Source organism: Streptomyces sp. SP18CS02, from assembly GCF_036322365.1.
Taxonomy (GTDB): domain Bacteria; phylum Actinomycetota; class Actinomycetes; order Streptomycetales; family Streptomycetaceae; genus Streptomyces.
Genome location: NZ_JAQYXC010000276.1, coordinates 112,489 through 168,468, shown reverse-complemented (window position 1 = coordinate 168,468; position 55,980 = coordinate 112,489). Strand labels below are relative to the sequence as shown.

Here is a 55,980-nt window from a genome sequence, read left to right as displayed (position 1 = left end):
TGCGTTACGAGGAGGGCGGCTACAACCCCGGCCACCAGCGGGGCGAGCGGATCCGCCTGGTCGAGGCCCACCGGGCCGCCGCCCAGTTCTACATCGACCAACTGGACAGCGCCGAGGCCGAGATCGGCCGCAAGTTCCTCGCCGAGCGCGGCTTCGACCAGGCCGCCGCCCAGCACTTCGACGTCGGCTACAGCCCGGCCGGCTGGGACCACCTCACCCGCTTCCTGCGCGGCAAGGGCTTCTCCGACAAGGAGCTGATCCTCTCCGGCCTCTCCCAGGACGGCCGGCGCGGCCCCATCGACCGCTTCCGGGGACGGCTGATGTGGCCCATCCGGGACGTCGGCGGCGAGGTCGTCGGCTTCGGCGCGCGCAAACTGCGCGACGACGACAACGGCCCCAAGTACCTCAACACCCCCGAGACCCCGATCTACAAGAAGTCCCAGGTGCTGTACGGCATCGACCTGGCCAAGAAGGACATCGCCAAGTCCAGCCGGGCCGTCGTCGTCGAGGGCTACACCGACGTCATGGCCTGCCACCTCGCCGGGGTCACCACCGCCATCGCCACCTGCGGCACCGCCTTCGGCGGCGACCACATCAAGATCCTCCGCCGGCTGCTGATGGACAACGGCTCCGCCCGCGTGATCTTCACCTTCGACGGCGACGCGGCAGGCCAGAAGGCCGCCCTGCGGGCATTCGAGGACGACCAGAAGTTCGCCGCCGAGACCTACATCGCGATCGCCCCCGACGGGATGGACCCCTGCGACCTGCGGCTCGCCAAGGGGGACGCGGCCGTCGAGGAGCTCGTCCAGCCCCGCACCCCCCTCTTCGAGTTCGCGCTGCGCCAGATCGTCGGCCGGTACGACCTGGAGACCCCGGCCGGCCGTGCCGCCGCGCTCGACGAGGCCGCCCCGATCGTGGCCCGCATCAAGAACGTCGCCTCGCAGCACGAGGTGGCCGTCCAGCTCGCGGGCATGGTCGGCATCCTGGACACCCAGTTCGTCGTCAAGCGCGTCGCGCAGCTCGCGCGCTGGGCCAGGGACCGCAGCGGCCGGGGCCCGGCCCAGGCCCGCCCGGCCGCCGCCAACCCCCAGGCCCCGGCCCCGGCCGTCCAGCCGGGCCCCGCGCTCAACCTGCGCAGCCCGGCCCACCGCACCGAGCGCGAGCTGCTCAAGCTCGCCCTCCAGCACCCGGGCCTGGTCTCCCCGGCCTTCGACGCGTACGGGGCCGACGAGTTCACCGCCCCGCCCTACGCCGCCGTGCGCCAGACCATCGCCGAGGCGGGCGGTGCCGAGCAGGGCACCGAGGACACCACCGGCTACCTGGCCCGGGTCCGGGAGGCCGCGCCCAACGACACGGTGCGCGCCCTGGTCACCGAGCTCGCCGTGGAGGCGGTGCACGCCAGGACCGTCGACGAGACGTACGCGGGCATGCAGCTGGTCTCCGTACGGCTGCGCGCGGTCGACCGCCGCATCCGCGACGTCCAGGGCACCCTGGCCCGGCTCGCCGGCCACGGCGACCCGGCCGAGCTGTCGGCCGTCCAGAACGAACTGTGGGTCCTCCAGCAGTACGGCCAGTCGCTCCGCAACCAGGGCGCGGACGCGCTCTAGGTCCTGTCCGGGCGGACCGACGGCGGCCGTCCGCGCTCCGGTGCGCCCGTCCGCCCGCGCCCGTCCCGTAATCGTCCGGTCACGCACCGGTCCCAGAAAGTGGGCGCACGCCCCTCGTGGCGATGATGTGTCGTACCCCACACTGGGGGCGGTGCCTGAGTCCTCGGAGCGCGGCCGGTCCACCGATGGTGGGCGTCCGACCCCCGCTGTTCCGCTCATCGTGTACGGGACGGAAAACGGTGGCCCGGCCGCCGCCGTCCCGCCGCCGCGCGCCCCCGAACCGGCAGCGATCACCCTGGAGGTCGCCCCCGTGCAGACCCGGACCCAGACCCCGGCCGTCGTCGATCCTGCCGCGGCCACCGGCGCACCCGCCGCCCCGGAGGTCCCGCTCCAGTGCCTCCCCGCGCACCACCCGGACGCGGTGCCCGACGCCGTACCGGAGCCGGGGCCCGACGGGGCGGCCCCCGCGGAAGCGGACGCCGCCGGATCGGACGTCGCGTACGACGCGGGACCGGAGCAGCCGGCGCCCGGCCCGGCGCGCGGGCGGGCCGCCGACACGGGCGGCAACGGCCCCTCATCCGACCTGTTCCGCCAGTACCTGCGCGAGATCGGCCGCATCCCGCTGCTGACCGCCGCCGAGGAGGTCGAACTGGCCCGCCGGGTCGAGGCCGGGCTGTTCGCCGAGGAGAAGCTCGCCTCCACGCCCGACCTGGACTCCCGGCTCGCGCTCGACCTCGACCGGCTCGTCGTCATGGGCCGGATGGCCAAGCGCCGCCTCATCGAGGCGAACCTGCGGCTCGTCGTCTCCGTCGCCAAGCGCTACGTCGGCCGCGGCCTGACCATGCTGGACCTCGTCCAGGAGGGCAACCTGGGCCTGATCAGGGCGGTCGAGAAGTTCGACTACGCCCGTGGCTACAAGTTCTCGACGTACGCCACCTGGTGGATCCGCCAGGCCATGTCACGCGCCCTCGCCGACCAGGCCCGCACCATCCGCGTCCCGGTCCATGTCGTCGAGCTGATCAACCGGGTCGTGCGGGTCCAGCGCCGGATGCTCCAGGAGCGCGGCTACGAACCCACCCACGAGGAGGTCGCCGCCCACCTGGAGCTGACCTCCGAGCGGGTCGGCGAGGTGCTGCGCCTCGCCCAGGAACCGGTCTCGCTGCACGCGCCCGTCGGCGAGGAGGACGACGTTGCCCTCGGCGACCTCATCGAGGACGGCGATGCCGCCTCCCCCGTGGAGTCCGCCGCCTTCCTCCTGCTGCGCGAGCACCTGGAGGCGGTCCTCTCCACCCTCGGCGAGCGCGAACGCAAGGTCGTCCAGCTGCGCTACGGCCTCGACGACGGCAGGCCCCGCACCCTGGAGGAGATCGGACGGATCTTCGGCGTGACGCGCGAACGCATCCGCCAGATCGAGTCCAAGACCCTCAACAAGCTGCGGGACCACGCCTTCGCCGACCAGCTGCGCGGCTATCTGGACTAGGGAGTGTCCCGCCGGTCGTGCCGGGCTCGTGCGCCCGGGCGTACCCCGGGCGCCGGACCCCTCTCCATCACTTCCCGCCCACGGGTCAGTCCACCTCGGCGACCGCCTGGGCGAACTGGGCCGCGTACAGCCGCGCGTACGCGCCCCCGGCCAGCAACAGCTCGTCGTGCGTGCCCTGTTCGACGATCGAACCGTTCTCCATCACCAGGATCACGTCCGCGTCCCGGATGGTGGAGAGCCGGTGCGCGATCACGAAGGACGTCCGCCCGTCGGCCAGCCGCGCCATCGCCTTCTGGATCAGCACCTCGGTCCGGGTGTCGACGGAGCTGGTCGCCTCGTCCAGCACCAGGATCACCGGGTCGGACAGGAACGCCCGGGCGATGGTGATCAGCTGCTTCTCGCCCGCGCTGACGCCCGCCCCCTCGTCGTCGATGACGGTGTCGTAGCCGTCGGGGAGGGTGCGGACGAACCGGTCGGCGTGCGCGGCCCGCGCGGCCTCCTCGATCTCCTCCCGCGTCACCTCGCGCGAAGCGCCGTAGGCGATGTTGTCGGCGATCGTGCCGCCGAACAGCCAGGTGTCCTGGAGGACCATGCCGATCCCGGAGCGCAGCTCCTCGCGGGACATCCGGGCCACGTCCACCCCGTCGAGCAGGATCCGGCCGCCGGTCACCTCGTAGAACCGCATCAGCAGGTTCACCAGCGTCGTCTTGCCCGCACCGGTCGGACCCACGATCGCGACCGTCTGCCCCGGCTCCACCGTCAGCGACAGATCCTCGATCAGCGGCCGGTCCTCCTCGTAACGGAACGCCACCTTCTCCAGCGACACCCGGCCGGCCGGACGCTCGGGCAGAGCGGCCCGGTCCGACTCCGGGGCGTCCGGCTCCTGCTCGTCCGCGTCCAGCAGCTCGAAGACCCGCTCGGCGGACGCCACACCGGACTGCACCAGGTTCGCCATCGACGCCACCTGCGTCAGCGGCATGGAGAACTGACGGGAGTACTGGATGAACGCCTGGACGTCACCGATCGACAGCGTGCCCGACGCGACCCGCAGACCGCCCACCACGGCCACCAGCACATAGTTCAGGTTCGAGACGAAGAACATCAGCGGCTGCATGATCCCGCTGTTGAACTGCGCCTTGAACCCGGCCTCGTACAGCGCCTCGTTCTGCTCCCGGAAGTCCGCCGCGGCCTCGTCCTGCCGCCCGAAGACCTTCACCAGGGCATGGCCCGTGTACATCTCCTCGATGTGGGCGTTCAGCTTGCCGGTCGTCTGCCACTGCTGCACGAAGTGCGGCTGCGACCGCTTTCCCACCTTCGTCGCCACCACCACCGACACCGGCACGGTCACCAGCGCGACCAGCGCCAGCAGCGGCGAGATCCAGAACATCATCGCCAGGACGCCCACGATGGTCAGCGCCGAGTTGATCAGCTGCCCCATCGTCTGCTGCATGGTCTGGGAGATGTTGTCGATGTCGTTCGTCGCCCGGCTGAGCACCTCGCCCCGCTTGGCCCGGTCGAAGTACGACAGCGGCAGCCGCTCCAGCTTCGCCTGGACGTCCTCGCGCATCCGGTACACGGTCCGGTTGATCACACTGATCGACAGCCGCGTCGACACCAGCATCAGCAGCCCGGCCGCCACGTAGATCGCCAGGACGACGAGCAGCACCCCGCCGACGGCTCCGAAGTCGATGCCCTGCCCCGGGACGAAGTCCACGCCGGAGAGCATGTCCGCCAGACCGCCGTCACCGTCCGCCCGCAGGGCCGCGATCGCCTGCTCCTTGGACGCGCCGTCCGGCATCCCGCGCCCGACGACGCCCGCGAAGACCAGGTCGGTCGCCCCGCCCAGGATCTTGGGCCCGACCACCGACAGCGCGACGCTCAGCACGCCCGCCACCAGCATCGCCCACAGCGTCATCCGCTCCGGCGCCAACTGCCGCAGCAGGCGCCTGCCGGACCCCTTGAAGTCCATGGACCGCTGGTCGGGGCCGCCCCCGGCCATCATCCGTCCACCAGGACCGGCCATCAGGCTGCCTCCGCCTCGGTCAGCTGGGAGAGCACGATCTCCCGGTACGTCTCGTTGTCCCGCATCAGTTCGTGATGACGGCCCGTCCCGACGACCCGGCCCTCGTCGAGGACCACGATCCGGTCGGCGTCCCGGATGGTCGACACCCGCTGCGCGACGATCACGACGGTCGCCTCGGCGGTCTCCCGCGACAGCGCCGCACGCAGCCGCGCGTCCGTCGTGTAGTCCAGCGCCGAGAACGAGTCGTCGAAGAGAAAGATCTCCGGCCGCTGCACCAGCGTCCGCGCGATGGCGAGCCGCTGCCGCTGCCCGCCGGACACGTTCGTACCGCCCTGGGCGATCGGCGCGTCCAGGCCGCCCTCCAGGCCCCGGACGAAATCGGCGGCCTGGGCGACCTCCAGCGCGTGCCACAACTCCTCGTCGGTCGCGTCCGGGTTGCCGTAGCGCAGGTTCGTCGAGACCGTCCCCGAGAAGAGGTACGGCTTCTGGGGCACCAGGCCCACGGTCCGCGCCATCAGCATCGGATCCAGCTCGCGCACGTCCACCCCGTCGACCAGCACCTCGCCGCCGGTCACGTCGAACAGCCGCGGCACGAGGCCGAGCAGCGTCGACTTGCCGCTGCCCGTCGACCCGATGACCGCGGTGGTCTCGCCGGGCCTGGCGACCAGATCGACCTCCCGCAGCACGGACTCCTCGGCCCCGGGGTAGCGGAAGTCGGCGCCCCGCACCTCCAGATGGCCGTGGCGCCGCAGCTCCCGCACCGGAGCGGCCGGCGGCACCACACTGCTGTGGGTGCCCAGCACCTCCTCGATGCGCTCGGCGCACACCTCGGCGCGCGGCACCATCATGAACATGAAGGTGGCCATCATCACGGCCATCACGATCTGCATCAGATACGCGAGGAAGGCCGTCAGGGCCCCGATCTCCATCCCGCCGCTGTCGATCCGGTGCGCGCCGAACCAGACCACCGCGATGCTCGACACGTTCACCACGGTCATCACCGTCGGGAACATCAGCGCCATCAGCCGGCCGGTGGACATCGACACATCGGTCAGCTCGGTGTTGGACCCGCGGAACCGCTCGCGCTCGTACGCGTCCCGCACGAAGGCGCGGATCACCCGGTTGCCGGTGATCTGCTCGCGCAGCACCCGGTTCACGGTGTCCAGCCGCTCCTGCATCGTGCGGAAGAGCGGCCGCATCCGCCTCACGATCAGCGACACGGCGATCCCGAGCACCGGCACCACCGCCAGCAGTACCGCCGACAGCGGCACGTCCTGGCCGAGCGCCATGACGATGCCGCCCACGCACATGATCGGCGCCGACACCATCAGGGTGAACGCCATCAGCACCAGCATCTGGACCTGCTGCACGTCGTTGGTCGTACGGGTGATCAGCGAAGGCGCCCCGAACTGGCCGAGCTCCCGCGCCGAGAACGACTGCACCCGGTCGAAGACCGCTGCGCGCACATCCCTCCCCAGCGCCGAAGCGGTGCGCGCCCCGTAGTACACGGCGCCGATGTTGCCGACGACCTGGACCACGGAGACCGCGACCATGAGCGCGCCGAATTCCAGGATGTAACCGGTGTCCCCCTTCACGACACCGTTGTCGATGATGTCCGCGTTCAGGGTGGGCAGGTAGAGGCTGGCGCAGGTCTGGAGGAGCTGGAGCACCACCAACAGGGCTATGGGCCGCTTGTACGGCCCCAGATGGTTCCGCAGTAGTTGTCTGAGCACACCATCAACTATCGCCCGCGCCCCCGAGCCGTTACGACTCGTTTTCGCGGCCCCCCGCAACCCCCGGAAGGGGCCGCTTCACAGCGACGTCCGCCCCGGGGGCACCGGCGGACCGGGCCGGCGGCACCGGCCGCCGCAGCCCCGCCCCCGGACGGACGCCGATACGGACGCCGATACCTTCCGGGTGCTTCCTAGGCCCCGAACGCCCCCGGGTGCAGCTGATCGCGGGTCGCGCCGTACTGCTGGCGCACCGCCTGCCCCACCGCGAGCTCGTCGCCCGCCTCGAAGACCTGGGCGGCGGCGCCGTGCCAGGCCGGCGGGGCCTGCGGCGACAGCGTCCCCCGGCTCACCCCGAGGGCCCAGGCGGCCTGGCGGGCCGCGCCGAGCGCCGCGTAGTCCGCCGGCTGGGGCACGACGACCTGCGCGCCGAAGATCGCGGGCGCCGCGGCCTGCACGGCCGGCAGCTCGGCGGCCGCCCCCAGCAGGAACACCCGGCGCATCTCCACACCCCGCCCGCGCAGCACGTCCATCGCGTCCGCCAGCGAGCAGAGCATGCCCTCGAACGCCGCCCTCGCCAGGTGCTCCGGCTTCATCGACTCACGGCGCAGCCCGCTCAGCGTCCCGGCGGTGTGCGGCAGCTGAGGCGTCCGCTCACCCTCCAGATAGGGCAGCAGCACCAGCCCGGAGGCGCCCGGCGTCGACTTCAGCGCCAGCGCCGACAGCTCCTCCAGACCCTCGGCCCCCAGCATCTCGGCGGCCCCGCGCAGCACCCGTACCGCGTTGGAGGTGTGCACGACCGGCATGTGCATCCCCGAGGCGTCGGCGAACGCGGTGATCATCCCGCTCGGGTCGGCCAGCGCCTCGTGGTGGACGGCCATCACCGAACCGGACGCCCCGAGCGACACCACGGCGTCCCCCGGCCCGAGCCCCAGTCCCAGCGCGGCGGCCATGGTCTCGCCGGTCCCGGCGGAGATCAGCAGCCCCTCGGGCGTCATGCCGGCCGCCTCGGCGGGACCCAGCACCTCCGGCAGCGCGGCCTGGTGGCCCAGGGCCAGCTCGACCAGATCCGGCCGGTACGTACCGCTGCCCGCCGACCAGTAGCCGGTACCCGAAGCGGCGCCCCGGTCGGTCGTCCTGCGCACCGGCCGGCCCAGCAGCTGCCACACCAGCCAGTCGTGCGGCTGCATCACCATGGCGACGCGCTGCGCCGCCTCCGGCTCGTTGCGCGCCAGCCAGCGCAGCTTCGACACCGGCTGCGCCGCCTGGGGTACGCACCCCACGGCCTCGGCCCACGCCCGGCGTCCGCCGAACCCCTCGACCAGATCGGCGGCGGCCACCTGCGCCCGCTTGTCGTTGCCGACCAGCGCGGGGCGCACCAGGGAGCCCTGCCGGTCCAGCGGGACCAGTCCGTGCTGCTGCGCGGAGACGCCGATGGCCTGGACCCCTTCGAGCAGCCCGCCCGAGGCGGCCTCGCCCAGTGACAGCAGCCATGCCTGCGGGTCGACCTCGGTGGCCTTCGGCTCCACGGGGTGCGGGGCATAGCCCTGCCGCAAGACGGCACCCGTGTCCGCGTCGCAGACGACGATACGTGTGAAACCCGACGAACTGTCCAACCCTGCGACTATCCCCATACCGAAGATTCTGCCGCACTCCGCCGGGTGCCGGGCCCGAGGTGCACCGGCCGCCCGGGCCCGGCTCCCGGGCCCCTCGCGCGATCCGTGGCGTGGGTCTCCCGTCCGGATCCGGACCGGGGCCGGGCTCGCGCGCCCCGGCACCGCGCGTCGCCGCGTCGTCGCCGGTCGCCGCGCGATCCGTCCCCTCGGACCCGGGGGCCCGGGGATGCCCCAGGCGCCGGACCCCGCTCACCGTTCCGGCCCGATCCGGACACGGCCTAGGTGTTGCTGGTCCCCCAGTCGTCCTCGCCGCCCTGGCTGCGCTCCCGCAGCGACCGCACGCGCTGGGCGACGGAGTCGGGCACCCTGTCCCCGACCTTGTCGCTCACGGCGTGGAAGGCCTTGCCGGCCGCGTCGCGGCTGGTCTGGGCCGCCGACTCGGCGGCGTTGCGCACGGCCGGGTTCTGGGACAACTGACGCGCGGACTTCCGGAGCTGTTCGTAGCGTTCGCGCCCGGCCCGTGTGCCGAGGACGTACCCGACGGCCAGTCCGACGACGAACGTGAGCTTGTACCGCATGGCTGCCACCCTTCCGTAGGCGTAGGTGCTGGCCGCCTACCCGGGATGGCCGGAGATCACCCCGATCACCCGCTGGTGACCCAGCCGGTGGTCCGGGCGATACCGATTGGCGGAGCACCCCCCTGCTTGCGCTAATGTATGTGTCGCAGCGAGCGAGCGCCGCCCGGGAGCCTCCCGGGTAGGTACGTTCGGTGCAACGCAGCAATCCCCTGTAGCTCAATTGGCAGAGCAGCCGGCTGTTAACCGGCAGGTTACTGGTTCGAGTCCAGTCGGGGGAGCGCGGTCCCCTGTAGCTCAATTGGCAGAGCATTCGGCTGTTAACCGGAGGGTTGCTGGTTCGAGTCCAGCCGGGGGAGCAATGACGGAAGAGGACCCCCAGCGGGGTCCTCTTCCGTTTTTCTGGCGTTTTCCGGCGTTTTTCGGCTCCGGTGGAACCGCGCAGGGCGCAGCGCAGTCCTCATGGTCATGCGTTGCCGACCATCCGGAGCAGGAGATCGTATGAGCGGCTATGCTGCGGCAGACGGCGCGCACAAATGTGCGCGACGCGCCGTTAGGGGCGGTAGCTCAGCCGGTTAGAGCAGCGGACTCATAATCCGTCGGCCGTGGGTTCGAGTCCCACCCGCCCCACCACAGGCCAGTGGTGAAGAAACGTTTCGCCCGTCGGCTCCGCCGGCCGGACGCGACGCGAAGGCACCCGCGAGGGTGCTGCCGGGCCAGGGGTCCCCGCGGGGGACGTCCGGGACGGCCGTTCCCTCGTCCGGCGGGCCCGGGTCCGCGGCCAGGGGCCGCCGCCTTCGTCCGTACGCCGGTCAAGGTCCGTAACCGGGTGTGACGATCACCTCACCCCGGCCCCCCGCACCCCGGCGCCCCGCACCTCCTCACTCCCCGGACCCTCTCACCCCCGCGACCCGGCAGGACCCGCCGTCGTCGGGTCCCCGCCGGCGAGACGGCCCGCCCGGGCGGCGGCCTCGGCGTTGAGGCGCCGGTAGTCCGCCACCTCCGCGCGGTGCCGCTCGGCCCAGCCCACGGTGAACCGGTCGAACAGCTCGCGATGCGTCCTGGAGAGCCCCACCTTCCGGTCGCACTCGGCGGAGGCCACCGCCGTCCCGTGGTCGGGCTTCCGGAAGATCCCCGCACCGGCCCGGCTTTCGGCCGCCGCCGCTTCGAGCGCGTCGTCGGGCGTGGTGAATTCACGACCCCGGTCCCGCATGCAGCTGCTCCATTCCCGGGTCACCCGTGCGTAGTCCGGGCTCTTCTTCACCTCGTCATTCACGGGAAGGAATCGGCTGTTCACGAACGTGTCGGCCCGTATCCATTTCTCGTACGCGCCGTAGAGCTCGGTGCGCGCCTGTGCGAGACAGCCCGAGGCGGGACTTTCCATGACGCCCACTCCGGGGACCTCCACCTTGATCGTCGGCTGGTCGGGCGGACCGCCGAGTGTGTTGCTCCACGCTTCCCGCTGCCGAGGCGTCAGTTTCTTGAGATAGCCCGCCTCCGCGCGTTCCGCCTTCGATCCGGTCCTCTCCTCGGTGATGTTCCCGAAGCCCTCCCGGCGGGCCCGCTCCACATCGTCCCGGTGCATTTCCCTCAGCCGGTCACCGGCGGCGGCCTCGAATGCCTCGGCGGTGGCCGCGTCGTAGAAATACGAGAAGCCGCGGCGGGCCATGCAGGTCCGTACGAGCTCCTGCTCGGCGTCGGCGAGCAACCGTTTCGTCCCGGCGGGCAGGTGCAGCGCCTGCCGCAGCGCCTCGGCGTCGGCGGCCCGGGACGGCGCGGGTGCGCCGTGCGGGCCGTCGGGGCTCGCGCAGGCGGAGGCGGACAGGGCGAGGGCGACCGTGGCGAGCAGGCGGAGAACGGCCGGAGTGCCGTTGCGCGTCATTGCTGTCTCCTGGGAATCCGGTGGTGGGGGCGGTACGGGATTTCCCGTCCCGTACCGCCCACGCGTTCGCCCGGTCAGCCGCAGCTGCTGACCTTCTTGATGGACTCGACGGTCCTTTCGGGGGAGTGGTGCGTCCATCGCGCCCCCGGGCGCGAGCACCCCATGTAGCCGCTGTATCCGGTGCCGGAGTAGAGCTCCATTCCGGCCTGGGACATGCGGTTGTAGGACGAGCGGTCATTGTTGTTCAGCGGCGCGGGGACCGGGTCCTTGTGGTAGCTGTAGGCCCGGTACTGGCCCACGTTGTTGTAGTCGGTCCACATGCAGAAATTGCCGGACGCGCAGTCACTGGGTGCCGCCTGGGCGGGAGCGGCGAGGAGCAGACTTCCCGCGATGAGACCGGTCGCGGCCACGGCCGATGCGATGGTCTTCCTGATCAAAAGATTCACCTCGATCTGTTGTTCCGGGCAGGGCTGCGCGGAACGGCGAATGGGATGGGGAATGCGGCCGGGCGACGGAACTCCGAAAGGGGAGCCGTCGAATTCGTCCGGGCCGGTCAGATCCTGTGACGCGGTGCGCGGACGGGGCAACGGCCGTGGTCCGTCCCGGACAGCGCCCACCCGTCCCGGTCCGCGTACCCGCACGTTCCGGCACTGTCCCGCGGCCGCCCCGGACATGTCCCGTCCCGTGTCCGGTCCCTGCTCGGACAGGCCGCGGGACCGGCGCGCGCTGCCGCCCGTGGCGTCCCGGCGCCACGGGAAGGGTGACGACGGGCGCGGCGCGATGACGCGGAGCGGGCGGAGCGCGGGGGCTCCCGGAGAGGTGGGAGCGGGTGGCGAGGCGCGGAGGCCGAACACCCGTCGGACATACCAGCTGTTGTCCTACTGCAATTCTATTAATCCCAACGAGTGGCACGAATTCAGATTTTCGGCGGCCAGCCAGAAGAATGCGAAGCCTGCCCTTCGTTGGAGGTCCCCTTGCCCCGCCCCGTCCCGCCCGCGTCCCCCGCGTCGACCATGACGACCCTCGGGTACGCGTTGTTCGCCACCCGCTGGCTCCAAGCGCCCCTGTACTTCGGCCTGGTGGCCGCCCAGGGCGTCTACGTCTACAAGTTCTTCAACGAGCTGTGGAGCCTCATCGAGCACGTCATCACCGGCCAGGCGGACGAGACGCATGTGATGCTCGCCGTCCTCAAGCTGGTCGATGTGGTGATGATCGCCAATCTGCTGATCATGGTGATCGTCGGGGGGTACGAGACCTTCGTCTCCCGCATCGGGCTCCAGGGGCACCGCGACCAGCCCGAGTGGCTGTCGCACGTGAACTCCAACGTGCTGAAGGTCAAGCTGGCCACCGCGATCGTCGGCATCTCCTCGGTCCACCTGCTCCAGATGTTCGTGGACGTGCACCACACCAGCCGGCACTCGCTGCTCTGGGGGACGGTGATCCATATGGCGTTCGTGTTCTCGGCGGCGATCCTGGCCTACATGTCCGGCCCCATGGCGGCGCACGAGAGCCGGGGGCACGCGCCGAAGGAGCCGCACGTCGCGATCCTGCCGCGGCAGCGGGACCGCCGTGAGGCCGGCGAGCAGGCGGAGCGCGAGGACCCGAGGGCGGGGGCCGAGGCGCGGATCGAGGCGGCGGGCTTCCCGTCCCGCAAGGTCCTGGAGATGTTCGACGACGGCCATCTCCGGTCGCCCGACCCGCAGACGCTCGTCCGGCTGGGCAAGACCGACTTCATCACCCGCCGGAGCAATGTGGTCTTCCTCGGGGCACCGGGCACCGGCAAGACGCACCTCGCCGTCGCGCTGGGCGTGCGGGCCTGCCAGGCGGGTCACCGAGTGCAGTTCGCCACCGCCGCCGAGTGGGCCGCCCGGCTCGGTGAGGCCAAGGCCGCCGGCCGCCTGGGCAAGGAGCTGGCCCGGCTGGACGACTGCCCGCTGCTGATCGTGGACGAACTCGGTTATGTGCCCTTCGAGGACGAGGCGGCCAACCTCCTCTTCCAGCTCGTCTCGCACCGCTACGAGCGCGCCTCGCTGATCGTGACCAGCGACCGGCCCTTCGGCCGGTGGGACGAGGTGTTCGGCGACCCCGGTCTGGCCTCGGCGACGGTGGACCGGCTCGCCCATCACGCGGAGGTCGTCACCCTCGAAGGGGAGAGCTACCGCACCCGCCGGCTCGAAGGCGTCGCCGTCAACGGCTGGGGCGAGCCGGGCAGGTGAGGACGGGCGCGACAGGAGCCCCGGACCGCCATGACCGGGGCCCCTGTGCGGCGGTCCGCCCGATGACCGCCGTCCATGGCCGGGCCGTGCCTCAGTCGCCCGCCCGCGACAGCGTGGGCGCCGTGGGCGCCGTGGGCGCCGCGGCGGCCCGCCGGTTCGCCGAGGCGCGCACGGCGGTGAGCTGGAGCAGCAGGCCGAGCAGCGCCGCGCCCGCCGCCCACAGCGGCAGCACCGAACCGTTCCAGCCGAGCGAGAAGGCCACCCCGCCCAGGCCGGAGCCGACGGCGCTGCCGAGGTAGAGGGCGGACTCGTTCAGGGCGACGGCGACCGGGCCGCCCTTGTCGCCGCGCGCTTCCAGCAGGTCGTTCTGCTGCGGCACCTGCAGGGCCCAGCCCACGGCTCCCCAGACGGCGATCGGGGCCAGGGCGACGAGCGGGTGGATCGACGCCGTGACGCGGAAGGCGACGAGCGCCAGGACCAGCAGCACCAGGATCCCCACGACCAGGGTGTACGGGCGGCGTACGCGGTCCACCAGGGAGCCGATCAGGACACTGCCCACGACACCCCCGATGCCCCACGCCCACAGGTAGGGGGTGATGCTCTCCACGCCGCCCATGGCGTCGGTCGCCATCACCGGGGCGAAGTACGTGTACAGGCCGAGGCTCGCCACGGCGGCGAAGAAGGAGACGCCGACGATCGAGGCGACCCGGGGGTCCGTCAGCACCTGGGCGCGCTGGCGCAGCGAGACCGAGGTGGCGGCGGGCAGGGCGGGCAGCCGCAGGACCAGTCCGGCGAAGGACACCAGGCCGATGGCGGTCACCAGCCACAGCGTGGAACGCCAGCCCGCGTGCTCGGCGATGAAGACGCCGGCGGGCACGCCGAGGACCGTGCCGGAGCTCATGCCCCCCATGATCACGGCGAGCGCGCGCCCGCGCCGCTCCTTGTCGACGAGCGAGGCCGCCGCCGCGGCGGCGAGCGCCAGGTAGAGGCCGGCGCCCACTCCGGCGAAGGCGCGGGTGACGAGCAGGACGGGGAGCGAGGCGGAGAGCGCGCTGCCCGCGTTGGCGACCGCGAAGACCGCCAGGGAGCCGAGGAGCCCGACCCGTACCCGGGACGCGGAGAGGAAGGTGGCGAAGATCGGGGAGGCGATGGCGTAGGCGAGGGTGAAGGTCGTGACCATCTGCCCCGTGGCCGAGACGGACGAGTCGAAGTCCTCCGCGATGACGGGGAGCAGACCGGCGGTCACATAGGCGTCCAGGCCGAGCGCGAAGGCGCCGATGCCGAGGAGGTAGACGAGTTTCACTGGGATCCCAATGTTCGATGATCGCGGTTCATTAGTACATCATGGGGGGATGTGCCGCGAAGGCAAGCCGGGGGAGGGAAAACCAGCCGATCCGTACGCGGTCGGCTGTGCGATTCTTGAGGGGTGCGCCGTTACGTCCACCCGGACCCTGCCGACATCCGCCTGCCGGAAGTACTCTTCGCGCTGAGCGACGCCACCCGGCTGGGCATCGCGGTGCAGCTCTCCGACGGCGGTGAGCGCACCGCGGGCGAGCTGGGCGGCGACATCGCCAAGTCGACGATGACCCATCACCTGAAGATCCTCCGCGAGGCCGGTGTCCTGTACGTCCGCTCCGAGGGCACTCGCTGCTACAACTCGCTGCGCCTGGGCGACCTGGAGGGCCGGTTCCCCGGACTCCTCGACCAGGTCCTGGGCTTCGCCGTGAAGTGCGGGTACACCTCGGCCGGCGCCCGCCGGTAGCCGGACCCGCCCCATGGGGACGGCCGTCGGCCCGCCCCGGGCGGACGGCGGGCGCCGGCCGGCACCCGCCGCCGCGCCGCTCAGAGGTCCACGGAGATGTCGTACGCGCGGAGCCAGGAGTCGAGGCCGAGGGCCATCTCCAGGCCGGACCGCTCGTACTGGGCGCTCATGGCGCTGACCGGGCGCTCCAGCAGGCTGGTGACCGCGGCCCGGTCGAGCAGCGGCAGGACGGGCGAGGAGGGGTCGGCGAGCACCGCGGACAGCGACCGGCGCAGCCCGAGTTCGTACGCCGGGTCCTGCGTGGTCGGGTAGGGGCTCTTGACGCGCCCAACGATGGAGTCGGGCAGAAGGTCCTTGGTGGCGGCCCGCAGCAGGCTCTTCTCCCGGCCGTCGAAGGACTTCATCTCCCACGGCACGTTGAAGACGTAGTCGACCAGGCGGTGGTCGCAGAAGGGCACGCGCACCTCCAGGCCGACGGCCATGCTCATCCGGTCCTTGCGGTCGAGCAGGGTCTGGACGAAGCGCGTGAGATTGACGTAACTCATCTCCCGCATGCGGCGGTCGGTCCCGCCCTCGCCCGTCAGTACCGGGGTCTCGGAGACCGCCTGGGCGTAGCTGTCGCGCAGGAACTCCGGCATGCCCAGCTTCTGGATCAGCCCCGGGTCGAAGAGCGACTTCCCGTCGAAGTACTTGCCGGTCGCGGAGGTGAGCCAGGGGAACGTCTGCGCCCGCACCGCCTCCTGGTCGAAGAACCAGCGGTACCCGCCGAAGACCTCGTCCGCCGACTCGCCCGAGAGCGCGACCGTCGAACGGGCACGGACGGCCTGGAACAGCCGGTAGAGCGAGGGCCACATGTCGCCCCAGTAGGCCGGCGGCAGGTCCAGGGCGCCCAGGACCTTGGCCCGCAGCTCCGGGTCGGCCAGCTCCGCGCTGTCGATGACGACCTCGCTGTGCTCCGCGCCGATGTGCTGGACCAGGTCGCGGACGAACGGCGCGTCGGAGGTTCCGCGCACCGGGTCGACCACGAACTCCGCCCCGTGGTCGGCGAAGTCCACGGAGAACGAGCGCACCGGGCCCTCGCCCCGGCCGGCCAGCTTCTGCGAGGCGAGGGCGGTGATCGCGGAGGAGTCCAGACCGCCGGAGAGCAGTGAGCACAGCGGTACATCCGCGACCGTCTGCCGCTCCACGATGTCCTCGAGCAGTCCGCGCACGGTCGCGATGGTCGTGTCCAGGTCGTCGGTGTGCTCCCGGGCCTCCAGGGACCAGTAGGTCCGCTTGGTCAGCCCCGAGCGGCCGATCCGCACCAGCTGGCCGGGCCGGACCTCGTACATCCCCGAGAAGACGCCCTGCTCCGGGGTCTTCACCATCTCCAGCACCTCGCGCAGGCCGTCGGCGCCGACCCGGCGGGGCACGGAGGGGTGTCCGAGGATCGCCTTCGGCTCGGAGCCGAACACGACGCCGTCCGCGGTGGGGAAGTAGTAGAGCGGCTTGACGCCCATCCGGTCGCGGATCAGCAGCAGGGTCTGCTCGCGAGGGTCCCAGAGGGCGAAGGCGTACATGCCGTTGAGCCGGCTCACCAGGTCCTCGCCCCACTCCAGGTACCCGCGCAGCACCACCTCGGTGTCGCTGCGGGTGCGGAAGCGGTGCCCCCGGGACTCCAGTTCGCGGCGGAGCTCCTGGAAGTTGTAGACCTCGCCGCTGTACGTCAGGCAGGCCAGCGTCCGGCCGTCCTCCTCGGCCGTCATCGGCTGGCGGCCGCCGTCGAGGTCGATGATCGAGAGCCTCCGGTGCCCCAGGGCCGCGTGCTCGTCGGCCCACATGCCCTCCGCGTCCGGGCCCCGGCAGGCCATCGTCCGGGTGATGGCCGAGAGGGTCCGCTGGTCCTGGCGGACGTCGCGAGCGAAGTCCACCCATCCGGCAATTCCGCACATGGCGGTCTCCTTGCGGTGTCTGAAAGGTCGTCAGGTCGTGGGGAGGTTCGTGGGGAAGGTTGTCGGAAAGGTCCCGGGGAAGGTCGTCGGAAAGGTCGCGGGGAAGGCCGTCGGAAACGTCGCGGGAAGGCCGTCGGAAAGGGAGGCGCCGGTGAGGAGCGCGAGGGCGGGGGCGGCGCGGGGGCACCCCCACCGCGTCGGCTCCCTCCCGCGCCGTGCGATCGCGCGCGCACCGGACGCCGCAGCCCCGCCCCTCCGGGCGGACGCCGGCACTCTCCGGACACTCCCTAGCCGAGGCGCTCCCAGTCGGCTTCCCGGAGGACGGTCCTGCCGTCGGGGAAGTAGGTGACCGGGCCGGTGGTCCGCACCTCGCGCTCCACGGTGTCGAGCAGGTGCTGGAGCCCGAGCGCGTCCGCCAGGCCGGGGAAGGGGATGCCGGGCCGCCGGCCCGAGACCACGAACGAGGTGACGTCGGCGGCCATCCTGCCCAGCTTGACGACCGTCCCGGCACCGGGCGGGACGGGCCGGTCGCCGGTGTTCAGCTCGTGGATCACCTCGTCGCCGTCGTCGGTACGCCGCCAGATCCGCAGCCGGTCGGCGTCCCAGGCGGGCGTGTCGTACACCGTGTTCGCGTACACCAGCCCGCCCTCCGGGGAGCGCAGGACGAAGTCCACCTCGCGCTTGCGCGTGATGCTGACGAAGCTGCTGTAGCCGGTGACCGTCCCGGAGGCGAGGCGGCCCGCCAGCGCGACGCTGTCCAGGACCTCGGGGCCCGAGACGGAGAAGTCGGAACGGGTGCCCAGGGCCGATTCGAGGGCGATCCGCTCGCCGTCGCCCGCGATCCACTGGACCAGGTCGAGCGGATGGACGACCTCGCTCGGGACGCCGCTGGTGGGGCGGTGGTCGTTGATCCGGTCCTTGCCCCAGGTGAAATGGGCCCTGACCAGTCGAAGACCGTTCCGCCGGATGTGATCCCGCAGGAAAACGGTGGCCTCCGAATAGCGCTCGACGAGATCGAGGCAGAATCCGGAGACCTTGGCGAGGGCCGACTCGACGGCCGTCGTATCGTCCCGGGAAGTGGTGAGAGGCTTCTCCGCGACGACGAAGCCCTCATAACCGGCCAGCTCCGAAAGCACAGCGGCATGGGCCTCGTCCGGGACGGTCACCACCACGACATCAGGGCCGAATCCGGCCAGGGCCCGGTGAACGGAATCGTAATAGGGGATGTCCGACCGGGGGCCGTTGCGTCCCACATGGGCGAACGCCATGGATTCCCCGGCCTTCTCCCCGGCGTTCTCGAACGCCGTGCGGAAGCGTGTGCCCGCGTAACCCAGTCCGACGATCAGAACTCTCATGCGTCACGTCCCTCTCAGGTCAAGGGTCAACAGATCCTCGCCGGTCGACCGGAAGCCAAGATTCCGATAGAGCCGCGCGCCGTCCCCGGTGGTCTGGAGGGCCACCGGCGAGGCGCCCTGGGCCCTCAGCCAGGCGAGCGTGTACGCCATCACCCGGGAACCCAGACCCTGCCGCCGCCGGGCCGGATCGACCACCACCGACTGCACCCAGCCGGCCCGCCCCTCCGGGCAGTGGGCCGTGGGGGCCCGGTCGTCGACGACCGCGATCGCGCAGGCGTCGAGGCGGGCCGGACCGCCGATGACCGCGACGTGCACCCGGTCGTCCCGGCGGGTCAGCACCCGGTCGAGCCACACCCGGTATCCGTGCCGCCAGGCGGCGTCCTCGGCCGGGTCGCGGGCCACGTACGCACCGTCGCCCGTGCTGAGCAGAAAGGCACGCAGCCGGACGAGCTCATCCTTGTCGGCGGCAGTCGCCGGCCGAGGCTGGAGATTTCGAAGCGCCATCACGTGAAGGACTGTAAGAGGGTTTCGGCAACAAGAGAAATGAGAGACGTGAATCATCTATGTACTTTGCACATGACTGGCTTCGGCGTCTTCGCTGCCTCGCTTTATGTGTGACCACCATAGGGCCGTTCAGGCTGGCATTTCTCTTCGGTCGAAGAGGGGGCTAGCTTTCCCCCGTCAGAGGGATGTGAACGTGTTTGACGGAGGATTCATGTTCAGCTATGTCGATTTCTTCTCCGCCGAAATAGAAGCGCTCAAGCGGCGGGGCGGCTACCGGACGTTCCTTGAGATCGAGCGCAGGGCCGGATCGTTCCCGGCGGCACTGAAACACGGTCCCGGCCCCGGGCGGCGCATCAGCGTCTGGTGCAGCAACGACTATCTGGGGATGGGCCAGCACCCACTGGTCCTCGACGCGATGAAGCGGGCCGTCGACGAGTCGGGGGCCGGCAGCGGCGGCTCGCGCAACATCTCGGGCAACAGTCACTACCACGTGAGCCTGGAGGAGGAACTGGCCGATCTGCACGGCACCGAGGCGGCCCTGATCTTCCCGTCCGGCTATGCGGCGAACGACGCCGCCCTGACCGTGCTGGCCGGGAGACTGCCCGGGTGCGTGGTCTTCTCCGACGAGCTCAACCACGCGTCGATGATCGCGGGCATCCGGCACAGCGGAGCCGAGAAGCACGTCTTCCGCCACAACGACGCCGACCATCTGGAGGAGTTGCTGGCGGGCACCGACCCCGCGCTGCCCAAACTCATCGCGCTGGAGAGCGTCTACTCGATGGAGAGCGATGTGGCGCCCCTGCGCCGTACCGCCGAACTCGCCGAGCAGTACGGCGCGTTCACCTACCTCGACGAGGTGCACGCGGTGGGCATGTACGGCCCGCGGGGCGCGGGCAAGGCCGCCGAACTGGGTCTGGAGGGCCGCTTCGACGTCGTCCAGGGCACCCTGGCGAAGGCGTTCGGCGCCGCGGGCGGCTATGTGGCGGGTCCCGCCCCGGTCATCGACGCGGTCCGCAGCTTCGCCTCCGCGTTCATCTTCACCACCTCGCTGCCGCCGGCCGTGGCGGCCGGCGCGCTCGCGGCCGTGCGTCACCTCAAGCGCTCCGACCGGGAACGCGCGCAGCTGCGGGCGAAGGCCGAGCTGCTCAAGGCACTGCTGGCCGAGCACGGCATCCCGGTGGTCTCGGACGAGGCGCACATCGTCCCGGTGCTCATCGGTGACGCCGCGGCCTGCCGGGCGGTCGCCGACGAACTGCTGGAGCGGCACGGCTGCTACGTCCAGCCCATCAACTCGCCCAGTGTGGCGCCCGGTTCGGAGCGGCTGCGGGTCACTCCCACTCCGCAGCACAGCGACAGCGAGGTGGTCGCCTTCGCCCGGGCGCTGGACGGCATCTGGGACCGGGCGGGACTGGCCCGCAGGCACGCGGAGCCGGTGGCCGGCTGACCCGGCGTACGGCCGGGGGCGCGCGGCGGGTCGGCCGGCGCCCCGCGGCACGGCCGCCGCGCCCCCGACACCCCTGCCGCGTCCCGCGGCACGGCCGCCGTGCCCCCCGGCGCGGCGGCCGTGCCGCCGGCCTCATCGGCGCGGTCCGCCGACGAGTCCGGAGCGGACGGGGACGGCGACCCGCCGGCCGGCCGCCGCGGACCTCGCCCGCTGCACCACCGAGGTGAAGCGGTCCACGAGCGGGTGCGCGCCCTGGACCGGCCGGATGAGCGAGATGGGGATGACGGGCGCGCCGCGCAGCGGCACGAACCGCACCGAGGGGTGGAGATTGCGGCGCAGGACGAGGTCCGGTACGACACTGATCCCGCGCCCCGCGGCGACCGACTCCAGGCACTCGTCGAAGTTGTCGCACCGCAGGGCCACGTGGGGCCGCTGTCCGCCGGGCCAGTCGTCGTCCCCCACCGATCCGCTCACCGAGTTGACGACGACCGGGTATTCGGCCAGTTCCGTCCACTCCACCCGTGAACGCGTCGCCAGCGGATGGCGGACGGGGGTCGCCACGACGTACTCCTCGGTGCCCAGCGGGGTGAGCCGCACGCCGTCGAGGGGCGGCCGCCCGCGCAGTATCGCCACGTCGGCCGCGCCCTGGTCGACCCCCGCGCACGGGTCGTCCCTGCGGCGCAGCTCCACGGGGACACCGGTCTCCTGCTCGAACCGGACGATGGCCTCCTGCACCCATCCGTCGGGCAGCAGCCAGCAGAATCCGAGCCGCAGGGCGGGCCGCCGGGCGCCGGGGAACAGCGCCTCCTCGACGCGCGGGAGCAGGGTCTGCAGCTGCTCCCGCAGCTGGATGCCCGCCGGACTCAGGGAGACCTGGCGGGTGGTGCGGTGGAAGAGCCGGACGCCCAGCTGCTCCTCCAGCTTGCGGATGGAGCGGGTGAGGGCCGGCTGGTTGCTCTCCAGCTGTGTCGCCGCGTGGGTGAAGCTGAGTGTGTCCGCCACCGCCAGGAAGGCGTGCAGCTGCCTGAAACTGACGTCTGAGATCCGCATGGGTGATCCTCGATTCCCTCAGGGCCGTGGGTCCGGGCCTCGTCGGTCAGGCAGCCGTGCGGTCGGCCGCCGCGGGCTGGGGGTCGGCGTACGTCACACTCGCCGAGAACCGGACCTGGTCGTCCTGCAGGGCCGTGACGGAGAGGCGGCGGGCGTCGCCGGCGGGCGCGTCGAGGGGGGCGGTGATGATCGCGCAGGGCGCGTCGAGCTCGACGTACCGGTAGAACGCGCACTCCAGGGCCAGGATTCTGGCGCGGCCCGGGCCATGGGAGAGGCGCGTGGCCTGGTGGGCCGCTTCGAGCAGCAGCATCCCGGGGACGTGGTCGACGGCGTGGTCGAACAGGACCGGGTGGCCGGTGTCCACCCGCAGCCGCCGGACGGAGCCGCACGCGTCGTAGGCACCCGGCGGCGACGGCGCCAGGACGACATCGGCGGCGCGGGCGCGGCCGGCGAGCCGGTGCGGGAGAGGCGTCGGCGCGGGCGGCGCTTCGGCCATGACGCGTGGCGCGTCGGCCTGTTCGCCGCGCAGCCGGCGGTAGACGGCCGGGGTCTGGATGGTGAAGCGGGTGTCGGCGGTGGCCACGCGCTGCCCGCCGCGGGTGATGACGAAGCGCATCGACAGGGCGGCGGGCCGTAAGCCCCGGTACGTGATGTCGTGGCACTCCACGTGCAGTTCGACGTCCCGGCCGAGCTCCTGTCCGGGGCGGGCGTGCGCCTCGATCCGGTACGAGAAGCGCTCCCAGATGAGCTGGTGGCCGACGGGTACGTCATAGGCCGCGTGGCACAGGAGCGGGAAGGTCTGGCGGACGGTCTCGCACAGCAGGAGCGGGTCGCACGCCTGGTCGACCAGGTAGAAGGCGTGGGTCTCGGGCCAGCTGGCGGTTATTCGGAAGGCGTCCGGGCCGGTCCGGTGCCATCGCGTCAGGTACACCTCGTCCGGGTCGGACTTGTGCACCTGGGACGGTGATACGGATCGGTCCTCGGTCCCAGGAGTCTCGGCTGCGGTGCGTGCGGGCGCGTGCATTGGTTTCCCCTCCCCTTTCGGCACTGCCGTGCCACGGTGTGGCACTTCGTTGCTTACTGCCCATAACATAGAGGGTGTTCTGTTTGTTGTCGAGGAAGCCCGGTGGCCCCGCATGGTGAGACGAATGCAAGAACGCGCAGTTCAGACGCGTAAAGCGATCCTTCGCGCAGCCGCCGAGGTGTTCGACGAGACCGGCTACGACGGAGCGGGGATCACCAAGATCCTGGCGCGGGCCGGTGTCACCCAGGGCGCGATGTACTTCCACTTCAAGTCCAAGGAGGAGCTCGCGCGGGCGGTCATGCTCGAACAGGCCTCCGACGTCCGGCTGCCGGAGAGCCCCGACGGCCTGCGGCAGCTCGTGGACGTGACCCTCGCCCTGGCGAAGGAGCTCCAGTCCAATGTGCTGCTGCGGGCCGGCGTGCGGCTCGCGGTGGATCCCAGCGGGCCCGCCCACCACGACGACTCCATCTACGGATGGTGGGCCGAGCGGTTCAGGGAGGAGCTGGTGGCGGCCCGCGAGAAGGGCGAGGTGCGCGCGGACCTCGACACGGAGGAGTTCGCCCAGACGCTCGTGGGGGCGTACACGGGGACGCAGATACTGTCCCAGATCGCCTCCGGCCGTAAGGACCTCCCGCGCCGGATCGTCTCCCTCTGGCGCTACCTGCTGCCCGGCATCGCCACCGCCGAGGGGCTGGAGCGGGTCGCCCTCCTCGACGAGTCCTACCCCTCGTGGGCGTGAGCGCGCGCCGGGTCGTCGTCACCGGAGTCACGGGATTCATCGGGGGGCGGGTGGCGGCGGCGCTGGCGGCGCGGCGCGAGGGCGCCGGAGTGGAACTCAGGGCCGTCGGGCGCGGCACCCCGCCGGCCTGGTGGACCGAGGCGGGCGGAACCTGGACCTGGGCGGACCTCTCCGCCCCGCACAGCCTGCGGGACGTGTGCCGGCGCGCCGACGTCCTGCTCCACCTGGCCGCCAAGGTCGCCGGCGACGAGGAGAGCTGCGCCGCGGTGAACGTGGCGGGGACCGCGGCCCTCATGGCGGACGCGGGGCGCCACGGGGTCGGCCGGATCGTCCACCTCTCCACGGCGGCGGTCTACGGCAAGGGGCCGCACAGCGGCACCACCGTGGAGACGACGGAGACCGCCCCGGTCTCCCCGGCGAGCAGGACCCGGCTGGCGGGGGAGCGGTTCGCCCTGGACGCGGGCGCCACCGTGCTGCGCCCCGGGCTGGTGCTGGGCGCGGGGGACCGCTGGGTCGTCCCGGCGCTGGCCGAGCTGGTGGAGCGGGTGCCCGGCCACTGGGCCGGCGGCGACGCGCGCCTGTCGATGGTGGGCGTGGAGGACCTGGCGCGGCTGATCGCGACGCTCGCGCTCTCGTCCCGTCCGGCACCGGCCGGGGTCCACCACGCGAGCCATCCGGAGCCGGTGCGCGTCGGGGACCTGCTGGACCGCCTGGCCGCCCTGGGCGTGCTTCCGGCCGTGCCCGGCCGCCGGCCGGCGTGGGAGGAGTGCCTCGCGCTGCTGGCGGCGACCCCGGGCAGGGTGAGTGAGCGCCAGTTCTCGCTGCTGGCCCAGGACCACTGGTACCGCGGCGACGACATCTGGCACCGCTCGGACTGCCCGCCGGGCCCCGGCGTGGAGGCCGGGCTCGCCGCGTCGGCGGACTGGTACCGGGACCATCTGGCGAGTCTCCGGTGAGGGACCGCCGCCCGGGAGCCGGGTCCAGGCCGGGTGCGCGGAAGGGGCCCGGCTCCCCCTGACAGCAGGGGAGCCGGGCCCGTTCCGGCGGGTGACGGGGGCGGACGTCCCCGGTCCGCCGCCCGTCGGTGTTCGCGGGGGGCGTCCCCCGGTCAGTCATCCGTCGGTGTTCGCGGGGGGCGTCCCCCGGTCCGCCGGTGCCGACTACTCGATGACGAGTTCCACCGCGATGTTGCCGCGGGTCGCCTTCGAGTAGGGGCAGTACGCGTGGGTCTTCTCCAGCAGGTCGCGGCCCGCCTCGCCCTGGAGGTGGTCCGGCAGCTCGACGCGCATCACGACCGCGAGGCCGAAGCCGCCGTCGGTGTCCTTGCCGATGCTCACCTCGGCGGTGACCGACGCGTCCTTGACGTCGATCTTCTCCTGGCGGCCGATGGCGCCCATCGCGCTGGCGAAACAGGCGGCGTAGCCGGCGGCGAAGAGCTGCTCGGGGTTGGTCCCCTGGCCGTTTCCGCCCATGGCCTTCGGGAAGCCGAGCGGAAGGTCGATCTGGCCGTCGGAGCTGACGGCGCGGCCTTCGCGGCCGTTGGCGGTGGCGACGGCGGTGTACAGGGCGTCCATGGGGTTCCTGTCCTCTCGGTGCGGTGTGATGACTTATTAGTAACGCACAATTGAGTTGTGCGCAACTGAATGGTGCTCGCGGTAACCTGGACGCATGGACACGCTCGACACCATGCGGGACGAGGACTTCCTCCGCCTCGACAACCAGATCTGCTTCTCGCTGCACGCGGCCACCCGCGCCTTCAACGGCGTCTACCGCACCGCGCTGAAGGACCTGGGCCTCACCTACCCGCAGTACCTGGTGATGCTGGTGCTGTGGGAGCGGGGCGAGCTGCCCGTCAAGCGCATCGGTGAGCATCTGCGGCTCGACTCCGGCACGCTGTCTCCCCTGCTCAAGCGGCTGGAGGCGGCCGGATACGTGGAGCGGCGGCGCAGCCAGGACGACGAGCGGTCCGTCACCGTCCGGCCCACCCCCGCCGGTCGCGACCTGCGGGAGCGGGCGCGCGCCGTGCCCCGGCGCATCGCCACCGCCACCGGGCTCTCGCTGGACGAGGTCCGGGAACTGCGCACCCGGCTCGACGCCCTGACCGCCGCCCTCGACCTGGCCGACCCCGGCACGCCGGACTGCGCCGTCGAGCCCGGCGACGGGAGCGCCTAGGTGTCCTGATCGTCGGGCGACGCCCGCACGATCCCCCGGACGACTCCCAGCCCGACCAGGTCCTGCGGCCGCAGCCGCAACTGCTCCGCCGTGTGCGGGGCCTGGTCGGGCGCGCGCTTCAGGATGGCCGCCGCCAGCTCCGGGGCGATCACCGAGAAGTAGCTGTCCGGCGTCGCCCAGGTGTTGCCCGGCGCGGCCAGCGCCAGCGCACCGCCCGAGCCGCCCTCGCCGATCAGCAGCGTCGTCACCGGCACCCGCGCGCCCGCCACCGCGGCGAACGCCTCGGCGATGGCCGCTCCGGCGCCCGCCCGCTCGGCCTCGGCGTCATTGGCCGCGCCCGGGGTGTCCACCAGCGTCAGCACGGGGAGGCCGAGCCGGTCCGCGAGCCGGATCACCCGGGCGGCCGTGCGGTAGCCGGCGGGCCGCGTCGCGGTCCCGCACTGGGCGACGTACGCGACCGCCCGCCCCCCGCGCGTCCCCACGCCGCACAGCAGACCGGCGTCCGTACCGCCGCAGCGGTCACCGCCGAGCGGCATCCGGTCGGCGAAGTACGCGTCCAGGTACGCCTCGGCGCGCGCCCGCCCCGGGTCCCGCGCCCGGCGCACCGCCTCCCAGCCGCTCTCCGGCAGCGGCCCGGAGGACAGCGCGTGCGGCGGCGGCACGCGCTCCGGCGGTCCGGGGGCGCCCAGCACGCCCACCCAGTAGGTCAGTGCCGCCTTCAGCTCGCCGGGGCGGACGACCGCGTCGACATGGCCGGTCGCCAGCTGGCTCTCGGCGGTGTACGCGGCCGGGTCCGCGTCCGGCGGCCGTACCCGCGAGCCGGCGAAGCCCACCTGCGCCCCGGGGAGCGCCAGGATCACGTCGGCGCCCGCGCCGAGGGTCGCCCAGCCGCCGCCGGTGGTCGGGTCACGAAGCACGGCGATGTGCGCCACGCCCGCCTCCCGCAGGAGCACCGACTCCCGGGCCACCCGCTGGAGCTGGGTCAGGGCCACCATGCCCTCCTGCATCCGGCTGCCGCCCGTCGCGATCAGCGAGACCAGGGGGGTGCGGCGCTCGCGCGCCAGCCGGTAGGCGGCCTCCAGCCGGTCGCCCGTGCGCTCGCCCAGCGACCCGCCCAGGAAGCCGAACTCGAAGGCGAGCACCACGCACGGCCGGCCCGTCAGCGAGCCGACGCCGTACACCACCGACTCGTCCTCACCGGTACGGGCCGCCGCACGGGCGCGCGAGGCCCCGTACCCCTCCCACCCCAGCGGCCCGTCGGGCGCGCCGGAGCGGGCCGGCGGCTCGTGCGCCACGAAGTCGTCGGTGACCAGCGCGATCATCTCCCGGGCGCCCGGGCGGCCGCTCTCAGGCATGCAGGGACCGCTTCATGATCTTGCCCATGTCGTTGCGGGGCAGCTCGTCGAGGTAGCGGACCGTACGAGGCCGTTTGTGCGGGGCGAGCAGCGCCGCCACATGGTCGGCCAACTCCTTCTCGCCCGGCGGCCGCAGGCGGTCGGCCGGCACCACCCAGGCCACGATCCGCTCCCCCAGGTCGGGGTCGGGCTCCCCGGTCACCGCCGCCTCCCGGACGTCCGGATGCTCCAGCAGCGCGTTCTCGATCTCCCCGGCGCCGATCTTGTAACCGCCGCTCTTGATCAGGTCCGTCGCCTTGCGGCCCACGATCCGCACCGAACCGTCCGCGTCGCGCACCGCCATGTCGCCGGTGCGGAACCAGTCCCCGTCGAACGCGGCGGCGGTGGCGTCCGGGCGGTTCAGGTACGCGGTGAACAGGTTCGGGCCGCGCACCTGGATCTCGCCGACCGTCTCCCCGTCGTACGCCGCGATCGGCGAACCGTCCTCCTCGACCAGCCGCAGCTCCACGCCCCGCAGCGGCACGCCGACCGAGCCGGGGCGCGGCTCGGCGTCCGCCCGGACGCTGGTGTTCATCAGCGTCTCGGTCATCCCGTACCGCTCGATCACCCGGCGGCCGGTCGCCGCCGTGATCCGCTCGTGGTCGTGGACCGGCAGCGCCGCCGACCCGGACACCAGCAGCCGCGCGCCCGACAGCGCCTTCGCCAGCTCCCGGTCACCCTCCAGGGCCTCCGCCAGCCGGTGGTACATCGTCGGTACGCCGAAGAGCATGGTTCCGCCGCTCGCGAGCTCCCGGGCGACACCCTCGACGGTGAACCGGCCCAGGTGGCGCACCGACCCGCCCCGGCGCAGGGGGCCCAGGACGCCGAGGATCAGCCCGTGGACGTGGAACAGCGGCAGGCCGTGCACCAGCACGTCCTCCGCCGTCCAGGCCCAGGCGTCCTCCAGCGCGTCCAGTGTCGTGGCGACGGCCCGGCGCGGGAGCACGGCGCCCTTGGGCGGGCCGGTGGTTCCCGAGGTGTAGACGACGAAGGCCGGCGCGGCCGGGTCCGGTTCCGGGCGCGGCGCCTCCCGCGCGCCGGGGTCCTCGGGGGAGCGGACCGGGATGTCGACGCGGGGCAGCGCGGCCAGCGCGGCGGGCAGTTCGTCGTCGGGGGCGGCGAGCACCAGGGCCGGGGAGCTGTCGGTCACGATGTGCGTGAGCTCGCGCTCCCCGGTCTTCGGGTTGAGCGGTACGGCCGGGACCCCGGCGAGCAGTGCGGCGACCACGCCGACGGCGGTCTCCAGGGTCGGCGTGGCCCACACGGCGACCCGGGCCGCGCCGTCGAGCCGTTCGCCCAACGCCCCCGCCACGGAGCGCAGTTCGCCGTACGTCAGGGTGCGCTCGCCGAAGCGCAGCGCGGGGCGGTCCGATCCGGCGACCAGCGCCGGAAAGAGGGAACCCACTCGTCGTCCTCCTCGCATCGCCGCGCAGTGATGAGCGCTGCGCGGACTGTTCAGCCGCGGTCACGGGCCCCACCATTGTCCCCGTCGCCCGGCGGACGGGACGAGGCGGCTTCCGCGCGCGGCCGGGGGCGCACCGCCCGCCCGGCCGCCGGGAGGGTCAGGAACCGGGCCGGAGGGTGCGCATCCGCCCGTACGCGTACACGCACCCGGCCAGCGCGAGGTCGGACAGCAGCATGAAGGCGATCGAGTACGAGTCCTTCGCGCTGTAGATCGCGCCCATCACCAGGGGCGGCACGAAGCCGCCGAGTCCGCCCATGGCGCCGACGATGCCGGTCACGCTGCCCACCTGCGGCTGCGGCGTGACCTGGGAGACCAGGGCGAAGACGCTGCCGCTGGCGGTCCCGAGCCCGGCCGCCGTCGCCAGCAGGGCGATCGTGCCGACCGGGTCCAGCCCCGGATCGAACGCCTGGACGATCGCCAGCAGGGCCACCACGCCCAGCGCCGCGGCCGTCACCAGCGCAGGATGGGCCCGGTCCGACAGCCAGCCGCCGATCGGCCGGAAGACGACGGTCACGAGGGCGAACCCGGCCGCCTTGGTGCCCGCGTCGGTCGGTGACAGGTCGTACCAGGTCTTCAGGTACGTGGGGAGGTACACCCCGAACGCGACGATCCCGCCGAACCCGATCGCGTACAGCGCCGACAGTTCCCATGTCACCCGCAGCCGGGCGGCCTGCCCCAGCCGCGAGGCCGGCGACGCGGACGGCACGGACCGGCCGGGCCGGTCCCTGATCAGCAGCGCGGCCAGCACGGCGTACGCGGCCAGCGCGATCGCGACCACGACGAACGGCAGGTTCTCCCCATGCCGGGCGATACGGGGCGTGAAGTAGCCCGACAGCGCGACACCGCCCATGCCCATCCCGAACACGCCGAGCGCCAGGCCCCGCTTCGTGGCCGGGAACCACGAGTTGACCAGCGGGATGCCGATGGCGAACGTGGTGCCGCCGAGGCCGAGGAGGAAGCCGACCGCGAGCATCGCGCCGTACGAGTCCTTGGCCACGGTCAGCAGCAGTACGGGCACCACGGTGAGCGCCGACACCACGGGGAACATCAGCCGGGCGCCGTACCGGTCGGTGAGCGCGCCGACGGGGACGCGGCCCAGCGAACCCACGAGCACGGGCACGGCGACCAGCAGCGACTGCTGGAACGAGCTCAGGTCGAGGCGGTCCCGGTAGTAGCTGCCGAGCGGCGACACGAGGTTCCAGGCCCAGAAGGTGAGCGTGAAGCCGATCGTGGCGATGACCAGGTTGCGGTAAGCGGCGGCAGGCGTCTCCACGCCCCCAGTCAAGGCGCCCACCCGCCGCGCGGGCGCGCCGGAGTACGCCGGACGGCTTACCCGCGGCGGGCCGCGAGCGCGTCGGCCGCCGTCACGGAAACGGCAGGGGCGGCGCGACCTTCACGGCGTACAGGGCCACCAGCCCGCGGCCGCGCGGTACGTCGGGGCCCGTACGGTGGTGGAGAGGCGCGCCCCGGCGAAGCCCCTCGCCGCCGCCGCCACCAGCTGCTGCCGGCCGAGCGAGGCGACGCACACCCCGCCCACGAGCACCGCGCCCACGAGCACCCCGTCCACGAACACCGCCCGCGGCGCCGCCGTCGAGGGCGGCGCGGCCCCGGCCCGGCCCGCTCAGCGCGGCGACTCCCACGTCAGGGTCGTACCCCGGGCGCCGTCGTCGCGCAGGCCGTCGTCCGTGACGGTCAGCCGGACCCCGGGGCGGCCGTCCGCGAGGGTCACCGTCGCGTCCACCCCGACGGTGACCGCGGACAGGTCCGGGCGGCGGTGGGCCGCGGCCAGGGCGCCCCGCAGGGCCGACAGCAGCCGCCCGTCCACCGGGGCGCCGACCAGCGCGTCCACCGCGCCGGTGAAGTGCACCGACGGCCGGAGGCCGAGCGGCACCGCCGCGCCGCCCGTCTCGCGCAGCACCCGGCCGCGCAACGACGCGGGAGCCTCGGCGGGCGGCTGCTGGAGGGCGAAGATCGCCGTGCGGACCTCCTGGATCGTCGAGTCCAGCTCGTCCGTCGCCCGGTCCAGCAGAGCGGTCTCCTCCGACGGCCCGCCCGCCCGGCGGCGGGTGGACTCCAGCATCATCCCGGTGGCGAACAGCCGCTGGACCACCAGGTCGTGCAGGTCACGGGCGATCCGGTCGCGGTCCTCCAGCACCGCCAGCCGCTCCCGGTCGTGCTGGGCGTCCGCCAGGACCAGGGCCAGCGCGGCCTGCGAGGCGAACTGGGAGGCCAGCAGGCGGTCCACGGCCGTGTACGGACGCCCGCCGCGCCGCCGGGGCAGGGCGAGGGTGCCGATCAGTTTCCCCCCGCTCTGCAACGGCAGCATCATCGACGGCCCGAACCGGCTCCGGACGGGCGTCGTCATCCGTGGATCGGTCGCGGAGTCCTCGATGAACACCGGCTCCCCGCCGAGGAGTTGCACCAGGACGGGCGAGCCGGGGGCGATGGTCGTACCGATCAGGTCGCCCGGGTCGTGCGGGGCGGAGGCGGCGACGATCTCCATGCCGCCCTCGGCGGTCGGCTGGAGCACCACGCCCGCCGAGGCGCCGGCCAGCAGCCGGGCCCGCTCGGCCACGGTCTCCAGCGCGTCGGCCGCCGTCTCCCCGGTGAGCAGCGCCGTCGTCACCGCCGCAGCGCCCTCGATCCAGCGCTCGCGCTGCCGGGCCGTCTCGTAGAGCCGGGCGTTGCCGATCGCGATACCCGCCTGCGAGGCCAGGACCCGCAGCAGCGCGAGGTCGTCCTCGGTGAAGCTCCCGTCCCGCTTCTCGGTGAGGAACAGGCTGCCGAAGACCTCGGCGTCCACCCGCACGGGGACGCCGAGCAGGGAGCGCATCACCGGGTGGCCCTCGGGCACCCCGCAGGAGCGGGGATCGGCGGTCAGGTCGTCCAGCCGCAGCGCCCGCGCCTCCTGGACCAGCACGCCGACCAGCCCGGTGTGCCCGTCGGGCAGCCGCCCGATGCGCCGCCGCTCGGCGTCCGTCAGCCCCGCCGTGAACAGCTCGGTCACCCGGTCCCGGTCGGGGTCGACGACGCCGAGCGCCCCGAACCGCGCACCCGTGAGCTCGGTGGCCGACTCCACGAGGTGCTGGAGCGTGGCGCGCGGTTCGAGGTCGGTACCGACGTTCAGCACCGCTTCCAGCAGCATCGGCAGCCGGCCGGCCGGCTGTTCCCGGTCCATCAGCGGTCATCGCCGTGCGTCGGGGACATCCCGTGCGGGGCCGCTCACTCCGCCTCGGCGAGCGGATTCAGCACCAGGGGCTGGATGCGGCCCTCCAGCATCGTCCCCAGCCCGAGGACGGCACAGATGTCGGGCCGCTCCGCGATGTGCACCGGCATGCCGGTCGCGTCGCGCAGCATCTGGTCGAAGCCGGGCAGCAGCGCGCTGCCGCCGACCATCATGATGCCCCGGTCGACCAGGTCGGCGACCAGGTCGGGCGGGCAGTCGCGCAGCACCTTGCCGATGCCGTCGAGGACGGCGGTCAGCGGGGTGTGGATCGCCTGGCGCACGGCGGCGGTGTCGACCTGCACCGACCGGGCGAGGCCCGTCGCGACGTCCCGGCCGTGGATCTCGGTGGAGGCCGGCCCCTGCGAGGTGAGGCCGTTGCCGTGCAGGGCGAGCTGGAGGGGGCGTACGGACTGGCTGGGCAGCATCAGTTCGTGCTGGTGGCGCAGGTACTGGATGACGGCGTGGTCGATGGCGTTGCCGCCGACCGGGATGCGCTCGGCGGTGACGATCGCGCCCAGCGAGAGCACCGCCACCTGGGTCGTCGCCGCCCCGCACACCATGATCATGGTGGCGGTGGGCTGCTCGACGGGAAGGCCGCAGCCCACGGCCGCCGCGATGAGCGTGTCGACCAGTTCGACGCGGCGGGCGCCGAGCCCGATCATCGTCTCGATGGTGGCGCGCTGGGCCAGCGGGTCGCTGCCGTGCGGGGTGCAGGCGGCGGCGCGCAGCAGCGGCTTGCGGCGCAGCTGGCGGCGGAGCTTCTCGCCCAGCAGATGACGCAGCATCCGCTGGGCCATCTCGATGTCGACGACGGTGCCGCCGGACACGGGGCGTACGACACGGATGTAGTCGGGTGTGCGGCCGGTCATCTTCTCCGCGAACTCGCCCACGGCGATGAGCGCCCCGGTGCGGATGTTGACGGCGGCGACGCTGGGTTCGTCGACGACGAGCCCGACTCCCTTGACGAAGACCCGGGTCCTGGCGGCCCCCAGATCGACGGCGACATGGCAGCGGCGCAACTGATCAAGACTGACGGTCACGGTGCGGATCCTCCCGAGGCGGGTACGTCCTCGCATCGTGCGGTCGACCGGCGGGGTGCGCGCGCTGGGATGCGCCGGTCGGGGGGTACGGAACTGACGGACCGCCAGAACGGCCTAGCGCCTTCCCTCCGGACCGGGCCGGCACGATCCGTACGGGAGGCTCAGCGGGAGCGTCCGTACGGGTTGTCCGGCGAAGCGCGCGGGGCCGGTACGAGTCGCTGGAGCAGCCCCCAGGTGAACTCCGCGACACACGGCTCCTCGTCCCGGGGGGAGAGGGCGAGCGCCCACCGCGCCGGCGCGCCGCCCTCCAGCGGACGGGCCGGGAACGCCCGGGCCACCTCGTCGACGGTGCAGCTCCAGGGCCGCAGGTCGGCCACCGCGCGCAGCTCGGGTCCGGCCGCCCCCGGTGCTCTGACCAGCCACTCGTTCCACACCGCGCCGCCCGGCCCGGCGAGTGCCTCGAAGCGCAGGCCGGGCCAGAGGGGGACCGGCCACAGCAGCGCGTCGCACTCCAGGTCACCGATCGTCCGGCGGGTCCTGGACTCGGGCTCGCCGAGCACGGAGCGCAGGCGGGCGAGGGTGCCGCGCCCCCGGGGCGAGCGGACCATCGCCTGCCAGCGCCGGTTCGCCTCCCGCATGTCGGAGACCGAGGCGCCCAGCACCCGGCGGGCGTCCTCGACCAGGCCCGGCTGGTGGTCGGCCATCCTGCGCAGCAGGACGAGCTGGAACTCGAGCGGGCCGAACGGGGGCGCGGCGGCGTTCATGGGGACATCCTGCCCGTTACGGATGAACCGAGCGGGCGCGCCGGGCATAAGTGCTTTCCACACAGAACCCTCACAGGGACGCCTACCTCCGCCGGGCCGCCCCCGCATAACCTGCGGGCGCCATGGATTACTGCCACCAGTGTCAGCGGCACCTCAATGGAGCCCTGGCCTGTGCCGGCTGCGGTACTCCCATCGAGGAGCTCCGGCACGACGACCCCCAGACATCCGCGGCGGGCCACGTCTACGAGCTGGAGCTGGACGAGGAACTCCCGTCGACGGGCCATCGCCGCGCGCGGGCGCAGCAGGGCGGCCGGGCCCGCAGGTCCGGAGCCCGCCGGGCGCGCAAGCGCACCGGCCGCAAGGTGCTGATCGGGGTGTTCGGGCTGGTCCTGGCGGCCGGTGCGCTGAGCCTGGCCGAGCTGGCGATCGAGCACCCAGGCGAAGAAGGCGCGGCCACCGCCGTACGGCAGGACGGGACGCTCGAACTGGACTCGGCGCCCGAGCCGTCGGGCGGCACCGTCCGGCCGGACGGTCCGGGTCCGGTCGAGGAGTCCGCCTCGGGGGGCTCCGGGTCGGCCGATCCGTCGGCGGACGCCGGCGAGGGCGACGGCAGCGGTGAGGGAGAGGGCGAGGCCGAGGGGCCGGCGTCCGCCTCCGGCCCGCCGGGTGCCTCCGCCTCCGCGTCCCCGGGGCAGCCGGGCACCGGCCCGTCGTCGTCCGCGCCGGCGCCCGACGAGCCCGCGCCGGACAACCCCGGCGAACCCGGGCCCACCGGTGATACGGACGACCCCGCGCCCACCGATCCCGGCCCGCAGCCGCCCCAGCCCCCGCCCCCCGCCCAGACCCAGCCCCCGGCCCCGTCGCCGAGCGAGACCTGCGACTGGTTCCTGTGGTGGTGCGTGTAGGGCCTTCCGTCCGGATCGGCCCGGCGAGATCCGGACGAGACACCCCCTGGGAGCAGGGGGGCCGGGCCTCGCGCGGACCCGGCCGCCCGATCCGGAGGGACGGCGCCGGTCCTCGGCGGGAGGATCGCGGCACGCCGCCGCGTGCGGAACGGCTCCCGCCCCGCCGGACCTGACCCCGCCGGCCCCTCACCCGGCCGGCGCGTGAGGCCCGGCACCCGGACTCCGGCGCCGCGGTCTGCGAGCCGCCCGGCGACCCCGCCCCCCAAACCGGTGACCCCCGTGGCGCGCCCTTCGAACCCCCGCGCCCTCAGCGACTAAAGCCCCTGCCCCTGCCCCGGGCGCGCCCCGTCGCCCAGCATCCGGCGCAGCAGGTCCCGCAGTGCCGCCCGCTCCTCGTCCGACAGGCCGGCCAGCGGTTCGCGGGCGAACTCCAGGCCCTCCCGCAGCCGGCGTGCGGTGCCGCGGCCCTCCTCCGTCGCCGCGGCCAGCTTCACCCGGCGGTCGGCCGGGTCCGGGCGGCGTTCCACCAGGCCCCGCGCCTCCAGCCGGTCGACTATGCCCGTCACGTTCGACGGCTCGCAGCGCAGTGAGCGCGCGATGCCGCGCATGGGCAGCGGCTCCAGTGCGAGCAGCCCGAGGACCCGCGCCTGCGCGCCGGTCAGCGAGTGCCGCGCGGCGGCCTGCTCGTACTCCTCGTGGTACCTGGCCACGACCGTTCCGATGAGCTCCACGACTTCGAGGGTGAGCGGATCTGTGTGTCTGCTGGCCATACACGCCAGGATACCCATTTACTTGACAACCTGAAATATCGAGGAGCATGGTTGTTTCAGTACATGAAGCTTTTCTTGGAGGCACAGCACCATGCCCGCTCTTCCCGCGTCCAGCCGTGAATGGCACCTCGTCGCCCGCCCGCACGGCTGGCCCCGGCCCGAGGACTTCGCCCTGCGCGAGGTGCCGGTGACCGAGCCGGGCGAGGGCCGGATCCTCGTCCGCAACCTGCATTTCTCGGTCGACCCCTACATGCGCGGCCGGATGAACGACGTGAAGTCCTACATCCCGCCGTTCCAGCTGGACCGCCCGATGGACGGCGGCGCGGTCGGCGAGGTCATCGCCTCCGGCGCCGAGGGCTTCGCCGTCGGCGACCACGTCCTGCACGGTCTGGGCTGGCGCGAGTACGCCGATGTGGACGCCCGGCAGGCCACCAAGGTCGACGCCTCCCTCGCCCCGCTGACCGCCTACCTCGGCGTGCTCGGCATGACGGGCCTCACCGCCTACGCCGGCCTCTTCGAGGTCGCCTCCTTCAAGGAGGGCGACGCCGTCTTCGTCTCCGGCGCGGCCGGCGCCGTCGGCAGCCAGGTCGGCCAGATGGCCCGGCTCAAGGGCGCCTCCCGCGTCATCGGCTCGGCCGGCTCCGACGAGAAGGTCAAGCTCCTCGTCGAGGAGTACGGCTTCGACGCCGCGTTCAACTACAAGAACGGCCCGGTCAAGGAGCAGCTGGCGGAGGCGGCCCCCGACGGCATCGACGTCTACTTCGACAACGTCGGCGGCGACCACCTCGAAGCCGCGATCGCCTCCTTCAACGTGCACGGCCGCGCCACCATCTGCGGCATGATCGCCGGCTACAACGACACCGAGCCCACCCCCGGCCCGCGGAACATGGCGATGCTCATCGGCAAGCGCCTGCGCCTCCAGGGCATCCTGGTCCGCGACCACGCCGACCTCCAGCCCCGGTTCGTCCGCGAGGTCGCCGGCTGGCTGAACTCCGGCGAGCTCAAGTACAACGAGACGGTCGTCGAGGGCGTGGAGAACGGCGTCGAGGCGTTCCTCGGTGTGCTGCGCGGTGACAACACCGGAAAGATGATCGTTTCGCTGACGCGCTAGGCTCGGCTCCAGTCCGTCGCGATCGTGGGCGCGAGTCGCGGCGAATCACAGGAGGAAGCCTTTACATGTCCATACTGCAGTCCGACGTCCTGTACACCGCCGTCGCCACCGCCGAGAACGGGCGTGACGGCCGTGTCGCCACCGACGACGGCAAGCTCGACGTGGTCGTGAACCCGCCCAAGGAGATGGGCGGCTCCGGCGCCGGCACCAACCCCGAGCAGCTCTTCGCCGCCGGGTACAGCGCCTGCTTCCAGGGCGCCCTCGGCGTCGTGGCACGCCAGGAGAACGCCGACGTCTCGGGCGCGACGGTCACCGCCGAGGTAGGCATCGGCAAGAACGACGACGGCTTCGGCATCATCGTCAAGATCTCCGCGAACATCCCGAACGTGGACGCCGCCACCGCCAGGGAGCTCATCGAGAAGGCCCACCAGGTCTGCCCGTACTCCAAGGCGACCCGCGGCAACATCACGGTCGACCTGGCCGTCTGACCGGACGTCCGACCGGGCGGCCCACGCCGCAGCCCGGACACCGAGGGCCGCACCCCCACCGGGGCGCGGCCCTCGGCCGTGTCCGGGAACCCTCACCCGGACCGCGACGCCCCGCACGCGTGCTCGCCGCGAGTCCGGCACCGCCTCCGGGCCGGCGGGCTGCCCGCCGTCGCGGCCGAGGGCGATCGACAGCGGCGTGCCGGGCCCGTCCGGCGCCGCGCCGGCTCAGCCCGCCGCCCGTCCGGCGCCGCGCCGGGGTCAGCCCGCCGAAGCCAGCAGCGCCCGCCCGACCTGCGCGAAGAGCCCCTTCGGATGCGCCCGGAACAGCGGCTCGGTGCCGAAGAGCACGACCCGGGTCCCGGAGCCGGCCGCCGTGCCGCTGACGACGGACGCCCTGCCCGCCGCGTCCTTCGGACCGCCGCCGTTCCCGGTCGGGCGCCAGTGCCCCGCCACGAGCGGGTCGCCCGTGCCGTACGTCTGGTCGGCGCGCACCCCCTCGCCGAGCCCGGTGAACCACAGCGGCGAGTAGACGAAGCTGTGCGCCGGGGCACCGCCCGTCACCGCGCCGCCCGCGTTGGACACCCGCACCACGCCGTTCGCGTCACCGTTGCCCTCGACGGCCTTCACCGGGAGCAGCTTCGCCGCCGTGTTGAACGCCGCGCCGTCCGCGCCGAGGCCCACCACGCCGACCCCGCTCGCGTGGAAGGCGGCGCGCGCGGCCGGGGTCAGCGCGTCGTGGTCCAGCCCGGCCGACACGTACAGCACGTCCGCCTTCGACCAGTCGAAGCCCGCGTTGAGCGCGGCCGTCGACACCGGCAGCACCTCGAAGCCCATCTCGGCCAGCGCGAACCGCTCACCGGCGGTCGTCGCGGCGGCCACCCGGGTCCGGCGCAGCGGTACGGTCCCGCGCTTCCGGGCCGGCTCGAACCGCACCCCGAGCCGGTCGGCGAGCACGCCCGCCGCACCGCGTGCCGAGCCCGGCACGATCGCCGAACCGTCGGCGGCCCGGGTCACCGCCACCTTCCGCGCCAGCAGCGCGTTGAGCGACGCGACCTCCTTCGGGTCGTCCAGCCGCAGCCTCAGGTCCCCGCCCGGGGCGACGTACCCGGTCGGCGCCGCCGCCCGCACCTCGGTCCCGGGGACCCGCACCGCGCCGACGGGCACCTCCTCCACGTCCGCGCCCCACAGCAGCCCCAGGCTCCAGCCCGAGATGTCGTACATCGTGGACACGTCCGCGCTGATGTCCCGGCCGCGCGACAGGATCACATTGGCCATGCCGCGCTTGGGCTGGTGCATGTCGACGACGTACGAACCGGCCGGATACGACCGGCCCGCCAGCCGGAAGGGCGCGCTCGCCCTGCGGACCCGCACGTCATTGGCGAGGAGATGGTCCACGAGCCGCCCCGCGGCCGTCGCCGACCGCTGCCCCGCGCCCGCCGGGACGACGTAGGCGCGCGGGAAGCGCGTGGTGTACACGTCCTCCGGGCCTATGCCGGGCACCCCCGGGACGGTCTTCTCCGACACCGGCCGCTGCGCCTCGCCGGCGGCGCCCCTGCGGAACGTCTCGATCTGGTCGGCGATCACCGAGGCCCGGTGCCTGCGGGTGTGGTCGAGGGTGGCGCGCATCGCCGCCCCCGCGACGGCCGTGTTGACGGCGGCCCTGCGGCGCAGCTCGACGACGGGCAGCGAGTCGTAGGCCGCGTTGTTGACGGCCAGCGGGAACTCGACGGTGTGGGCGGCCACGGCCCCCTGGAACGGCATGTACTGCGGGGTGAAGACGGGCGGCCAGTCGTCCCAGCCCTCCTTCTGGTCGCGGAAGGGTATGACGGCGGGCTTCACGCCGTCCCCGTCGGGCGTGTAGCCGAGGCCGTTGACCCGCTTCTCCATCCCCAGCGCGTTGGCGTAGGAGTTCTTCAGGAACAGGTCGTACTCGTAGTTCTCGCCGTGCGGCGGGGTCGTCGGCTCGATCAGCGTGCCGTTGACGTACCCGTGCAGGTCCAGCATGACGGCCGGCTGCTTGTCGATGGCGATCCGCCGCACGGCCCGCGACTCCGGCTGCGATCCGGTGATGAGGTCCCGGTTGAGGTCGAAGCCGTTGCCGTTCGCACGGGTGCCGGCGATCCGCCCGTCCGGATTGGCCGTGACGTTCAGATGGATCCGCGTCCCGGCCAGCAGGTCGGCCGTCGTACGGTCCCGGGCGGTCGCCAGCTCCTCGATGAGCTCGAGGGCGGCGTCCGTGCCCTCCCACTCGTTGCCGTGGATGTTGTTGTTGATGAAGACCGGGGTCTTGTACGCGGCCTTGACGCGCCGGTCCTTGGCCGCGGCGGCGGGCGCGTTCTCGATGAGCTCGCGCATCCGCTCCTGTTCGCGCGCCTGGCCGGCGGTCTCGGGGGCCGTGACGGTGACGAGGTAGAGCTCATGACCGGCGGCGGAGCGCCCGGCGACCTCCACGCTCACCCGGGGGCCCAGCGTCTGGAGGGCGTTCAGCCGGGGCGCCAGCGCGTGGTACGGCGTCAGGCCGAGCCTGATCGACTTGTCGGCGGGGTTCTCGGGCGGGACGTCCAGCACGGTACGGCGGGGGTAGCCGGCGCCTGTGGGGAGGCGGGTCTCCGGGGCGGGCGCGGTCCGCGCGGCGGGCAGGTTCCCGCGCGCGGCCTCCTCGCCCCCGGTGCGCACCGGACGGGGCTCGTCCCGGCCCGGCGCGGCGCTCGCGGGCAGCCCCGCCAGCAGCAGGGCACCGGTGACGGCGGTGGTGATCAGGAACGGTCCGGGCAGCGCTCGGGGTATCGCCATGCGTACACAACCTCCGTAGGTGATCAGTACGCAGGGTCTACCGCCCCAACAGCCCCCGCAACAAGGGCGCCACCGACCGGCGCAGTGCCCGGGGAGCCCGGGGGGCGTCCCGGACCGGCGCCGCGTTCCCCGCGGGCGACGGCCCGCCGCCCGGGCCACGGCAGGCGCCGAGCCGCCCCGTTCCCGACCCCGTTCCCGGACCCCGCCGAGCCCTGACGGCGGCCCTGACGGCGGCACTCCCGGCACGACCCGGGCACGGCCCCCCACCCCTATAGGGTGACCCCATGCGTGATCTCGGGGTGGGCTTCGGCTACTTGATGAAGGGCCAGCGTTGGGTCGGCCGGCACGGCCGGTGGTTCGGGTTCGGGCTGCTGCCCGGCCTGGTCACCCTCGTGCTGTACGCCGGTGCGCTGGTGGGCCTGGCGTACGGCGCCGACGACCTGACGGCGTGGGCGACGCCCTTCGCGGACGACTGGACCTCGCCCTGGCAGGGCGCCTTCCGCGGCTTCCTCACCGCGCTGGTCTTCGCCTTCGGGCTCTTCCTCGCGGTGATCACCTTCACCGCGGTCACCCTGCTGGTCGGGCAGCCCTTCTACGAGTCGCTCTCCGAGCAGGTCGACCGCAGCGAGGGCGGCGAGGTGGCCGAGTCCGGGCTGCCGCTCTGGCGCGAGCTGTGGATCTCCGCCCGTGACAGCGTGCGGGTCCTGCTGCGGGTGGCGCTCTACGGTGTTCTCCTCTTCGCCCTCGGCTTCATCCCGGTCATCGGCCAGACGGTGGTCCCCGTGATCGGCTTCTGCGTCTCCGGCTTCTTCCTCGCCGAGGAGCTGACGGCGGTGGCGCTCCAGCGGCGCGGCGTCGAGCTGAAGGAGCGCCTGGCGCTGCTGCGCGGCCGCCGCATGCTCACGCTGGGCTTCGGCGTCCCGCTGACCCTGGCCTTCCTGGTGCCGTTCGTGGCGGTGTTCCTGATGCCGGGCGCGGTGGCGGGCGCCACGCTGATGGCACGTGACCTGGTGGCACCCCCGCCGACACCCCCGCAGGGGCCCCCGCAGGGACCGCCCGCTCCCTCGCCGTACACCTGGGACAAGAGCGGGAACCGCCCCGCATGACCGAGATCCTCGCCGTCGCCGTCATCACCGTCCTGGCCGTCATCAGCCCCGGCGCGGACTTCGCCATGGTCGTGCGCAACAGCTGCCTGTACGGCCGCGCGACCGGCCTGTCCGCCGCCGCGGGCGTCGCGGCCGGCGTCCTGGTCCACGTCACGTACACGATGCTGGGCGTGGGGCTGCTGATCGCGGCCAACGCGGCCCTGTTCACCGCGATCAAGCTGGTGGGCGCGGCGTACCTGGTCTACATCGGACTGCGGACGTTCTTCGCCCGCGCGGACCTCACGGTCGATCTGGACTCCCGGCCGGAGCTGTCCCGCTGGGGCGCGCTGCGCGGCGGGTTCCTCACCAACGTCCTCAACCCGAAGACCACGCTGTTCGTCGTCTCCACCTTCACCCAGGTCGTCGGCCCGGACACCGCGCTGTGGCAGCAGGCGGGCTACGGGCTGTTCATGTCCTTCGCCCATCTGGGCTGGTTCGGCCTGGTGGCGCTGTTCTTCTCCCACGCCCGGCTGCGCGCCGCGATGCTCCGCGCCCAGAAGGCGCTGAACCGCGTCATCGGCGGAACGCTGGTGGGCCTGGGCGTGACCCTGGGCGTCACGAGCCCCTGACCCGCCGGAGGCGCCGCCCCGGCGCCGTCACCGGTGCCGGGGCGTGACGCGCCGTCGGGGCGCGCGGGGGAGCCTCAGCCCGCCGCCACCCCGATGATCGCCCGCACCTGCGCCGTGATCGCGGCCCGCTCGCGCAGGAACTCCGGATCCGTCACCGCCGTCGCGTTGTCCGCCGCGAACCGCAGCACCGGCGTGTGCACGTGCCCGCCCGGCAGCCCGGCCAGGCCGAGCCGGTCCCGCAACAGCGTCGCCCGGTAGGCGATCTCGTTGGACAGGTAGTCGCCTCCGCCGCCCGCGCGGGCCGCCGAGCCCGGCGTCGGGCCGTCCGGGCGGACCACCGGGGCGGCGGCCCCCGCCGGGATCTCGGTCACCGAGGTGTTGTCGTACACCGGGAACGGGCCCGTGCGCGCCTCCACGATCCGCCGGTACGGCAGGCTCGTCGTCGTCCACTGCGGCTGTGACGCCGGGTCGGCGACCGGCACCGTCCCGGTCACCGACACGTTCTCGTTGTCACCGAAGCCGCCCCGCCACGCCCCGTTGAAGCGTTCCACGTCGAAGCGGCCGACCCGCCCCTGGCTCACCGTGGTGAAGAGGTCCACCCGGGGGAGCTGCCGGCGCAGCGCGCGCTCGACCGCACCGTCGGAGAAGTCCCGCCAGCGCACCGGGAAGACCATCGTCTCGACGCGCGCCCACTGCCCGTCCGCCGTCCGGACCAGTGTCCCGTCCAGGGCGAGCGCCGCGGCGCCCGACGGGTTGCCGATCCGGATGTCACGGTCCAGCGTGAACGGGTCGAACCCCGTCATCAGCACCCGCTTGACGCCCCCGCGGGCCGGGTAGCGCACCGACTCCTGCCCCCGCGACGCGCTCTCCAGCCGCTCGGCCAGCCGTGCCCGCGCCCCCGCCGGCAGGGCGAACCCGGGCTCCCAGGAACGCAGCCCACGGGTCATGCCCAGCCGCGCCCAGTACAGCGGCCGGTCGTCGTCACGGGCCAGGTCGCCCCCCGCCGGGCCGCGCCCCTGCACCCGGTCCACCGTCCGCTGCCACAGCCGTGAGCCGTGCCGTACGACGGCCCGCTCGGCCGCCGCGTACGACCGGGCCCGCTCCAGCTCGGCCGTGAACGCGGGCGCCACCCCGTGGAATCCGCTGCGCCGCAGGATCTCCCGCGGTACGTCGCGGTCCAGGCGGGCCTCCTCGGCCGTGGCCTCCCCGGCCGTCGCCCGCGCGACCGCGGCCCCGCCGGAAGCGGTACCGGACGCGCCGGAGGGGCCGGACGCGGCCGGGGCGCCGGGCGGTGCGGCGAGGACCGGCGCCGTCCCCACCGCGAGGGCGACGAGCACGAGACCGAGCGTGGTGCGTATCCGTGACACGGGAGTCCTTCCGTCGGGTGCGGGAAGTATCCCGGCCCGCCCGCAACTCCCGCTACGGTGCCCCCAGTAGCCCCGGGAGGTTCCGGAACGCGGCGGGCATGTCCACCGGCTCCGGGCCGTGCAGCCACGAGGAGGTACGACGGTGACGGACGCCGCTCGCGAGGAGGCCGTGGAAGCCGCTCTCCGGAGGCTCGACCCGGACGCGAAGGCGCGGCTGCTGGCCGGCCAGGACATGTGGTCGCTCCCGGCGCTGCCCGAGATCGGCCTGAAGCCGCTGGTCATGTCGGACGGGCCGATCGGGGTGCGCGGGGTGCGCTGGACCGCGGACGACCCCTCGGTCGCGCTCCCGTCCCCCACCGCGCTCGCCGCCACCTGGGACCCGGTCCTCGCCCGCCGGGCCGGCCGCCTCCTGGCCCAGGAAGCGCGCCGCAAGGGCGTCCACGTCCTGCTCGCCCCGACGGTGAACCTCCACCGGTCGCCCCTGGGCGGGCGGCACTTCGAGGCGTACAGCGAGGACCCCCACCTCACCGGCGAGATCGGCACCGGGTACGTCCTCGGCGTCCAGGACGGCGGGGTCGGCACCACGGTCAAGCACTTCGTCGCCAACGACGCCGAGACCGACCGCTTCACCGTCGACAACGTCGTCGCCCCCCGGCCGTTGCGCGAGCTCTACCTCGCCCCCTTCGAGACGATCGTCAGGAACGCCCGCCCCTGGGGCATCATGACCGCGTACAACCAGGTCAACGGCGCGACGATGACCGAGCACCGCTACCTGGTGAACGAGGTCCTCAGGGGCGAGTGGGGCTTCGACGGCTGCAACGTGTCCGACTGGATGGCCGCCCGCGACACCGTCCGCGCCCTCGCCGGCGGCCTGGACGTCGCGATGCCCGGCCCCCGTACGGTCTACGGCGAGGCGCTCGCCGCCGCCGTGCGCGCGGGCCGGGCCGACGGGGCGGCCGTCGACACGGCCGTGCGCAACGTGCTGCGGCTCGCCGCCCGCGTCGGCGCCCTCGAAGGCGCCGAACCCGTCGTCACCGAACCGCCCGGGGCCGTCGAGGGCGAGGCGCTGGCCCGGGAGATCGCCGGCCGTGCCTTCGTCCTCGTACGCAACGAGGGGAACGTCCTCCCGGTCGACCCGGCGCGCGTCGGCACGGTCGCCCTCCTCGGCGCGGCCGCCCGCGACCCCAGGATCCTCGGCGGCGGCTCGGCCCAGGTCTTCCCCGGCCACGTCGTCTCCCCGCTGGACGGCCTGTCCGCGGCCCTCCCCGCCACCGCCCTGACCTACGCCGTCGGCGCCGACCCGAGCGACGAACCCGCCCCCGCCGGCGGCGGCTTCGAGCTCCGGGCCGTGTGCCGCGACGACGAGGGCGGGATCATCGGCGAGGCGGCCCTGCCCAACGGCGAGGTGCGGTGGATCGGCGCCGACCTGCCCGCCGGGGTCACCCACGAGACGCTGGCCGGTGTCGAGATCACCGGCACCTTCACCCCCCGGGAGAGCGGCGAGCACACCTTCGGCACCCGCGGCCTGGGCGCCTTCACCCTCACCGTCGACGGTGGGACCGTGTGGGCGGGGGAGCAGTCCATGGGCACGGAGTCCGACCCCTTCGAGGCGTTCTTCGGCGCCCCGGCCGAGCGGGCGAAGGTGTCCCTGACCGAGGGCGTGCCGGTCGAGGTCTCCCTGCTCCACCCGCTCGACCGGCGGTACGCGGCGCCCCTGCCGGCCGTCGCCTTCTCCCTCGTGCACCTGGGCCCGCGCCGGGACCCCGACGAGCTGATCGCCGAGGCCGTCGAGCGGGCCCGCGCCGCGGACACCGCGATCGTCGTGGTGGGCACCACCGAGCGGGTCGAGTCCGAGGGCTTCGACCGCGCCGACCTGCGGCTCCCGGGCCGCCAGGACGACCTCGTACGGGCCGTGGCGGCCGTCAATCCCCGCACCGTCGTGGTCGTCAACGCCGGCTCCCCGGTCGAGATGGACTGGCGCGACGACGTCGCGGCGGTCCTCCTCGCCTGGTTCCCCGGGCAGGAGGGCGGCGCCGCGCTCGCCGACGTCCTGCTCGGCGCGCGGGAGCCCGGCGGCCGCCTGCCCACGACCTGGCCGGCCGCCCTCGCCGACGCGCCGGTCAGCGAGGTCACCCCCCGCGAGGGCGTACTCCGGTACGACGAGGGCGTCTTCATCGGCTACCGGGCCTGGGACAGGGCGGGCGTCGCGCCCGCGTACCCCTTCGGGCACGGCCTGGGCTACACCACCTGGGAGTACGAGTCGCTGGAGGCCACGCCCACGACCGCCACCGTCCGGGTCCGCAACACCGGCACGCGGGCCGGTCGCGAGGTGGTCCAGATCTACCTCGCCCCGATCGCCACGGCGCCCGCGGGCGCCGCCGTGGAGCGGCCGGCCCGCTGGCTCGCCGGGTTCGCGGGCGTCGAGGCGGCACCCGGTGAGAGCGTGGAGGTGCGGATCCCGCTGGCGGAGCGGGCGTTCCGGGTCTGGGACGAGCACGCCGGGGAGTGGGCCCTCGTCCCCGGGGCATACGAGGTCCGGGCGGCCGCCTCGCTCACGGACCGCCGCCTCGGCGTCCGTCTGGAGGTCTGAGCCGCCCGCGAGCCGCCCCGGGGCGGTACCTGACAGCCGCCCCGGGGCGCCCTCCGGGCGGCCGCCGGACCTTACCGACGCCCCCTAGCGCACCCCGAACCCGTACCGCGTCCACGACCGGTACACCTCGCCCGGGCGCAGCACGGTGCTCGGGAACCGCGGACGGTTCGGGGAGTCCGGGAAGTGCTGGGTCTCCAGAGCCACCCCGTCCAGATGGCCGGGCGCGTACACCTGGAGTCCGGGCTCCGACGTCGAGACGGTCAGTACCCGCCCCGACACCGGCGAGTACAGCTCGGCCACCGGCTCCCCGGCCCCCGCCGGCCCGTCCTGCCCGGCCGGTCCGTCGTTCCGGTCCAGGACGAAGTTGTGGTCCAGCCGCCCCACCACGACCTCGCGCGGGGTGCGGTGGTCCAGCCAGGTGCCGTCCACCGGGGCGATCTCCCCGGTCGGCACCTGCGTCTCGTCCAGCGGGGTGTAGTGCCCGGCGGCGATCCACAACTCGTGGGCCCCGCCCAGGTTCCAGTACGAGTGGTTGGTCAGGCCCACCACGGTCGGCGCGTCCGTCACCGCCTCGTACGCGATCAGCAGCGCCCCCGTCCCGTCCAGCGAGTACGTCGCCGAGACCTCCAGCCGTCCGGGGAAGCCCTCCTCGCCGTCCGGGCTGACCCGCGACAGCCGTACCCCGTCCTCGACCTCCTGCGCGTCCCACACGCGCTTGTCGAAGCCGCGCTCGCCGCCGTGCAGGCTGTTGGTCCCCCCGTTGCGCGCCAGGTGGTGGGTGCGACCGTCGAGGACGAAGGTCCCGTTCCCGATCCGGTTCGCGTACCGGCCCACCAGCGCCCCGTAGTACGGATCGGGATCGGCCTCGTAGCCCGCCGGGGAGTCGAAGCCCAGCACCACCTCGGCCGTGTCGCCGTTCCGGTCGGGTATCTCCACCGACTGGACGATGCCGCCGTACGTCAGCAGGCGCACCCGCGTTCCGGCCCGCTCCAGCAGCCAGCGGTGGACAGTCGTGCCGTCGGCCAGAGAGCCGCATTCCTCAACCTTCATGATCGGCGACCTTACGCCGGTGGCCGCTCCGCCGTGACATTGCGGTAGGCGATCTCGGCCAGCCGCGACTGACCGTCACGGCCCGGGTGGAACCAGTCCCACGGGCTCAACTGGGCGCCGGTGAACCGGTAGTCGAAGACCGCCCCGCCGTCGTACCGGCAGCGCTCGTCCTTCGCGCAGACGTCCCGCAGCACCTCGTTGTACGCCACCACGCGGTCGTACACCGTGGAGCGCCGCGTCTCGGCCGCCGCGCCCAGGTCGTCGGCGTCGGCCAGCATGGAGGCGCAGATCCCCAGCTTCCACACCTGCTTGCCCAGCGCGCTTCCCCGGCCCGTCGACCACAGCCGCTTCAGGTCCGGCACGCTCGACACGTACACCTGGGTCTTCGGCGACGTCCTGCGCAGTTCGCGCATCGATGCCTCGAACGAGGCACGGAAGGCGGCCACCGGTGTCATCAGTCCGGTGGTGTCCCGGCAGGCGTCGTTGGCGCCCACCATCACGGCCACCAGACCGGGCTTCCTGGTGGCCGCTTGGGCCATCTGGCCCGGGAGTTCATCCATCCGGGCGCCGGAGCGGGCGAGGTTCCAGCTGCGGGTGGGGAGCGCGGGAGCGCCCAGGAGCCGCAGCGCCAGACTGTTCACGGCGGCGTCCGAGCCCGTCGCCCAGGACACCTCGGGGCAGTCCGCCAGCACCTGGCAGGCGTCGAAGCCCCTGGTGATGGAGTCACCCACAGCGGCGACGGAGGCCGGACTGCGGTCCCACGACGGAGTGGGACTCGGAGCGGGCGAGGGCCGTCGCGACGCGCCCGGACCGCCCCCGTCCGGCGCGACGCAGCCGGACAGCGCGCCGACGGCGACGAGAGACGCCGCCGTCCACAGTGCGACGGCGGCGCGCGGGCGTATCGCGCGTATGCGGTGTCGTCGGCTCTCGGGCATCCCCCCGGCCCTTCCCTCGGCGTCCCCGTGGGCGTCCTGGCGAGTGAAAGCTTGGTGTCGACGGCCCACGGGACCGACCGTACGTCATACCGAGCGCCCCGGCGCACGGTAGCTTTTCCCCGTCGAACCAGAGGCGCCTTTGCCGACCGGCTCCGGTAAATTACATCACGTCACATGCTGTCCCATTTTCGGGGGTTTGCGGACTTTCGCCCTCGATGCTGTTTACTGAGGCCGCTGGGAAAGGCGAACCTCGTCCCACACTGGAGGTCCCGGTGACGACACGTGGAGTCCTGTACGTACACTCCGCACCGCGCGCGATGTGCCCGCACGTCGAATGGGCGGTGGCGGGAGTCCTCGGCGCGAGGGTCCAGCTCGACTGGATCCGGCAGCCCGCATCCCCCGGAACCTGGAGAGCCGAGTTCTCCTGGCAGGGCGAGGCGGGCACCGCGTCCAAACTCGCCTCCGCCCTGCGCGGCTGGCAGATGCTCCGCTTCGAGGTGACCGCCGAGCCCCGCGCCAACGCCGAGGGCGAGCGCTACAGCGCCACCCCCGAGCTCGGGATCTTCCACGCGGTCACCGGCATCCATGGCGACATCCTGGTCCCCGAGGACCGTCTGAGGGCCGCGCTGGCCCGCTCCGCGCAGGGCGAGACCGACCTGGAGGCGGAGATCGCCAAGCTGCTGGGCAAGCCCTGGGACGACGAGCTGGAGCCTTTTCGGTACGCGGGCGAGGGCGCGCCGGTCCGCTGGCTGCACCAGGTGGTCTGACGGGTGGTCCGGCACCGCCCGGTGCGCGTATACGAGAAGGCCCCCGCCGAGCGGCGGGGGCCTCGTCGTGTGCGCGGGCGGGATCAGACGGTGCGGAACGCCAGCACGACGTTGTGACCGCCGAAGCCGAACGAGTTGTTGATCGCGGCGATCGTGCCCTCGGGGAGCTTGCGCGGCTCGCCCCGGACGATGTCGGCGTCGATCTCCTCGTCCAGATCGTCGAGGTTGGTGGTCGGCGGGGCCGTGCGGTGGTACAGCGCGAGGACCGTCGCGACGGTCTCCACGCCGCCGGCGCCGCCCAGCAGGTGGCCGGTCATCGACTTGGTCGCCGAGATCGCCACGTGGTCGAGCTCGTCGCCCAGCACCTTGCGCAGGGCCTTGACCTCGGCGACGTCACCCTGCGGGGTGGACGTGGCATGGGCGTTCAGGTGCACGACCTCCGACGGCTTGAGGTCCGTCGCGTCGAGCAGGTTCTGCAGGGCCGCGGCGATGCCCCGGCCGGTCGGCTCGGGCTGCGCGATGTGGTGGCTGTCGGCCGACAGGCCCTGCCCCAGCACCTCGCAGTAGACCCGGGCGCCACGCGCGGCGGCGTGCTCGGCCGACTCCAGGATCACGACGCCGGCGCCCTCGCCGAGGACGAAGCCGTCACGGGCCTTGTCGTACGGACGCGAGGCCGTCTGCGGGTCGTCGTTGCTCTTGGACATCGCCATCATGTTGGCGAACGCGGCGATCGGCAGCGGGTGGATGGCCGCCTCGGTACCGCCCGCGACGACCACGTCGGCGCGGCCGGTGCGGATCATCTCGACGGCGTAGCCGATCGCCTCGGCACCCGACGCGCAGGCGGACACGGGGGTGTGGACGCCCGCCCGGGCGTTCACCTCCAGGCCGACGTTGGCGGAGGGGCTGTTGGGCATCAGCATGGGCACGGTGTGCGGGGAGACGCGGCGTACGCCCTTCTCCTTCAGCACGTCGTACTGGTCCAGCAGGGTCGTCACGCCACCGATACCGGAAGCGATCACGGAACCGAGCCGCTCGGGCCGGATCTTCTCGTCCTCCCCGGCGGGCGCGGTGTAGCCGGCGTCGGCCCAGGCCTCCCGGGCGGCGATCACGGCGAACTGGGCCGAGCGGTCCAGCTTGCGGGCCAGCGGCCTCGGCAGGACCTCGCCCGGGTCGACGGCCACGGGGGCCGCGATCCGGACGGGCAGCTCGGCGAAGCGGTCACCCTCGAGGGGCTTGACGCCGGAGCGTCCCGCCAGCAGACCTTCCCAGGTCGAGGCGGTGTCGCCACCCAGCGGTGTGGTTGCGCCGATACCGGTGACGACCACGGTGCGATTGGTCGAGCTCACAGGAATTCTTTCTCCACGTGTTTGAGGTATGGAACGCGGCGCCACCGCTGGGTGGCTAACCGGATCAGCCCTTGGCGATGTCCTGGTGCTTCAGGATGTAGTCGGCAGCATCGCCGACGGTCTTGAGGTTCTTGACGTCCTCGTCCGGGATCTTGACGTCGAAGCGCTCTTCGGCGGCGACGACGACCTCGACCATGGACAGCGAGTCGACGTCCAGGTCATCGGTGAAGGACTTGTCCAGCTGGACGTCCTCGACCGGGATGCCGGCGATCTCGTTGACGATCTCCGCGAGACCTTCGACGATCTCTTCCTGCGTGGCGGCCATGTGGCGCTCCTTCGGTGTGTATCTCAGAGGGTGTATCTCAGAGGATGTGATGGCTTCCGTCCGGAAGATCCGTACGGTGCCTAGGGGAGGGTAACGACCGTCGCGGCGTAGACGAGACCCGCCCCGAAGCCGATGACGAGCGCGGTGTCGCCGCTCTTCGCCTGTCCGGTCGCCAGGAGCCGCTCCATCGCGAGCGGAATCGAGGCGGCCGAGGTGTTGCCGGTGGTCTCCACGTCACGGGCGACCGTGACGTGCTCCGGCAGCTTCAGAGTCTTCACCATCGAGTCGATGATCCGCATATTGGCCTGGTGCGGGATGAAGACGTCCAGGTCGGCCGCCGAGATCCCGGCGGCGTCCAGCGCCTGCTGGGCGACCTTCGCCATCTCGAAGACGGCCCAGCGGAAGACCGCCTGGCCCTCCTGCGTGATGGCCGGGAACTTGTCGACCGTGCCGTCGCGGTACTCCGTCCACGCGACGGTCTGCTTGATCGTCTCGGACTTGTCGCCCTCGGAGCCCCACACCGTGGGACCGATGTGCGGCTCCTGGGAGGGGCCGACGACGACCGCGCCCGCGCCGTCACCGAAGAGGAAGGCCGTCGCGCGGTCCTCCAGGTCGGTCAGGTCGCTGAGCCGCTCGACACCGATGACGAGCACGTACTCGGCCGAGCCCTCGACGACCATGCCCTTGGCGAGCGTCAGGCCGTAGCCGAAACCGGCGCAGCCCGCCGAGATGTCGAACGCGGCCGGCTTCTTGGCGCCGATCTTGTCCGCGATCTCGGTGGCGACGGCGGGCGTCTGCTTGAAGTGCGAGACCGTGGAGACGATCACGCCGCCGATCTGCTCCGGGGCGAGCCCCGCCTCGGCGATGGCCTTGCCGGCCGCCTCGACCGACATCGCGGTCACGGTCTCCTCGGGGGAGGCCCAGTGACGGGTGGCGATGCCGGAGCGCGAGCGGATCCACTCGTCGGACGAGTCGATGGTTTCGAGGATCACCTCGTTCGGCACGACACGGGTGGGCCGGTAGCCGCCCACACCCATGATCCGTGCGTACGGGGCGCCCTGGCTGGGCTTGATCTTCGCCATGCTCTTACGGCTCCTTGTCAGGCGGCGGCGTGCTCGGCGAGGAGCGCGCGAGCCGCGTCGAGGTCGTCGGGGGTCTTCAGCGCGATCCGCTGGACCCCCGGCAGAGCACGCTTGGCGAGACCCGTCAGTGTGCCACCCGGGCACACCTCCACGAGCGCGGTCGCGCCGAGCCGTTCGAAGGTCTCCATGCACAGGTCCCAGCGGACCGGGTTGGCGACCTGGCCGACCAGGCGCGCCACGACCTCGGCGCCGGTGGAGACGGTCCGACCGTCCTTGTTGGAGACGTAGGTCACCGTCGGGTCGGCGGGGACGAGGGCCTTGGCGGCCTCGTCGAGCTTCGCGACCGCGGGAGCCATGTGGTGGGTGTGGAACGCACCCGCCACCTTGAGAGCCACGATCTTGCGTACGCCCTCGGGCTTGTCCGCCTCCAGCGCGGCGAGCTGTTCCATCGTGCCGGCGGCGACGATCTGGCCCGCGCCGTTCACGTTCGCCGGGGTCAGCCCGAGCTTCTCCAGGTGGGCGACGCTCACCTCCGGGTCGCCGCCGAGCAGCGCCGACATGCCGGTCTCGGTGACGGCGGCGGCCTCGGCCATCGCCAGACCCCGGGTCCGTACGAAACGCAGCGCGGCCGTGTCGTCGAGGACACCGGCGAACGCCGCGGCGGTGATCTCACCGACGCTGTGGCCCGCGACGGCGCCGGGCGACACGTCGCCCAGGGCGGCGGCGGACAGCAGACCGGCCGCGACGAGCAGCGGCTGGGCCACCGCCGTGTCACGGATGTCGTCCGCGTCGGCCTTCGTGCCGTAGTGGACGAGGTCGAGCCCGATGGCCTCGGACCACGCGGCGACGCGGTCGGCGGCGCCGGGGAGGTCGAGCCAGGGAGTCAGGAAGCCGGGCGTCTGAGCGCCTTGGCCGGGAGCGACGAGTACGAGCACCCTCACACTCTCTCTTGTGGACGGTCCGCGACGCCCGTGGGGACAGGGACGAAGAACCGTCGGGGGAATTGTTGGTGTTCGACAAAAGTCTAGGACTGGGAATCGCCGTCGGCCAGACGCCCCAGGATCAGGGCGATTCGCAGCGTGAAGGCCGAGCGGACATCCGAGGGCGACCACCCGGTGACGTCCGTCACACGTCGGAGCCGGTAGCGCACGGTGTTGGGGTGGACGAACAGCATCCTGGCCGCGCCCTCCAGACTGCTCGCCTGCTCCAGGTAGACACTCAGCGTCTCCAGCAGCGCCGAGCCGGCCTCCTCCAGCGGTCTGTAGATCTCCTCCACCAGCTGGTCGCGCGCCGCGGGGTCGGACGCGATCGCGCGCTCCGGCAGCAGATCGTCCGCCAGCACCGGCCGGGGCGCGTCCTGCCAGGCCGTACACGCCTTCAGGCCCGCCGCGGCGGCCTGGGCGGACCGGGTGGCCGCGAGCAGGTCCGGCACGATCGGCCCCGCGACCACGGGACCGGCCGCGTACGGCCCGATCAGCGCCTTCGCCACATGGAGCGGGTTGTCCTTGCCGCCCGCGATCACCACCAGCCGGTCACCCAGCACGCCCGTGAGGACCTGGAGCTTGGCATGGCGCGCGGCCCGGCGGATCGCCTCCACCGTCAGCTCGCTGTCGCCGTCCGGCGCTGTGCCGAGGATCACGCAGACGTGGTCGGGGGAGTTCCAGCCCAGGGCGGCGGCCCGCGACACGGCACCCTCGTCCGCCTCGCCCGACAGCACCGCGTTCACCACCAGCGACTCCAGCCGGGCGTCCCACGCGCCGCGCGCCTCGGCCGCCTGCGCGTACACCTGGGCGGTGGCGAAGGCGATCTCCCGGGCGTAGACGAGCAGCGCCTCGCGCAGCACCGACTCGTCGCCCGGGGCGGCGACCTCCTCGATCGCCGTCTCCATCACCTCGATGGTGGTGCGCACCATCTCGACCGTCTGGCGCAGGGTGATCGCCCGGGTCAGTTCGCGCGGCGCCGTGCCGAACACATCGGTCGAGATGGCCTGCGGGGTCTCCGGGTGCCGGAACCACTCGGTGAACGCGGCGATGCCGGCCTGGGCGACCAGGCCGATCCACGACCGGTTCTCCGGGGGCATCGCCCGGTACCACGGCAGCGTCTCGTCCATCCGCGCGATGGCGTTCGCGGCAAGCCGCCCGGAGGACTGCTCCAGGCGTTTCAGGGTCGCGGCATGCGAGTGGGCGTCGTTCGCGGGTTCAGGCACGGGGACAAGAGTGCCTTATCGGGAAGGCGCCGTGCCCGGCCGGTCTACCGTTGGGCTCGTGATTTCCGTACAGCGAGCCGACGAGCGGTACGCCGGGGGAGACCCGGCCACGGGCATCGAGACCCGCCACGCCCTGTCCTTCGGCCCCTTCTACGATCCCGGCAACCTGCGGTTCGGCGCGATCCTCGCCGTCAACGAGGAGCGGCTCGCGCCCGGCGCCGGCTTCGAGGAGCACCCGCACAGCAACACCGAGATCGTCACCTGGGTCGTCGAGGGTGAACTGACCCACCGCGACTCCACGGGCCACGCCCATGTGGTCCGCCCCGGCGACGTGCAGCGGCTGAGCTCGGCGGACGGGGTGCGGCACGAGGAGCGCAACGACGGCGACGTACCGCTGGTGTTCGTGCAGATGTGGCTCGCCCCGCTGACGCCCGGTGGCACTCCCTCGTACGAGATCGTGCCCGCCGCCGCGGATCCGGCGCCGTACGCCCTGCCCGCCGCCGGGGCGACGCTGCACGTCGTCCGCCCGGCCGCGGGCGAGCGGACCGCCGTCCCGGACGCGCCCCTGGCGTACGTCCACGTCGTACGGGGCCGGGTGGCCCTCGGCGGCGACGAGCTCGGGCCGGGCGACGCGGCGCGGATCACCGGCGCCGAAGGGCTGGAGCTGACGGCGGTGGCGGCGGCCGAGGTGCTGGTGTGGCAACTCGACCGCGCCTGACGCCTGTTGCGGCCTAGCGGACGCCGTCCACGAACGCCTGCCAGGCGCCCGCGCCGAAGACGACCACCGGACCGTGCGGGTTCTTGCTGTCCCGCACGGGGACGGCGCCGACGGGGCAGCCATCGGCCACCTCGACGCAGTCGCCACCGGTGCTTCCGCTGTACGTGGAGGTGCGCCAGGCGGCGCCGTCGGTGACGGTGCACTCGACGCACTCGCCTCCGGTGGCGCCGCTGTAACTGGACTTACGCCACTGCACCTTGTTCGGGACGGTCTCCATAGCGTTCCTCCATCACGCGAGCGATCAGTGCCGCCGAGTCCTCGACGGAGAGGGCGGCGGCTTGAAGATGAGCGTAACGGCGTGCCGCTTCCCTGAGGGTCTCAGGGTTGGCCGTCATGTGACCCGAGATCAGGTCCTCCGTGTAGAAGATGTCCGGGTGATCGTCGAAGCGCATGGCGGTGAACGACCCATCCAGGCTGGCGTGTTCACCCGCATTGAACGGCAGCACCTGGACGCGCATCCACCTGTGGTTGGCGAGCGCCAACAGGTGCGTCAGTTGCCCGCGCATCACCTGGCGGCCGCCGATCGGCCGGTACAGCACGGCCTCGTCGAGGACGGCCCAGGCCAGCGGCGGCCGTTCCCGGTCCAGGATCCGCTGGCGCTCCATGCGGGCCGTCACGAGACTGTCGACGTCGTGCATGCCGGTGGACAGGACCGCCCGCGCGTACGCCTCCGTCTGCAGCAGCCCGTGCACCAACTGCGCCTGGTACGTGGAGAGGTACGCCGCCTTCGCCTCCATCTCCGCGTACGGCTGGAACCAGCTGGGCAGTTGGCTGCGCAGCACCAGGCCGATCAGGCGGGAGAAGAGGCCGTCCGTGCCGAGCGCCGCGTCCACGCGCTCCGAGAAGTCCCGCGTGGGGACCTTCTTCGTGGTCTCGATCTGGCCGATCAGTGAGCCGGTGCAGAAGATGATCTCGCCGAGCTGGCCCTGCTTGAGGCCGTGGGCCTCTCGCAGACGGCGGAGCTCCCAGCCGTAGTAGTCGAGCGGCGAAGCGCTGGGGTCGAGCGACTGCACATGGGCCACGGGGCACCTCCGGCCGGCAACGCCTCTCGGCGTTCGTTTCGTTGCGTAGTCGAGCATATCCAGCGCGTAGCAACCTGGTGGTGTGAATCACACCACCGGTCCGTGGACAGCGGACGCCGACTCCGACTATCGCGCCGAATTCGCCGTGGGCGAGCACTCGGCGCGGCACCTGCGCCGCGTCCTGCGGCTCTACCTGACCGAATGGGGGCTGCTGGATGTGGCCGACGCGGCCGAGCTGGCGTTGACCGAGCTGGTCGCCAACGTCGTACGGCACGTGCCCGGCCGCCGCTGCCGCACCTGCATCCTGCTGCGGCCGGGCGGCGTGCGCGTGGAGGTCGCCGACGGCTCGCCCCGCCTGCCCGCACCGGCCGCCCCGGACGAACTGGCCCCGGGCGGGCGGGGGCTGCTGCTGGTCGACGCGGTCACCGACCGGTGGGGCGTGCGGCCGCACCCCGGCGGGGACGGCAAGACGGTGTGGTTCGAGTGCCTGACGAAGGGGACCGAAGGGTGGTGAACGGGTCCGGCGCGGATCCGCGCCGGACCGGCGCTCTCAGCGGGTGGCGGCGAGCTCCGCCAGCACCGCGTCCGTGAACGGCGGCCACGCCTCGATCGCCCAGGGCCCGAAGGCCCGGTCGGTCAGGGCGACGCACGCCGCCCGCGCGTCCGGGTCGATCCACAGGAACGTGCCGGACTGGCCGAAGTGCCCGAAGGTGCGCGGCGAGGACGAGGAGCCCGTCCAGTGCGGCGACTTGGAGTCCCGGATCTCGAAGCCGAGGCCCCAGTCGTTGGGCCGCTGGTGCCCGTAGCCGGGCAGGATGCCGGTGAGGCCGGGGTGGACCACCGTCATGGCCTCCAGGACCGTACGCGGGTCCAGCAGCCGGGGGGCCTGGACCTCGGCCGCGAACCGGACCAGGTCGTCGACCGTCGAGACGCCGTCCTTGGCGGGCGAGCCGTCCAGGCTCGTCGCCGTCATGCCCAGCGGCTCCAGCACCGCCTGGCGCAGGTACTCGGGGAACGGGATGTCGGTCGCCTTCGCGATGTGGTCGCCCAGCGCCTCGAAACCGGCGTTGGAGTACAGTCGCCGCGTTCCGGGCGCGGCCATCGCCCGGTGCTCGTCGAAGGCCAGGCCCGAGGTGTGCGCCAGCAGGTGCCGCACCGTGGAACCCTCCGGCCCGGCGGGCTCGTCGAGCTCGACGGCCCCCTCCTCGTACGCCACCAGCGCGGCGTAGGCGGCGAGCGGCTTGGTCACCGACGCCAGCGGGAACGGCCGGCCGGTGGGGCCGTGCGTCCCCACGACGGTGCCGTCCGCGCGCACGACGGCGGCGGCCGCGTTCGGGACCGGCCAGTTCTCGATCATCGCCAGGCTCTGCATGCGTCCGAGCCTATCGCCGCCCCTCCTGGCCGGGGCCCCCGGCTCCGTGACGGTGCCGGACGGCGGGAGCGAGGGCGGCGCGAACCGCCCGGCCGGAAAACGCCCCTTGCTTCGAGTGCACTCCAAGGTCATAGCGTGGGGGTCATGACGGTGATCGCGAGCACCCCCGTACGGACCCCTGGTGTGGAGAGCTGCGCCTCCGCGCCGACGCCGCATCCGCGCCCCGACGGGCAGGACCGCTACACGATCAGTGAGGTGTCGGCCTGGACCGGGCTCACCGCGCACACGCTGCGCTGGTACGAGCGGATCGGGCTGATGCCGCACGTCGACCGGTCGCACACCGGTCAGCGCCGGTTCACC

51 protein-coding genes and 3 tRNA genes (2 of these 54 cut by a window edge) are annotated in these 55,980 nt (G+C 73.1%); 21 read left to right on the top strand and 33 right to left on the bottom strand.

Annotated elements, in window-relative coordinates; genetic code table 11:
• Together dnaG and PUR26_RS13100 are read left to right on the top strand one after the other, a co-directional pair.
• Window positions 1-1,607, top strand: the 3' portion of a protein-coding gene (gene dnaG, locus PUR26_RS13105; protein WP_329872291.1) for a DNA primase. The gene continues 292 nt to the left of window position 1, outside the view; the window shows 1,607 of its 1,899 coding nt (coding positions 293-1,899); the start codon falls outside the window, past its left edge; its stop codon occupies window positions 1,605-1,607.
• A gap of 151 nt (window positions 1,608-1,758) precedes the next feature.
• Window positions 1,759-3,087: an RNA polymerase sigma factor gene (locus PUR26_RS13100; RefSeq protein ID WP_329872290.1), complete on the top strand. Its 1,329-nt coding sequence runs from the start codon at window positions 1,759-1,761 to the stop codon at window positions 3,085-3,087.
• 85 nt (window positions 3,088-3,172) lie between these two features.
• On the opposite strand, the gene PUR26_RS13095 is transcribed toward PUR26_RS13100, so the two are convergent.
• The 4 genes from PUR26_RS13095 to PUR26_RS13080 all read right to left on the bottom strand — a co-directional run bounded on the left by PUR26_RS13095 (window position 3,173) and on the right by PUR26_RS13080 (window position 9,034).
• Window positions 3,173-5,110 (bottom strand): ABC transporter ATP-binding protein, encoded by a 1,938-nt coding sequence (locus PUR26_RS13095; RefSeq protein ID WP_329872288.1) that lies wholly within the window; start codon window positions 5,108-5,110, stop codon window positions 3,173-3,175.
• Window positions 5,110-6,843 (bottom strand): ABC transporter ATP-binding protein, encoded by a 1,734-nt coding sequence (locus PUR26_RS13090; RefSeq protein WP_329872287.1) that lies wholly within the window; start codon window positions 6,841-6,843, stop codon window positions 5,110-5,112. The genes PUR26_RS13095 and PUR26_RS13090 overlap by 1 nt, the downstream gene beginning before the upstream one ends.
• A gap of 191 nt (window positions 6,844-7,034) precedes the next feature.
• Window positions 7,035-8,474 carry an FGGY family carbohydrate kinase gene (locus PUR26_RS13085; protein ID WP_329872286.1) on the bottom strand — a complete coding sequence of 480 codons (1,440 nt, stop codon included), beginning with the start codon at window positions 8,472-8,474 and terminating at the stop codon, window positions 7,035-7,037.
• Window positions 8,475-8,734: 260 nt separating this feature from the next.
• Window positions 8,735-9,034: a YtxH domain-containing protein gene (locus tag PUR26_RS13080; RefSeq protein ID WP_329872285.1), complete on the bottom strand. Its 300-nt coding sequence runs from the start codon at window positions 9,032-9,034 to the stop codon at window positions 8,735-8,737.
• Window positions 9,035-9,239: 205 nt separating this feature from the next.
• On the opposite strand from PUR26_RS13080, the gene PUR26_RS13075 reads away from it, so the two are divergent.
• The 3 genes from PUR26_RS13075 (at window position 9,240) to PUR26_RS13065 (ending at window position 9,664) form a co-directional block, all read left to right on the top strand.
• Window positions 9,240-9,312: transfer RNA gene (locus PUR26_RS13075), tRNA-Asn, on the top strand.
• A gap of 5 nt (window positions 9,313-9,317) precedes the next feature.
• A tRNA-Asn gene (locus tag PUR26_RS13070) sits at window positions 9,318-9,390 on the top strand.
• Window positions 9,391-9,587: 197 nt separating this feature from the next.
• Window positions 9,588-9,664, top strand: a tRNA-Ile gene (locus PUR26_RS13065).
• 265 nt (window positions 9,665-9,929) lie between these two features.
• Here PUR26_RS13065 and PUR26_RS13060 read toward each other — a convergent pair.
• Both PUR26_RS13060 and PUR26_RS13055 read right to left on the bottom strand, forming a co-directional pair.
• On the bottom strand, window positions 9,930-10,913 hold the full coding sequence (locus PUR26_RS13060) for a hypothetical protein (RefSeq protein ID WP_329872283.1): 984 nt from the start codon (window positions 10,911-10,913) through the stop codon (window positions 9,930-9,932).
• A 74-nt stretch (window positions 10,914-10,987) separates the two neighbouring features.
• Window positions 10,988-11,350: a peptidase inhibitor family I36 protein gene (locus PUR26_RS13055; RefSeq protein WP_329872281.1), complete on the bottom strand. Its 363-nt coding sequence runs from the start codon at window positions 11,348-11,350 to the stop codon at window positions 10,988-10,990.
• Between the two features lie 576 nt (window positions 11,351-11,926).
• On the opposite strand from PUR26_RS13055, the gene istB reads away from it, so the two are divergent.
• The gene (gene istB / locus PUR26_RS13050) at window positions 11,927-13,129 is read left to right on the top strand and encodes an IS21-like element helper ATPase IstB (protein WP_443077066.1); all 1,203 of its coding nucleotides are present in this window, start codon (window positions 11,927-11,929) and stop codon (window positions 13,127-13,129) included.
• 91 nt (window positions 13,130-13,220) lie between these two features.
• Here istB and PUR26_RS13045 read toward each other — a convergent pair whose 3' ends face one another.
• The gene (locus PUR26_RS13045; RefSeq protein ID WP_329872277.1) at window positions 13,221-14,432 is read right to left on the bottom strand and encodes an MFS transporter; all 1,212 of its coding nucleotides are present in this window, start codon (window positions 14,430-14,432) and stop codon (window positions 13,221-13,223) included.
• Window positions 14,433-14,555: 123 nt separating this feature from the next.
• On the opposite strand from PUR26_RS13045, the gene PUR26_RS13040 reads away from it, so the two are divergent.
• The gene (locus PUR26_RS13040) at window positions 14,556-14,891 is read left to right on the top strand and encodes an ArsR/SmtB family transcription factor (protein ID WP_329872275.1); all 336 of its coding nucleotides are present in this window, start codon (window positions 14,556-14,558) and stop codon (window positions 14,889-14,891) included.
• 80 nt (window positions 14,892-14,971) lie between these two features.
• Here the strand turns inward: PUR26_RS13040 and asnB are convergent, their stop codons facing one another.
• The 3 genes from asnB to PUR26_RS13025 all read right to left on the bottom strand — a co-directional run bounded on the left by asnB (window position 14,972) and on the right by PUR26_RS13025 (window position 18,681).
• Window positions 14,972-16,822 carry an asparagine synthase (glutamine-hydrolyzing) gene (gene asnB / locus PUR26_RS13035; RefSeq protein WP_329872273.1) on the bottom strand — a complete coding sequence of 617 codons (1,851 nt, stop codon included), beginning with the start codon at window positions 16,820-16,822 and terminating at the stop codon, window positions 14,972-14,974.
• A gap of 287 nt (window positions 16,823-17,109) precedes the next feature.
• Window positions 17,110-18,177, bottom strand: a complete 1,068-nt coding sequence (locus tag PUR26_RS13030; RefSeq protein ID WP_329872271.1) for a Gfo/Idh/MocA family oxidoreductase — start codon at window positions 18,175-18,177, stop codon at window positions 17,110-17,112.
• A gap of 3 nt (window positions 18,178-18,180) precedes the next feature.
• The gene (locus tag PUR26_RS13025; RefSeq protein ID WP_329872269.1) at window positions 18,181-18,681 is read right to left on the bottom strand and encodes a GNAT family N-acetyltransferase; all 501 of its coding nucleotides are present in this window, start codon (window positions 18,679-18,681) and stop codon (window positions 18,181-18,183) included.
• 211 nt (window positions 18,682-18,892) lie between these two features.
• Here PUR26_RS13025 and hemA point away from each other — a divergent pair, with 211 nt between their 5' ends.
• On the top strand, window positions 18,893-20,125 hold the full coding sequence (gene hemA, locus PUR26_RS13020) for a 5-aminolevulinate synthase (RefSeq protein ID WP_329872267.1): 1,233 nt from the start codon (window positions 18,893-18,895) through the stop codon (window positions 20,123-20,125).
• Between the two features lie 132 nt (window positions 20,126-20,257).
• On the opposite strand, the gene PUR26_RS13015 is transcribed toward hemA, so the two are convergent.
• Window positions 20,258-21,175 carry a LysR family transcriptional regulator gene (locus tag PUR26_RS13015; protein ID WP_329872266.1) on the bottom strand — a complete coding sequence of 306 codons (918 nt, stop codon included), beginning with the start codon at window positions 21,173-21,175 and terminating at the stop codon, window positions 20,258-20,260.
• Between the two features lie 46 nt (window positions 21,176-21,221).
• Window positions 21,222-22,199: a ScbA/BarX family gamma-butyrolactone biosynthesis protein gene (locus PUR26_RS13010; protein WP_329872264.1), complete on the bottom strand. Its 978-nt coding sequence runs from the start codon at window positions 22,197-22,199 to the stop codon at window positions 21,222-21,224.
• Between the two features lie 112 nt (window positions 22,200-22,311).
• On the opposite strand from PUR26_RS13010, the gene PUR26_RS13005 reads away from it, so the two are divergent.
• The gene (locus PUR26_RS13005; RefSeq protein WP_329872263.1) at window positions 22,312-22,938 is read left to right on the top strand and encodes a ScbR family autoregulator-binding transcription factor; all 627 of its coding nucleotides are present in this window, start codon (window positions 22,312-22,314) and stop codon (window positions 22,936-22,938) included.
• Entirely contained in the window at window positions 22,935-23,894 is a 960-nt protein-coding gene (locus PUR26_RS13000) for an NAD-dependent epimerase/dehydratase family protein (protein WP_329872261.1), read from the top strand. The genes PUR26_RS13005 and PUR26_RS13000 overlap by 4 nt, the downstream gene beginning before the upstream one ends.
• Window positions 23,895-24,098: 204 nt before the next feature.
• On the opposite strand, the gene PUR26_RS12995 is transcribed toward PUR26_RS13000, so the two are convergent.
• Window positions 24,099-24,512 (bottom strand): organic hydroperoxide resistance protein, encoded by a 414-nt coding sequence (locus PUR26_RS12995; protein WP_329872259.1) that lies wholly within the window; start codon window positions 24,510-24,512, stop codon window positions 24,099-24,101.
• 94 nt (window positions 24,513-24,606) lie between these two features.
• On the opposite strand from PUR26_RS12995, the gene PUR26_RS12990 reads away from it, so the two are divergent.
• Window positions 24,607-25,110, top strand: coding sequence for a MarR family winged helix-turn-helix transcriptional regulator (locus tag PUR26_RS12990; RefSeq protein WP_329872258.1), 504 nt, complete (start codon window positions 24,607-24,609; stop codon window positions 25,108-25,110).
• On the opposite strand, the gene PUR26_RS12985 is transcribed toward PUR26_RS12990, so the two are convergent.
• The 7 genes from PUR26_RS12985 to PUR26_RS12955 all read right to left on the bottom strand — a co-directional run bounded on the left by PUR26_RS12985 (window position 25,107) and on the right by PUR26_RS12955 (window position 32,999).
• Window positions 25,107-26,465 carry a carboxyl transferase domain-containing protein gene (locus tag PUR26_RS12985; protein ID WP_329872256.1) on the bottom strand — a complete coding sequence of 453 codons (1,359 nt, stop codon included), beginning with the start codon at window positions 26,463-26,465 and terminating at the stop codon, window positions 25,107-25,109. The two genes, PUR26_RS12990 and PUR26_RS12985, sit on opposite strands and share 4 nt — an antisense overlap.
• Complete coding sequence (locus PUR26_RS12980; protein ID WP_329872254.1) at window positions 26,458-27,909, bottom strand: acyl-CoA synthetase; 1,452 nt, start codon at window positions 27,907-27,909, stop codon at window positions 26,458-26,460. The genes PUR26_RS12985 and PUR26_RS12980 overlap by 8 nt, the downstream gene beginning before the upstream one ends.
• A gap of 157 nt (window positions 27,910-28,066) precedes the next feature.
• The gene (locus PUR26_RS12975) at window positions 28,067-29,242 is read right to left on the bottom strand and encodes an MFS transporter (protein ID WP_329872253.1); all 1,176 of its coding nucleotides are present in this window, start codon (window positions 29,240-29,242) and stop codon (window positions 28,067-28,069) included.
• Window positions 29,243-29,362: 120 nt separating this feature from the next.
• The gene (locus PUR26_RS12970) at window positions 29,363-29,536 is read right to left on the bottom strand and encodes a hypothetical protein (protein ID WP_329872251.1); all 174 of its coding nucleotides are present in this window, start codon (window positions 29,534-29,536) and stop codon (window positions 29,363-29,365) included.
• Between the two features lie 54 nt (window positions 29,537-29,590).
• Window positions 29,591-31,147 (bottom strand): sensor histidine kinase, encoded by a 1,557-nt coding sequence (locus PUR26_RS12965; RefSeq protein ID WP_329872249.1) that lies wholly within the window; start codon window positions 31,145-31,147, stop codon window positions 29,591-29,593.
• Window positions 31,148-31,191: 44 nt separating this feature from the next.
• Window positions 31,192-32,235: a rod shape-determining protein gene (locus PUR26_RS12960; RefSeq protein ID WP_329872248.1), complete on the bottom strand. Its 1,044-nt coding sequence runs from the start codon at window positions 32,233-32,235 to the stop codon at window positions 31,192-31,194.
• Between the two features lie 161 nt (window positions 32,236-32,396).
• Window positions 32,397-32,999 (bottom strand): hypothetical protein, encoded by a 603-nt coding sequence (locus PUR26_RS12955; RefSeq protein ID WP_329872246.1) that lies wholly within the window; start codon window positions 32,997-32,999, stop codon window positions 32,397-32,399.
• Window positions 33,000-33,121: 122 nt separating this feature from the next.
• On the opposite strand from PUR26_RS12955, the gene PUR26_RS12950 reads away from it, so the two are divergent.
• On the top strand, window positions 33,122-33,904 hold the full coding sequence (locus PUR26_RS12950; protein ID WP_329872244.1) for an SCO2400 family protein: 783 nt from the start codon (window positions 33,122-33,124) through the stop codon (window positions 33,902-33,904).
• A gap of 314 nt (window positions 33,905-34,218) precedes the next feature.
• On the opposite strand, the gene PUR26_RS12945 is transcribed toward PUR26_RS12950, so the two are convergent.
• Entirely contained in the window at window positions 34,219-34,674 is a 456-nt protein-coding gene (locus PUR26_RS12945) for a MarR family winged helix-turn-helix transcriptional regulator (RefSeq protein ID WP_329872243.1), read from the bottom strand.
• 91 nt (window positions 34,675-34,765) lie between these two features.
• On the opposite strand from PUR26_RS12945, the gene PUR26_RS12940 reads away from it, so the two are divergent.
• Together PUR26_RS12940 and PUR26_RS12935 are read left to right on the top strand one after the other, a co-directional pair.
• Window positions 34,766-35,785: an NADP-dependent oxidoreductase gene (locus PUR26_RS12940; RefSeq protein WP_329872242.1), complete on the top strand. Its 1,020-nt coding sequence runs from the start codon at window positions 34,766-34,768 to the stop codon at window positions 35,783-35,785.
• Window positions 35,786-35,850: 65 nt separating this feature from the next.
• The gene (locus PUR26_RS12935) at window positions 35,851-36,273 is read left to right on the top strand and encodes an organic hydroperoxide resistance protein (RefSeq protein WP_329872241.1); all 423 of its coding nucleotides are present in this window, start codon (window positions 35,851-35,853) and stop codon (window positions 36,271-36,273) included.
• Window positions 36,274-36,531: 258 nt separating this feature from the next.
• Here PUR26_RS12935 and PUR26_RS12930 read toward each other — a convergent pair whose 3' ends face one another.
• On the bottom strand, window positions 36,532-39,066 hold the full coding sequence (locus PUR26_RS12930; protein WP_329872240.1) for a M14 family zinc carboxypeptidase: 2,535 nt from the start codon (window positions 39,064-39,066) through the stop codon (window positions 36,532-36,534).
• Window positions 39,067-39,350: 284 nt separating this feature from the next.
• On the opposite strand from PUR26_RS12930, the gene PUR26_RS12925 reads away from it, so the two are divergent.
• Together PUR26_RS12925 and PUR26_RS12920 are read left to right on the top strand one after the other, a co-directional pair.
• Entirely contained in the window at window positions 39,351-40,172 is an 822-nt protein-coding gene (locus tag PUR26_RS12925; protein WP_329872238.1) for an EI24 domain-containing protein, read from the top strand.
• Window positions 40,169-40,780: a LysE family transporter gene (locus PUR26_RS12920; RefSeq protein WP_329872236.1), complete on the top strand. Its 612-nt coding sequence runs from the start codon at window positions 40,169-40,171 to the stop codon at window positions 40,778-40,780. The genes PUR26_RS12925 and PUR26_RS12920 overlap by 4 nt, the downstream gene beginning before the upstream one ends.
• Window positions 40,781-40,854: 74 nt before the next feature.
• Here the strand turns inward: PUR26_RS12920 and PUR26_RS12915 are convergent, their stop codons facing one another.
• Entirely contained in the window at window positions 40,855-42,147 is a 1,293-nt protein-coding gene (locus PUR26_RS12915) for a pyroglutamyl peptidase (protein ID WP_329872234.1), read from the bottom strand.
• 142 nt (window positions 42,148-42,289) lie between these two features.
• Here PUR26_RS12915 and PUR26_RS12910 point away from each other — a divergent pair, with 142 nt between their 5' ends.
• A complete protein-coding gene (locus PUR26_RS12910; protein WP_329872231.1) occupies window positions 42,290-44,737 on the top strand; it encodes a glycoside hydrolase family 3 protein in 2,448 nt (815 codons plus the stop codon).
• 84 nt (window positions 44,738-44,821) lie between these two features.
• Here the strand turns inward: PUR26_RS12910 and PUR26_RS12905 are convergent, their stop codons facing one another.
• Together PUR26_RS12905 and PUR26_RS12900 are read right to left on the bottom strand one after the other, a co-directional pair.
• Window positions 44,822-45,787, bottom strand: coding sequence for an aldose epimerase family protein (locus PUR26_RS12905; RefSeq protein WP_329872229.1), 966 nt, complete (start codon window positions 45,785-45,787; stop codon window positions 44,822-44,824).
• An 11-nt stretch (window positions 45,788-45,798) separates the two neighbouring features.
• Window positions 45,799-46,722, bottom strand: coding sequence for an SGNH/GDSL hydrolase family protein (locus PUR26_RS12900; protein ID WP_329872228.1), 924 nt, complete (start codon window positions 46,720-46,722; stop codon window positions 45,799-45,801).
• A gap of 272 nt (window positions 46,723-46,994) precedes the next feature.
• Between PUR26_RS12900 and PUR26_RS12895 the strand changes: the two genes are divergently transcribed.
• Complete coding sequence (locus PUR26_RS12895) at window positions 46,995-47,489, top strand: DUF3145 domain-containing protein (protein ID WP_329872226.1); 495 nt, start codon at window positions 46,995-46,997, stop codon at window positions 47,487-47,489.
• An 83-nt stretch (window positions 47,490-47,572) separates the two neighbouring features.
• On the opposite strand, the gene fabF is transcribed toward PUR26_RS12895, so the two are convergent.
• From fabF to PUR26_RS12870, 5 genes are all read right to left on the bottom strand, one after another.
• Window positions 47,573-48,835 carry a beta-ketoacyl-ACP synthase II gene (gene fabF, locus PUR26_RS12890; RefSeq protein WP_329872224.1) on the bottom strand — a complete coding sequence of 421 codons (1,263 nt, stop codon included), beginning with the start codon at window positions 48,833-48,835 and terminating at the stop codon, window positions 47,573-47,575.
• 64 nt (window positions 48,836-48,899) lie between these two features.
• A complete protein-coding gene (locus PUR26_RS12885; RefSeq protein ID WP_329872222.1) occupies window positions 48,900-49,160 on the bottom strand; it encodes an acyl carrier protein in 261 nt (86 codons plus the stop codon).
• 80 nt (window positions 49,161-49,240) lie between these two features.
• Complete coding sequence (locus PUR26_RS12880; protein WP_329872220.1) at window positions 49,241-50,242, bottom strand: ketoacyl-ACP synthase III; 1,002 nt, start codon at window positions 50,240-50,242, stop codon at window positions 49,241-49,243.
• A 17-nt stretch (window positions 50,243-50,259) separates the two neighbouring features.
• The gene (locus PUR26_RS12875) at window positions 50,260-51,177 is read right to left on the bottom strand and encodes an ACP S-malonyltransferase (protein WP_329872219.1); all 918 of its coding nucleotides are present in this window, start codon (window positions 51,175-51,177) and stop codon (window positions 50,260-50,262) included.
• An 89-nt stretch (window positions 51,178-51,266) separates the two neighbouring features.
• Window positions 51,267-52,448: a PucR family transcriptional regulator gene (locus PUR26_RS12870; RefSeq protein WP_329872218.1), complete on the bottom strand. Its 1,182-nt coding sequence runs from the start codon at window positions 52,446-52,448 to the stop codon at window positions 51,267-51,269.
• 58 nt (window positions 52,449-52,506) lie between these two features.
• Between PUR26_RS12870 and PUR26_RS12865 the strand changes: the two genes are divergently transcribed.
• Entirely contained in the window at window positions 52,507-53,166 is a 660-nt protein-coding gene (locus tag PUR26_RS12865; protein ID WP_329872216.1) for a pirin family protein, read from the top strand.
• Between the two features lie 13 nt (window positions 53,167-53,179).
• Here the strand turns inward: PUR26_RS12865 and PUR26_RS12860 are convergent, their stop codons facing one another.
• Both PUR26_RS12860 and PUR26_RS12855 read right to left on the bottom strand, forming a co-directional pair.
• Complete coding sequence (locus tag PUR26_RS12860) at window positions 53,180-53,443, bottom strand: DUF397 domain-containing protein (protein WP_329872214.1); 264 nt, start codon at window positions 53,441-53,443, stop codon at window positions 53,180-53,182.
• Window positions 53,409-54,248 carry a helix-turn-helix domain-containing protein gene (locus PUR26_RS12855; RefSeq protein ID WP_329872213.1) on the bottom strand — a complete coding sequence of 280 codons (840 nt, stop codon included), beginning with the start codon at window positions 54,246-54,248 and terminating at the stop codon, window positions 53,409-53,411. Before PUR26_RS12855 ends, PUR26_RS12860 begins: the two co-directional genes overlap by 35 nt.
• Window positions 54,249-54,330: 82 nt before the next feature.
• On the opposite strand from PUR26_RS12855, the gene PUR26_RS12850 reads away from it, so the two are divergent.
• Window positions 54,331-54,762, top strand: a complete 432-nt coding sequence (locus tag PUR26_RS12850; protein WP_329872211.1) for an ATP-binding protein — start codon at window positions 54,331-54,333, stop codon at window positions 54,760-54,762.
• Between the two features lie 36 nt (window positions 54,763-54,798).
• On the opposite strand, the gene PUR26_RS12845 is transcribed toward PUR26_RS12850, so the two are convergent.
• On the bottom strand, window positions 54,799-55,620 hold the full coding sequence (locus PUR26_RS12845; protein ID WP_329872209.1) for a serine hydrolase domain-containing protein: 822 nt from the start codon (window positions 55,618-55,620) through the stop codon (window positions 54,799-54,801).
• A gap of 144 nt (window positions 55,621-55,764) precedes the next feature.
• Between PUR26_RS12845 and PUR26_RS12840 the strand changes: the two genes are divergently transcribed.
• Window positions 55,765-55,980: the beginning of a MerR family transcriptional regulator gene (locus tag PUR26_RS12840; protein ID WP_329872207.1), read on the top strand. 258 nt of this gene lie beyond the right edge of the window; 216 of the gene's 474 nt are visible here — the first part of the coding sequence; it begins with the start codon at window positions 55,765-55,767; the stop codon falls past the right edge of the window.

Bases quoted from the DNA above. Each gene is read 5' to 3' on its own strand.
- PUR26_RS13095 (WP_329872288.1), bottom strand. From the start codon at position 5,110: ATGGCCGGTCCTGGTGGACGGATGATGGCCGGGGGCGGCCCCGACCAG.
- PUR26_RS13085 (WP_329872286.1), bottom strand. From the start codon at position 8,474: ATGGGGATAGTCGCAGGGTTGGACAGTTCGTCGGGTTTCACACGTATC.
- PUR26_RS13080 (WP_329872285.1), bottom strand. From the start codon at position 9,034: ATGCGGTACAAGCTCACGTTCGTCGTCGGACTGGCCGTCGGGTACGTC.
- PUR26_RS13060 (WP_329872283.1), bottom strand. From the start codon at position 10,913: ATGACGCGCAACGGCACTCCGGCCGTTCTCCGCCTGCTCGCCACGGTC.
- istB (WP_443077066.1), top strand. From the start codon at position 11,927: ATGACGACCCTCGGGTACGCGTTGTTCGCCACCCGCTGGCTCCAAGCG.
- asnB (WP_329872273.1), bottom strand. From the start codon at position 16,822: ATGTGCGGAATTGCCGGATGGGTGGACTTCGCTCGCGACGTCCGCCAG.
- PUR26_RS13030 (WP_329872271.1), bottom strand. From the start codon at position 18,177: ATGAGAGTTCTGATCGTCGGACTGGGTTACGCGGGCACACGCTTCCGC.
- PUR26_RS13025 (WP_329872269.1), bottom strand. From the start codon at position 18,681: ATGGCGCTTCGAAATCTCCAGCCTCGGCCGGCGACTGCCGCCGACAAG.
- hemA (WP_329872267.1), top strand. From the start codon at position 18,893: ATGTTCAGCTATGTCGATTTCTTCTCCGCCGAAATAGAAGCGCTCAAG.
- PUR26_RS13015 (WP_329872266.1), bottom strand. From the start codon at position 21,175: ATGCGGATCTCAGACGTCAGTTTCAGGCAGCTGCACGCCTTCCTGGCG.
- PUR26_RS13010 (WP_329872264.1), bottom strand. From the start codon at position 22,199: ATGCACGCGCCCGCACGCACCGCAGCCGAGACTCCTGGGACCGAGGAC.
- PUR26_RS13005 (WP_329872263.1), top strand. From the start codon at position 22,312: ATGGTGAGACGAATGCAAGAACGCGCAGTTCAGACGCGTAAAGCGATC.
- PUR26_RS12995 (WP_329872259.1), bottom strand. From the start codon at position 24,512: ATGGACGCCCTGTACACCGCCGTCGCCACCGCCAACGGCCGCGAAGGC.
- PUR26_RS12990 (WP_329872258.1), top strand. From the start codon at position 24,607: ATGGACACGCTCGACACCATGCGGGACGAGGACTTCCTCCGCCTCGAC.
- PUR26_RS12985 (WP_329872256.1), bottom strand. From the start codon at position 26,465: ATGCCTGAGAGCGGCCGCCCGGGCGCCCGGGAGATGATCGCGCTGGTC.
- PUR26_RS12965 (WP_329872249.1), bottom strand. From the start codon at position 31,147: ATGGACCGGGAACAGCCGGCCGGCCGGCTGCCGATGCTGCTGGAAGCG.
- PUR26_RS12955 (WP_329872246.1), bottom strand. From the start codon at position 32,999: ATGAACGCCGCCGCGCCCCCGTTCGGCCCGCTCGAGTTCCAGCTCGTC.
- PUR26_RS12950 (WP_329872244.1), top strand. From the start codon at position 33,122: ATGGATTACTGCCACCAGTGTCAGCGGCACCTCAATGGAGCCCTGGCC.
- PUR26_RS12945 (WP_329872243.1), bottom strand. From the start codon at position 34,674: ATGGCCAGCAGACACACAGATCCGCTCACCCTCGAAGTCGTGGAGCTC.
- PUR26_RS12940 (WP_329872242.1), top strand. From the start codon at position 34,766: ATGCCCGCTCTTCCCGCGTCCAGCCGTGAATGGCACCTCGTCGCCCGC.
- PUR26_RS12935 (WP_329872241.1), top strand. From the start codon at position 35,851: ATGTCCATACTGCAGTCCGACGTCCTGTACACCGCCGTCGCCACCGCC.
- PUR26_RS12930 (WP_329872240.1), bottom strand. From the start codon at position 39,066: ATGGCGATACCCCGAGCGCTGCCCGGACCGTTCCTGATCACCACCGCC.
- PUR26_RS12925 (WP_329872238.1), top strand. From the start codon at position 39,351: ATGCGTGATCTCGGGGTGGGCTTCGGCTACTTGATGAAGGGCCAGCGT.
- PUR26_RS12920 (WP_329872236.1), top strand. From the start codon at position 40,169: ATGACCGAGATCCTCGCCGTCGCCGTCATCACCGTCCTGGCCGTCATC.
- PUR26_RS12905 (WP_329872229.1), bottom strand. From the start codon at position 45,787: ATGAAGGTTGAGGAATGCGGCTCTCTGGCCGACGGCACGACTGTCCAC.
- PUR26_RS12900 (WP_329872228.1), bottom strand. From the start codon at position 46,722: ATGCCCGAGAGCCGACGACACCGCATACGCGCGATACGCCCGCGCGCC.
- PUR26_RS12885 (WP_329872222.1), bottom strand. From the start codon at position 49,160: ATGGCCGCCACGCAGGAAGAGATCGTCGAAGGTCTCGCGGAGATCGTC.
- PUR26_RS12880 (WP_329872220.1), bottom strand. From the start codon at position 50,242: ATGGCGAAGATCAAGCCCAGCCAGGGCGCCCCGTACGCACGGATCATG.
- PUR26_RS12860 (WP_329872214.1), bottom strand. From the start codon at position 53,443: ATGGAGACCGTCCCGAACAAGGTGCAGTGGCGTAAGTCCAGTTACAGC.
- PUR26_RS12845 (WP_329872209.1), bottom strand. From the start codon at position 55,620: ATGCAGAGCCTGGCGATGATCGAGAACTGGCCGGTCCCGAACGCGGCC.